The 48,541-nt window shown below is 56.8% G+C and carries 41 protein-coding genes; 26 read left to right on the top strand and 15 right to left on the bottom strand.

What is annotated here, in order from left to right; genetic code table 11:
* On the bottom strand, positions 1-188 hold a 188-nt coding region (locus tag R6V78_RS18410), incomplete at its 3' end, for a hypothetical protein (protein ID WP_410290849.1).
* A gap of 529 nt (positions 189-717) precedes the next feature.
* Positions 718-1,095 carry a DUF2845 domain-containing protein gene (locus R6V78_RS18405; RefSeq protein WP_410290848.1) on the bottom strand — a complete coding sequence of 126 codons (378 nt, stop codon included), beginning with the start codon at positions 1,093-1,095 and terminating at the stop codon, positions 718-720.
* Positions 1,096-1,217: 122 nt separating this feature from the next.
* Here R6V78_RS18405 and R6V78_RS18400 point away from each other — a divergent pair, with 122 nt between their 5' ends.
* From R6V78_RS18400 to R6V78_RS18340, 13 genes are all read left to right on the top strand, one after another.
* The gene (locus R6V78_RS18400) at positions 1,218-1,592 is read left to right on the top strand and encodes a metallopeptidase family protein (RefSeq protein WP_410290847.1); all 375 of its coding nucleotides are present in this window, start codon (positions 1,218-1,220) and stop codon (positions 1,590-1,592) included.
* A 103-nt stretch (positions 1,593-1,695) separates the two neighbouring features.
* Positions 1,696-5,226 (top strand): exodeoxyribonuclease V subunit gamma, encoded by a 3,531-nt coding sequence (gene recC / locus R6V78_RS18395; RefSeq protein WP_410290846.1) that lies wholly within the window; start codon positions 1,696-1,698, stop codon positions 5,224-5,226.
* 2 nt (positions 5,227-5,228) lie between these two features.
* Entirely contained in the window at positions 5,229-8,927 is a 3,699-nt protein-coding gene (gene recB / locus R6V78_RS18390) for an exodeoxyribonuclease V subunit beta (RefSeq protein ID WP_410290845.1), read from the top strand.
* Positions 8,914-10,884 carry an exodeoxyribonuclease V subunit alpha gene (gene recD, locus R6V78_RS18385; protein ID WP_410290844.1) on the top strand — a complete coding sequence of 657 codons (1,971 nt, stop codon included), beginning with the start codon at positions 8,914-8,916 and terminating at the stop codon, positions 10,882-10,884. Before recB ends, recD begins: the two co-directional genes overlap by 14 nt.
* 406 nt (positions 10,885-11,290) lie before the next feature.
* Entirely contained in the window at positions 11,291-12,367 is a 1,077-nt protein-coding gene (locus R6V78_RS18380; protein ID WP_410290843.1) for a 3-deoxy-7-phosphoheptulonate synthase, read from the top strand.
* A gap of 58 nt (positions 12,368-12,425) precedes the next feature.
* The gene (locus R6V78_RS18375) at positions 12,426-12,848 is read left to right on the top strand and encodes a hypothetical protein (RefSeq protein WP_410290842.1); all 423 of its coding nucleotides are present in this window, start codon (positions 12,426-12,428) and stop codon (positions 12,846-12,848) included.
* A 179-nt stretch (positions 12,849-13,027) separates the two neighbouring features.
* Positions 13,028-13,684: an OmpA family protein gene (locus R6V78_RS18370; RefSeq protein ID WP_410290841.1), complete on the top strand. Its 657-nt coding sequence runs from the start codon at positions 13,028-13,030 to the stop codon at positions 13,682-13,684.
* Positions 13,685-13,933: 249 nt separating this feature from the next.
* Entirely contained in the window at positions 13,934-14,506 is a 573-nt protein-coding gene (locus R6V78_RS18365; RefSeq protein ID WP_410290840.1) for an RNA polymerase sigma factor, read from the top strand.
* Complete coding sequence (locus R6V78_RS18360; protein ID WP_410290839.1) at positions 14,503-15,003, top strand: zf-HC2 domain-containing protein; 501 nt, start codon at positions 14,503-14,505, stop codon at positions 15,001-15,003. The genes R6V78_RS18365 and R6V78_RS18360 overlap by 4 nt, the downstream gene beginning before the upstream one ends.
* Positions 14,993-15,448, top strand: a complete 456-nt coding sequence (locus R6V78_RS18355) for a hypothetical protein (RefSeq protein WP_410290838.1) — start codon at positions 14,993-14,995, stop codon at positions 15,446-15,448. The genes R6V78_RS18360 and R6V78_RS18355 overlap by 11 nt, the downstream gene beginning before the upstream one ends.
* 112 nt (positions 15,449-15,560) lie before the next feature.
* A complete protein-coding gene (locus R6V78_RS18350; protein WP_410290836.1) occupies positions 15,561-15,749 on the top strand; it encodes a hypothetical protein in 189 nt (62 codons plus the stop codon).
* Between the two features lie 209 nt (positions 15,750-15,958).
* Positions 15,959-16,243 carry an HU family DNA-binding protein gene (locus R6V78_RS18345; RefSeq protein WP_410290835.1) on the top strand — a complete coding sequence of 95 codons (285 nt, stop codon included), beginning with the start codon at positions 15,959-15,961 and terminating at the stop codon, positions 16,241-16,243.
* A gap of 797 nt (positions 16,244-17,040) precedes the next feature.
* Entirely contained in the window at positions 17,041-18,456 is a 1,416-nt protein-coding gene (locus tag R6V78_RS18340) for a DEAD/DEAH box helicase (protein WP_410290834.1), read from the top strand.
* 53 nt (positions 18,457-18,509) lie between these two features.
* Here R6V78_RS18340 and R6V78_RS18335 read toward each other — a convergent pair whose 3' ends face one another.
* Positions 18,510-19,088 carry a peptidylprolyl isomerase gene (locus R6V78_RS18335; protein WP_410290833.1) on the bottom strand — a complete coding sequence of 193 codons (579 nt, stop codon included), beginning with the start codon at positions 19,086-19,088 and terminating at the stop codon, positions 18,510-18,512.
* Positions 19,089-19,116: 28 nt separating this feature from the next.
* Positions 19,117-20,055 carry a radical SAM protein gene (locus tag R6V78_RS18330; RefSeq protein WP_410290832.1) on the bottom strand — a complete coding sequence of 313 codons (939 nt, stop codon included), beginning with the start codon at positions 20,053-20,055 and terminating at the stop codon, positions 19,117-19,119.
* Positions 20,056-20,427: 372 nt separating this feature from the next.
* Between R6V78_RS18330 and R6V78_RS18325 the strand changes: the two genes are divergently transcribed.
* Together R6V78_RS18325 and R6V78_RS18320 are read left to right on the top strand one after the other, a co-directional pair.
* Positions 20,428-21,330: an ABC transporter ATP-binding protein gene (locus R6V78_RS18325; RefSeq protein WP_410290831.1), complete on the top strand. Its 903-nt coding sequence runs from the start codon at positions 20,428-20,430 to the stop codon at positions 21,328-21,330.
* Positions 21,331-21,340: 10 nt separating this feature from the next.
* Positions 21,341-22,393 carry an ABC transporter permease gene (locus R6V78_RS18320; protein ID WP_410290830.1) on the top strand — a complete coding sequence of 351 codons (1,053 nt, stop codon included), beginning with the start codon at positions 21,341-21,343 and terminating at the stop codon, positions 22,391-22,393.
* Between the two features lie 49 nt (positions 22,394-22,442).
* On the opposite strand, the gene R6V78_RS18315 is transcribed toward R6V78_RS18320, so the two are convergent.
* Together R6V78_RS18315 and R6V78_RS18310 are read right to left on the bottom strand one after the other, a co-directional pair.
* Positions 22,443-23,816: a PFL family protein gene (locus R6V78_RS18315; RefSeq protein WP_410290829.1), complete on the bottom strand. Its 1,374-nt coding sequence runs from the start codon at positions 23,814-23,816 to the stop codon at positions 22,443-22,445.
* 11 nt (positions 23,817-23,827) lie between these two features.
* On the bottom strand, positions 23,828-24,382 hold the full coding sequence (locus R6V78_RS18310) for a glycine cleavage system protein R (RefSeq protein ID WP_410290828.1): 555 nt from the start codon (positions 24,380-24,382) through the stop codon (positions 23,828-23,830).
* Positions 24,383-24,649: 267 nt separating this feature from the next.
* Here R6V78_RS18310 and R6V78_RS18305 point away from each other — a divergent pair, with 267 nt between their 5' ends.
* The 8 genes from R6V78_RS18305 to R6V78_RS18270 all read left to right on the top strand — a co-directional run bounded on the left by R6V78_RS18305 (position 24,650) and on the right by R6V78_RS18270 (position 32,465).
* Positions 24,650-25,456: a hypothetical protein gene (locus R6V78_RS18305; protein WP_410290827.1), complete on the top strand. Its 807-nt coding sequence runs from the start codon at positions 24,650-24,652 to the stop codon at positions 25,454-25,456.
* A gap of 3 nt (positions 25,457-25,459) precedes the next feature.
* The gene (locus tag R6V78_RS18300) at positions 25,460-26,767 is read left to right on the top strand and encodes a CBS domain-containing protein (protein ID WP_410290826.1); all 1,308 of its coding nucleotides are present in this window, start codon (positions 25,460-25,462) and stop codon (positions 26,765-26,767) included.
* 107 nt (positions 26,768-26,874) lie between these two features.
* Positions 26,875-28,095, top strand: a complete 1,221-nt coding sequence (locus R6V78_RS18295) for an NAD(P)-binding protein (RefSeq protein ID WP_410290825.1) — start codon at positions 26,875-26,877, stop codon at positions 28,093-28,095.
* Between the two features lie 5 nt (positions 28,096-28,100).
* A complete protein-coding gene (locus R6V78_RS18290) occupies positions 28,101-29,708 on the top strand; it encodes a hydrogenase iron-sulfur subunit (protein ID WP_410290824.1) in 1,608 nt (535 codons plus the stop codon).
* Between the two features lie 60 nt (positions 29,709-29,768).
* Positions 29,769-30,473, top strand: coding sequence for a 4Fe-4S dicluster domain-containing protein (locus tag R6V78_RS18285; RefSeq protein WP_410290823.1), 705 nt, complete (start codon positions 29,769-29,771; stop codon positions 30,471-30,473).
* A 12-nt stretch (positions 30,474-30,485) separates the two neighbouring features.
* On the top strand, positions 30,486-30,998 hold the full coding sequence (locus tag R6V78_RS18280; RefSeq protein WP_410290850.1) for a heterodisulfide reductase-related iron-sulfur binding cluster: 513 nt from the start codon (positions 30,486-30,488) through the stop codon (positions 30,996-30,998).
* Positions 30,999-31,051: 53 nt separating this feature from the next.
* Positions 31,052-31,837, top strand: coding sequence for an NAD(+) synthase (nadE, locus tag R6V78_RS18275; RefSeq protein ID WP_410290822.1), 786 nt, complete (start codon positions 31,052-31,054; stop codon positions 31,835-31,837).
* Between the two features lie 118 nt (positions 31,838-31,955).
* The gene (locus R6V78_RS18270) at positions 31,956-32,465 is read left to right on the top strand and encodes a hypothetical protein (protein ID WP_410290821.1); all 510 of its coding nucleotides are present in this window, start codon (positions 31,956-31,958) and stop codon (positions 32,463-32,465) included.
* A 44-nt stretch (positions 32,466-32,509) separates the two neighbouring features.
* Here R6V78_RS18270 and R6V78_RS18265 read toward each other — a convergent pair whose 3' ends face one another.
* From R6V78_RS18265 to R6V78_RS18240, 6 genes are all read right to left on the bottom strand, one after another.
* On the bottom strand, positions 32,510-33,010 hold the full coding sequence (locus R6V78_RS18265) for a PocR ligand-binding domain-containing protein (protein ID WP_410290820.1): 501 nt from the start codon (positions 33,008-33,010) through the stop codon (positions 32,510-32,512).
* A 73-nt stretch (positions 33,011-33,083) separates the two neighbouring features.
* Positions 33,084-34,124 carry an NAD-dependent epimerase/dehydratase family protein gene (locus R6V78_RS18260; protein ID WP_410290819.1) on the bottom strand — a complete coding sequence of 347 codons (1,041 nt, stop codon included), beginning with the start codon at positions 34,122-34,124 and terminating at the stop codon, positions 33,084-33,086.
* 2 nt (positions 34,125-34,126) lie between these two features.
* Positions 34,127-35,797, bottom strand: coding sequence for a fatty acid CoA ligase family protein (locus R6V78_RS18255; protein ID WP_410290818.1), 1,671 nt, complete (start codon positions 35,795-35,797; stop codon positions 34,127-34,129).
* A 37-nt stretch (positions 35,798-35,834) separates the two neighbouring features.
* Positions 35,835-36,752, bottom strand: coding sequence for an alpha/beta fold hydrolase (locus R6V78_RS18250; RefSeq protein ID WP_410290817.1), 918 nt, complete (start codon positions 36,750-36,752; stop codon positions 35,835-35,837).
* A 2-nt stretch (positions 36,753-36,754) separates the two neighbouring features.
* A complete protein-coding gene (locus R6V78_RS18245; RefSeq protein WP_410290816.1) occupies positions 36,755-43,813 on the bottom strand; it encodes a beta-ketoacyl synthase N-terminal-like domain-containing protein in 7,059 nt (2,352 codons plus the stop codon).
* A 166-nt stretch (positions 43,814-43,979) separates the two neighbouring features.
* Positions 43,980-44,159, bottom strand: a complete 180-nt coding sequence (locus R6V78_RS18240) for a hypothetical protein (protein ID WP_410290815.1) — start codon at positions 44,157-44,159, stop codon at positions 43,980-43,982.
* Here R6V78_RS18240 and R6V78_RS18235 point away from each other — a divergent pair.
* Positions 44,148-45,053, top strand: a complete 906-nt coding sequence (locus R6V78_RS18235; protein ID WP_410290814.1) for a universal stress protein — start codon at positions 44,148-44,150, stop codon at positions 45,051-45,053. The two genes, R6V78_RS18240 and R6V78_RS18235, sit on opposite strands and share 12 nt — an antisense overlap.
* 122 nt (positions 45,054-45,175) lie before the next feature.
* On the top strand, positions 45,176-46,165 hold the full coding sequence (locus tag R6V78_RS18230) for a DnaJ domain-containing protein (protein WP_410290813.1): 990 nt from the start codon (positions 45,176-45,178) through the stop codon (positions 46,163-46,165).
* Here R6V78_RS18230 and R6V78_RS18225 read toward each other — a convergent pair whose 3' ends face one another.
* The 3 genes from R6V78_RS18225 to R6V78_RS18215 all read right to left on the bottom strand — a co-directional run bounded on the left by R6V78_RS18225 (position 46,166) and on the right by R6V78_RS18215 (position 47,910).
* Positions 46,166-46,747, bottom strand: coding sequence for a hypothetical protein (locus tag R6V78_RS18225; RefSeq protein WP_410290812.1), 582 nt, complete (start codon positions 46,745-46,747; stop codon positions 46,166-46,168). It lies immediately after the preceding gene.
* Between the two features lie 93 nt (positions 46,748-46,840).
* Complete coding sequence (locus R6V78_RS18220) at positions 46,841-47,401, bottom strand: YceD family protein (RefSeq protein ID WP_410290811.1); 561 nt, start codon at positions 47,399-47,401, stop codon at positions 46,841-46,843.
* Positions 47,402-47,553: 152 nt separating this feature from the next.
* On the bottom strand, positions 47,554-47,910 hold the full coding sequence (locus R6V78_RS18215) for a cytoplasmic protein (RefSeq protein WP_410290810.1): 357 nt from the start codon (positions 47,908-47,910) through the stop codon (positions 47,554-47,556).
* A gap of 219 nt (positions 47,911-48,129) precedes the next feature.
* Between R6V78_RS18215 and R6V78_RS18210 the strand changes: the two genes are divergently transcribed.
* A partial coding sequence (locus R6V78_RS18210) for a cation diffusion facilitator family transporter (protein WP_410290809.1) occupies positions 48,130-48,541 on the top strand: 412 nt, incomplete at its 3' end.

Raw genomic sequence — 48,541 nt, 5'->3', positions numbered from 1 at the left:
TTATCACCCGATCCGCGGCAGAAGGTATACTCGTTATCAATCCCAAACAGTTTGCAAGCATCGCCAGGCCAATGAACGGATTTAAACTGGATGAACGGCGAATTAAAAGTATCGTTCACCAGATCGACCAACGATGCAGAAACATTGAGTCCAAAGCTGTGGAAGAAATGGGTGGGCGGAACTGACATACTACGCCCCATTGATCTGGGTCCGACCAAGCTGGATGAACGATTATCAAGGATTCGGGTTTAAAACAGGGCAATTTTCAAGGATCGAACTGATGCGTTTGATGTCGAAATCGGCGGTTTAAGGGATTATGGAGAATAAGGGAAGGCGTACACTACATTATTAATTATTTACAATTAAAGGCGCTTGGATAAGGTCTCTTCAACGGATTTTGGCCAACGCCGAGTTGTATGGTTTGTCTAAAAAACTTTTAGGACTTTACTGATATCCAATCCTTCAGCCAACTTAATATATTTTTTTAAAAGAACATTAGCCCTTGAGATTGCCTGTTCACGGCTGGTCATACGGAACAGAGATCTTACGATCGTCTTAATAAGAGCATTGCCCATTTTTCATCCTTTGCGTACACATTCCTTATTGCCTTCATCCTTACACACCTGGCGAATAAGGAATTGATGTTTTACGTTTGCGATCCGAGAATTACAGCCTTATTTTGACGCATAACCTTAAACATGCAAATGTTGACGGGCCTCATTTGTCACCGCGTTCAATTTTGTAAAGCTCACCATTTTGGAAGAAAAGATAGCGAGTGAACTGGTTAGATCCTAAATTGTAGGTCCATCGTTCAACGAGGACAGGCCCCTTAATGAGTTCAGGAAGTTGGTAGCGTTCTTTTTCGTAATCGTATATTTTGAACGTGTTCCCATTGGGGTTTTCTTCCCACTGATCGATATGGTCCGGTTCGCCGCACTTGGACAACACATCCGTTTTCGGGTCCCCGATATACACCAAGCGCCCATGGCAACGAAACGCTCGATCTGCAAACGTTGGATCAGGAAAATAAAAAACCATCCAAATAGATAGAAACACTTGACAAAGCCTGAAAATTTGCGATTCAAGGACCTTCATTGTTTCCAGCGCTCCAGAGTTGACGGTCAATTGATATTAAGCGCAATATGCGCACATTCTAAGGAATGTAAAATTCACCAGGGGGAGGTGGGGGACCCCAATTTGAAAGAGGGCACAGAAATATGCACATCAGCCGCAAGAAATTCGAGGATGCCGTAAAGCGGGCGCTCGAAATGATTCCCGAGATGTTCCACGCACAATTAAACAACATGACCATCACCGTGGAGGACTTGCCGTCCCAGGACCTGCTGAGGGAGATGGAAGTGCCCCCCGATGAGACGCTGTTCGGATTGTTTACCGGTGTCCCACTACCCGAGCGCTCGGTCACCGAACCGCCGCTCTACCCCGATGTCATCATAATTTTCCGGAAACCGTTGATGGCCGCGTGCCAAAGTTTTGAAGAACTTGAAGAGGAGATCGCCATTACGGTGGTGCATGAGTTGGCCCACTATATGGGCCTGAGTGAACAACGGCTGGAGGAACTCGGCTACGGTTAAGGTTGAGTCAAATGTCAGGATGAGTGGTTTGCGGATTTGTACAGATTAAATTCAGGCTTCCCGTGACCCTATCTGACAACGTGGCATAATACAGGAGACGCTGATGAACATTGGGTCGGAAGGTGGTGAGCCGGAGCTGACTGCCGGTCTTTCGATTATCCATTCGAACCGTCTGGAAGACCTGCGTCAGGTGGCAGTGCGATGGATTGGCAGTCACCCGCTGAAGCCGCTGGAAAATGAGACTTTCCTTGTCCAGAGCAACGGCATGGCCCAGTGGCTCAAACTGGCCATGGCCGCCGATGATGGTTGCGGCATCAGTGCTGCCATCGATTTTCAGCTGCCGGCCCGTTTTTTATGGCGCGCCTACCGGGCTGTGCTGGGCGAAGCGGAGACCCCCTACGAATCGGCATATGATAAGGAACGATTGACCTGGCGGCTCTTGAAGCTGCTGCCGTGTCTGCTGGAAGATGACCGTTTTGCACCCTTGAAGCAGTTTCTGGCCGACGATGATGACCTTCGCAAGCGCTATCAACTGGCCTGTTATCTGGCCGATCTGTACGACCAGTATCAGGTGTACCGCGCCGATTGGCTGAAAGAGTGGGCCGTGGTGCAGGATCGGCTGCGCAATGCCATGGGCAAGGTCGAACCATTGCCGAACGGTCAGGCATGGCAGGCGCCGCTGTGGCGCCGGATTCAGGATGATGTGCCCCAGCAGCAGCGTGGAACCAGCCGTGCCGAGCTGCACCATCGTTTTTTGGAAGCACTATCCACATTGCCGGAACGCCCCGCCGGTTTGCCGCGCCGCATCATGGTTTTCGGCATCTGCTCGATGCCCAGACAGACCCTGGACGCACTGCAGGCCCTGTCGCAATGCTGTCAGGTGTTGATGTTTGTCCACAATCCCTGCCGCCACTATTGGGCTGATATCATCGAGGACCGGGAGCTGTTGCGCATCGAGCATGCCCGCCATGGCCGCAAAGCCCAGATTCCGCCGGACCTGGATCCCGAGCTGTTGCATCAGCATGTCAATCCATTGCTGGCGGCCTGGGGGAAACAGGGGCGCGACTATATCGGTCTGCTCTATGGGGTTGACCGACCTGACGCCTACCGGCACAACTTTGCCGAAATCGATCTGTTCCAGGATTTTGTGGCCCCGGACCAGCCGGGTCGTCTGCTGCAGCAGGTGCAGCAGGCGATTCTGGACCTTCGCCCATTGCCGGCGGCGGACCAGGCCAAATTGCCGGTCGCGCCGGACGACAGGTCCATCAGCTTTCAATTGGCCCACAGCCGCCAGCGGGAAGTAGAAATTTTACAGGACCAGCTGCTCTTTGTGTTTGAGCAGCTGCCGGATCTGAAGCCGCGCGATATCATCGTCATGACGCCGGATATCCGTGCCTATGCACCCCATATCGAGGCGGTATTCGGCAACCTGCAGCCAGAGGATGCACGCCACATCCCCTTCACCATCGCAGACAACCCGGACCGCGCCAGTGCACCGATGCTGGCTGCCCTTGAAAAACTACTCCAACTGCCGGACCTGCGCATCACTGTCGGGGACATGCTGGATCTTTTGGAAGTATCCGCCTTCAGGCAGCGCTTCGGGCTGGCGGAGGCGGATCTGCCCAGACTGCACAGGTGGATCGAGGGCTCCGGTGTTCGGTGGGGGCTAAGTGGCGCCCATCGCCAGGGATTTGACCTGCCTTCCGGGCTGGAGCAAAACACCTGGATGTTCGGGCTGCGCCGCATGCTGCTCGGGTATGCGGTTGGCACCAACGCGCCGTGGCGGCAGATTGCCCCTTACGACGAAATCGGCGGGTTGGATGCCGCACTGGTCGGCCCGCTCGCCGCCATGCTGGAGCAGTTGGAAAAATACTGGCAAATCCTGCTGCATCCGGCCAAAGCCGATGAATGGTGCCGGCGGATATTGGGCCTGTCCAAAGACTTTTTCAACCCCACCAGCAGCCGGGACAGTCTCACCCAAAGGCGCCTTGAAGCGGTGCTGGATCAATGGTTGAATGCCTGCACGGATGCGGGCCTCGAGGATCAATTGACGCTTCCGGTGGTGCGCAGCGCCATATTGAATGCGCTCACCGATGCCAGCATCTCCCAGCGTTTTTTGGCCGGAATGGTCAATTTCGGCACCTTGATGCCCATGCGGGCCATACCCTTCAAAGTGGTTTGCCTGCTGGGAATGAATGACGGGCAGTACCCGCGCAGCCGTCCGGCCCCGGATTTTGACCTGATGGCCGCTCCGGGGCACTACCGGCCCGGGGATCGGTCCAGACGCGAAGACGACCGCTACCTGTTTCTTGAAGCCCTTCTTTCCGCCCGCGAAAAACTCTACATCAGCTGCATCGGGAAAAGCGTTCGCGACAACAGCCCCTGCGCACCCTCCGTACTGGTGAGCCAGCTGCGGGACTATCTGGCGAGCGGCTGGACCGTGGCCGGTTCCCGTGCGTCGGATCCAGAGAGCAAGGATCGGCTGCTGGATCAGCTGACCTGCCAGCACCCCTTGCAGCCATTCAGCAGAACCTATTTCCAGCCGACAAGGGAGCCGGACATCTTCACGTATGCCCATGAATGGCGCCGGATCTTCGATCCTCGGAAAGCAGCGCCAACGGCCGGCTCTCTGGATCCGCCGCAGTTTGAATCCAACTTGACGCTGATCCAGCTCATTCGGTTTTTAAAAAAACCCGTTCAAAGCTTTTTCAACCAGCGCTTGAACGTCTATTTCGAGGAAGTCGAGGTGACAACCCTGGATCAGGAGCCGTTCGCCCTCGATCATCTGGCCCCTTTCAACCTGGGCAGCCAACTGCTGGAGGCCGGTCTGGCCGCCGATCCGGCAGACCGTTCGGCCGCCGTCGAGGAAGCGGTCCGCCGCATGCAGCTGACCGGTGAACTGCCGATGAACGGTTTCGGAGAAATGGCGGCCGCCCGACTGGCCGGGCCCGTTGAGCAGATGCTGGCCTATCATCTTCACTTGCGGCAACAATTCCCGCATCAGGCCAAACCGGCTGAGATCGATCTGGCCGTGAAGCTGGACGATTGTGGCTGCGGCGCCCTGCAGGACTGGCTGTCGGATCTGTGCCGGTCCGATCCCGCAACGCCTTCTGCGGAATCCGAAGGCGTTGCACGCTGGCAGTTTTACCCGCAGCCGGTTTTGGATAACCGGGGCCGGTTTTCTCGGCTGGATTGCCTGATCCCCGCCTGGGTGTACCATCTGGCCGGATGCGCCCAGGGCCTTGACCTGACCAGCTACCTGGTGGCGCCCGATGGGCTGGTCAAGCTGCCGTCACTGGATCGGGACCTTGCGCGCAAATGGATCGACGCCATCATTGTGCACTGGTGGGCAGGCCTTCGGCAACCCCTTCCGGTGGCGGCCAAAGCCGCCCTGGCTTATCTGCGTGTCGGGCATTTTGACCCGGATGCTGATCCGGGTAAAGCCGTCGATGCCGCCCGCAATGCCTATCAAGGCGACGACTTCAGCGCATCCGGAGAGCTGGGACACAGCCTTTACCTGAAACGCACCTATCCCGATTTCGATGCCATCTGGCGAGCCGACGGCAACCGTTTTGTCACGTTGGCCGAAGCGCTCTATGCGCCCCTGGTCCAATCTTATGTGCAGGAGCAATGAGCATGGCTCACCCACTGGATGCGCTGACCTTTCCACTGCATGGCAACCGGTTGATCGAAGCCAGTGCCGGCACCGGCAAGACCTATACCATTGCGGCCCTTTACCTGCGACTGGTGCTGGGACACGGGGGCGGGAACGGATTTGCCCGGCCGCTGACGCCGCCGGAAATTTTGGTGGTGACCTTTACCAATGCAGCCACCGAAGCGCTGCGCGACCGGATCCGGTCGCGGCTGACCGAAGCGGCCGCCTTTTTCCGCGGGCGCGGCAAGGGTGACGCATACCTGTTTTCTTTGCGCAGCGAGTTTCCGGAGAAAAATTGGCCCGCCAAGGCCAGACTATTGGAGCAGGCTGGCCAATGGATGGACGAATCGGCCATCACCACCATTCACTCCTGGTGCCAGCGCATGTTGCGCCAGCACGCCTTTGACAGCGGCAGCCTGTTTGATCTGGAGCTGGAAACCAATGAACAACCGCTTTTGGAAGATGCCGCGTGTGATTACTGGCGGTTCTATTTGTATCCCCTGGCGGCCTCGACTCTAACGGAACTGGTGGAATCGATACAATGCAGTTCCCCGCTGGCGCTGCTCGACAGAGTGCGACCACTGCTCAAGTCCCAGTTGTCTTTGCCTGCAGATCCCTTCGATATGCTGGCCCGCCGCCAAGCAGCCATTGAAACCGCGCGCCTCTGCTGGGAGAAAGATTTTGACGCGGCCGTCGCCCGATTGCGTGGCGCACAGGGCGACAAGACGTTGAATGGTAATCAATACCGTGCGGCTTCGCTGGACAAATGGATAGATCAGCTCACCGCCTGGGTAGGAAAGAAGGGACCGTTACCCGAGGAGAATATACTTGCCAAACTGTCACAAAAAGGACTGCAGGAAGGGGTAAATAAAAATAAAACACCCCCCGAACATCCCGCCTATTCAGCTTTTGATCGGCTCATCGGCCAGCTGGCCGACCTGAAAGTGGATTCGGCCCTGTTGATCCATGCCGCCCGGGACATTGGTCGAAGGTTCCGACAGGCCAAGCACCGCCGGGCCCAGATGGGTTTCGACGACCTGCTCACCATGCTCCAAAAGGCCTTGCAATCGCCCGGCGGTCAACAGCTGGCCGCGGTCATCCGGACCCAGTTTCCCGTGGTCCTGATCGACGAATTCCAGGACACGGACCCGGTACAGTACGAGATTTTCAAAAAGGTCTACCTGAATCAGCCTGAAACCGGCCTGCTGATGATCGGTGACCCCAAACAGGCGATCTATGCCTTTCGCGGTGCGGATATCCACACGTACCTGGCGGCGCGCAAGGACACCGGGGACCGTCATTATACCCTGGGCAGGAACTACCGCTCCACCGAAGCCCTGGTGGCGGCCGTCAACCGGACATTCTCCGCGGCGGCCCAATACCCCCAAGGGGCCTTTTTGTTCGAAAACCAGATCCCGTTTCACAAAGTAGGGGCCCTGGGTGGAAAGGGAGAGTGGGTGGTTGAAGGCAAAACGCTAAACGGGCTGCACATCTGGCAGCTTCCTCAGACCGAGCCGGTGAAAAAGACAGGCGAGGAGGGCTATATTGGGCTGATGGCCCGGTCTGCCGCCAGTGAAATTGTGCGCTTGCTGAATCTGGCACAGCTGCAGCCGCCCCAGGCAGGCTTCCAAGCGTCAGACGGGGGTTCGCTGCAACCTTTGCGTCCGGCGGATATCGCCATCCTGGTCCGCAATCAAACCGAAGCACGCGCCATTCGCCAGGAGTTGGATGCACGGCGCGTGCGCAGCGTTTATCTGTCGGACAAGGACTCGGTGTTTGACTGCGATGAGGCCAAATCCCTGCTGCTTTTGCTCAGAGCCTGTGCCGAACCGGAGCAGGAGCGTCTTTTGAAGGCAGCCCTGGCAACATCTGTTTTGAGCCTGACGCTGGCTCGCCTGGATCAGTTCAATCAGGATGAGCTCGCCTGGGAAGCTGAAGTGGAGCGATTCCGCAACTATCAGCGCACCTGGCAGCTCCAGGGGATACTGCCCATGCTGCGGATGCTTCTGGGCGATTTTGATGTGCCGGCGCGTTTGCTCGCTTTGGCTGATGGTGAGCGGTCCATCACCAATTTGCTTCATCTGTCGGAGATGCTGCAAACCGCCGCCGTCGACCTGGATGGCGAACACGCCCTGATTCGATGGCTGGCCGAACAGATTGAGCAGCCCGGCAGCGGTGCGGACGAGCAGATTCTGAGACTGGAAAGTGATGCAGACCTGGTCAGGGTCATTACCATCTACAAGTCCAAAGGCCTGGAGTACCCGCTGGTATTTTTGCCGTTTATATGCAGTTTCCAGGCGTTGACGCACCGCAACACCCCGGTGGCGAAGTATCATGATGACCAGGGTCAGCTGGTGACGGTTCCCAATCCGGATGCAGACGCCATGGAAGCCGTCGCCAATGAACGCCTGGCGGAAGATGTGCGCCTGCTGTATGTGGCGGCGACCCGTGCGCGCTACGCCTGCTGGATGGGGGTGGGGGCCGTGGGCAGCTTCACGAAAAGCCATGGGGAGCAAACCAGCTTGCACCGGACCGGACTCGGCTATCTGCTGTCGGCCGGGCAGATGATACCCACCGGTGAATTGGCCGACCGGCTCCGGTCGTTAAAGGGAGATTGCCCGCACATTACCCTGTCACCGCTGCCCGTTGCCACGGACGCCGTTTATCGGGCTGAAGAGGAAGCCGAACCGCTTGGCCCGGCGTTGAGGTTCAGCGGCAAGGTTGGCCGCGACTGGTGGATCAGCAGTTACAGCAGCATGCTGGCAGGCGCCCACATGACGGCGCTCTCTTCCTTGGCGCCGGCCGGGGTACAGGCTGCGAATCATGATATAGGCGCCCCGTCCGCCCCGGAGTCGGCCACCGAAGCGCAGCTGCAGGAAACCGCCAGCGAGGCGGCCACGGCTTCAGAGGCGATAAGCGCGGAGCCCTCGATCCACAGCTTTCCCCGCGGTCCCGACCCGGGAACGTTTCTGCATGGACTGCTGGAGTGGGCCGCCGAGCAGGGATTTGCCAATCTTGTCCGTGACCATCGCCGGCATGAGAACCTGATTGCCGTCTATTGTCAGCGCCGCAATTGGGGGGACTGGGCCGGCGTGATGCAAACGTGGCTGCAAAAACTACTGGAAACCCCGCTGTTGCTGCCCCATGATGAGGGAAAGGTCGCCATGGGTTCCCTCACCAACGACTGTTATCAAGCGGAGCTGGAATTCATGCTGGCCGTTCACCGCGTGGACACACGGATCCTCGATGAGACGATAAACCGGTTTGTACTTCCCGGAGCCGTGCGTCCCGCATTGACGCACGGCCATCTCAACGGCATGGTCAAGGGCTTTATCGATCTGGTGTTCTGTCACCAGGAGCGCTACTACGTGCTGGATTACAAGTCCAACCACTTGGGGGAGAACCGGCAGGCCTACAGCACCCCGGCCATGGCAGCCGCCGTGCTGGAACACCGCTACGATCTGCAGTACGTACTCTATACGCTGGCGCTGCACCGCCTGTTAAAAGCCCGCCTGCCGGATTACAACTACCAGCGCCATGTGGGCGGCGTGCTCTACCTGTTCCTCAGGGGCGTTGATGAGAAGGGGCGGGGCGTCTATGCTGACAAGCCATCGCAGGCACTGGTCGAGACGTTGGACGAATACTTTGCCAGCAAGGAGAACGTGCATGCGGACGGATGAAAACCTGATCCACATGCTGGACGCCTGGACGGAACAGGGCTGGTTGACCCCCCTTGACCGTGCGTTCGTTCGATTTTTACATGAACAGCAACCAGACAGTTCGGACCCGGTATTGCTCGCAGCGGCTCTTGCCAGCTACCAGCTGGGCCGCGGTCACATCTGCCTGGATCTGCAGGCGGTTGTCGATGACCCGGATGGCGTCCTGTCATGGCCGCCGGAAGGGGAAGTAAAAGCGGCTGACCCCCAGTCGCCCTCGGTATTGTTGGCGGGAATGTCTCCCCGGAGATGGGCGCAAATTGTAGAAGAATCGGCGCTTGTATCCCCGGGAGCTGGCCATACACCCCTGGTGTTCAGCAATGGACGTTTATATCTGCGCCGGTACTGGCAGTACGAGGTAGCGGTGGCTGAGCGCATATTGCACCGGCTTCAGATCCAGCCGGCCATACCAGAGGACCTGGCCCAGCGGATCGATCGGTTGTTTGGCCCCTTGCGCAGTGCCCGGGAACAGGACAAGCGCGATGTGCACTGGCAAAGTGTAGCGGCGGCCATCGCCGCCCGAGGCGCCTTTAGTGTCATATCCGGCGGTCCGGGGACCGGAAAAACCACAACGGTGGTCCAACTGTTGGGCCTGCTGCAGGGCATCTCCCTGGAGCAGGGACAACCGCTGCGGATCAGCCTGGCTGCACCCACCGGCAAAGCCGCGGCCAGGTTGACCGCGTCCATCGGCGATGCGGCGGCCAAGCTGCCGGAGGCGCTGCGGGAAAGCATTCCGACCGAAGTCACCACCTTGCACCGCTTGCTGGGCAGCCGGCTCCATACCCGTCACTTTGTTTACAACGCCAAAAATCCCCTGCACGTCGATCTGCTGGTAGTGGATGAAGCCTCCATGATCGATCTGGAAATGATGGCCGCCCTGTTGAGCGCATTGCCAGAAACCGCACGCCTGATTTTAATCGGTGACAAGGACCAGCTGGCATCAGTGGAGGCCGGGTCCGTGCTGGGAGATATCTGCAGCCATGCGGAGCGGGCCGTCTATCAGCCGGGCACCATCCAATGGATAGAGGCCAACACCGGATACCGGCTGAAAGAATTCGCCGGTGCCGGGACCCTGTTGGATCAGCGGATCGCCATCTTGCGCAAAAGTTATCGCTTTGATCAAAACAGCGGTATTGGTGCGCTGGCCCGCGCGGTCAATGCCGGCGATCCCGACCGGGTCGCAGCGGTCTGGCAGCAGGACTTTGGCGATCTATACAATCTGGCGGTCGCCTCCACCGCGGATCAAGCCTTTGCCCGTCTTTTGTTGGACGGATCGCCTTCCGGTCACCATGCGGGCTATCGTGCCTATCTGCAATGCGTTCAAGCCGGCCCCCAGAACTATGAATCCGAGGACGCCTGGCTACAGGTGATCCTGGATGCTTTCGGCCGTTTTCAACTGCTGTCCCCATTGCGTAAAGGACCCTGGGGCGTGAAAGGGCTGAATCAAAAAGCGGCCCAAATTCTTTTCAACGCAAACCTCATCGACCGGCAGGATGGTTGGTATGCGGGCCGCCCCGTAATGATCACTCGCAACAACTACACCCTGGGATTGATGAATGGCGATATCGGGATCGTTCTGCCTTTTGCGGAGAAAAACGCGACGGATCACAAAACGTTACGCGTTGTTTTTCCCATGGCCGACGGGTCGTTCAAAAAAATATTGCCGTCTCGATTGAATGATGTCGAAACCGTGTATGCCATGACGGTGCACAAATCCCAGGGGTCTGAATTTGACCATGCGGCCATGGTGCTGCCGGAGTCCATGACACCGGTATTGACCCGGGAACTGATCTACACCGCTGTGACGCGCGCACGCCGCTATTTCACGTTGGTGGGGCCGATATTGGATCTACTGTCAGAAGCGGTCCAACAGCGCACGCACCGCGCCTCCGGTCTATCGGATCTGTTTGGTTGTTGGTGATGCAATGGGCGCTCCTGTCGCGTTTATGCGCCTCTCTTTTTGACACAAAGGTGTTCATGCAGCGTCAATAAATTGACACAATGCGGCGTTTCCAGATCAAAGGGAATAGAAAACCCTGATGAATTCCATCATATATTTATTATTAAAAAAACGGCACGGGATATGCTTATTTAACTGGCGAAGGTTCAACACTCCTCCTTCCTCCTTCTCTTCGACAAGGCCTCAATGGTGAGGCCTTGTCTTTTTTTGTTTCGTCATGGTAACTTGCCCATGATATCACGCTGCCCGACAATTGCGTTCCCCGTTTGATTGTGGTAGCGGGAGGACCGTCAACAACCGAAGGCCCAATTGATAACCATTTCAGGCATGCTTGCCTTTTTTTGCGCGGCGCGAAACGAAATAAATAATGGAAAAGACCTACGATTTAAATGTCCTCAAGCGAACCACCATTATCACTCCGGATCAGCTTCGGGAGGAGTTCCCGATGACTGAAACAGCAACCCGAACGGTTCTGGACAGTCGAAAGGAAATCAAAGATATCCTCGATGGCACCGACAGGCGGCTGCTGATCATCACCGGGCCGTGTTCCATTATCAGCCAGCGGCAGGCCTTAAAATACGGAGAGCTGTTGGCCCGACTGCAAGACAAGGTGCATAAAACCATCAAACTGGTCATGCGGGTCTATTTTGAAAAACCGAGAACCAGCGTGGGATACAAAGGCCTCATTTCCGATCCTCATCTCGATAAAAAAACCTTTGATATCGACGAAGGGTTGAGAAAGGCCAGAAAAATACTGATGGGCCTGAATGAGATGGGGGTGGCGGCCGGAACGGAAATCCTGAGCCAAACGGCAGCCGAACGCCTGTCCGGTTTGATCTCATGGGCCTGCATCGGCGCCCGAACCACCGAATCCCAAAATCACCGCGAATGGGCCAGCGCCTTTTCAATGCCGGTGGGTTTCAAAAACGGGACCGATGGAAATCTGGATACAGCCATCAATGCGCTGCTGGCAGCCTCCACCCCTCAGGTTTTTGTGGGCAATGATCCTTACGGGGTCACCTCACGGGTTTTTTCAAGAGGCAATCGATATTGCCACATCGTTTTACGGGGTGGCAAACGACCCAACTACGACCCGGTCAGTGTCAGCGAGGCATGTGACATGTTGTCCAGGCATCCCTCCCTGCTGCAATCCGTCATTGTGGACTGCTCCCATAAAAATTCCGGTACGGATTACCGCAGGCAAGGCGAGGTCTTCAATCACGTCCTGATTCAGCGCGTCGGCCATACCAATGGCATTCACATCATACCCAATACAGCTATCTGCGGAATGATGCTGGAAAGCAATGTGGAAGCGGGCAGGCAGCCCTTCGTTTACGGTGAAACCCGAAAAGAAAGCCTCAACCCATTTATTTCCATCACGGATGCGTGCATCGGCTGGGAAGAGACGCAAACAATCATTTTGAGCGCCCATCGACAGTTATAAATGAACTTTTCCCAGCCTCCGGTGTCTAAGGTTTCAAACAACGCAAAGGAGGCTGAAAATGAAAATATCACTGCGATCGATCACGACCTTTGGGGTGGCCTTAACTTTTTGTCTGATCTCAACTTCGGTCTGGGCCGGCTCGAAACAACAGCATCGGTGGGAAGGCGTGGCCATTGGCGTGGGTGCTGCGATCATTGGCGGTTCCCTTATCAACCACAGCGCATACGCCTATCATGGGGGGCCGCCGGTGGCGTTTGCATTCAACTTCCAAAAATACCACCGCTACTCCGATAGGCATCACGATTACTGGAAACGGCACGATGGCCGACACCATCACCCAGGGAGTTCCCATGACCGGGGATACCGCTATCCGGGTCATCGCCAGCATCGGGATGCCCACGGCAGCTGGAAATCATATGACTCGGGGCATAAGGGAGGTCAGAAAAGCCACAACCGCGGTCATGGCGGTTGGAAACGCTGAAAGGCGGTTGTTCAGGTTCCATGGGAGGTTCGAATCAGGTAAGGCAACCCGGGGCATCGATCGCGTGGATTCCCCGGGTTGGTCATTAAAATAACTTAGACATTCAAGGCTCAGTGAATTATATTCGCACCTGCCAAGACTAATGAACCTTTTTTTGGACGAAGGAGGATAGCGCTAAAATGAAGAAATTGATCCTGATCGGCATGATCGGCATGTTTGCCCTGAGCGGTTGTGCCGCACCCCAGACTAAAACCGGTAAAGGATCTGCCTATGGTGCAGCCGGAGGCGCAGTGGCCGGTGCCATATTGGGTCAGGCCATTGGCCGCGATACCGAAGGGACGCTCATCGGTGCAGCGGCCGGTGCTGCCGTTGGTGCCGCCGCCGGTGCCGGCGTCGGCCAGATGATGGACAGGCAGGAGGCTGAAATGCGCGATGCCCTGGCAGCTTCCGACGCGGCAGCAGTCAGGCGGGAAGGAGAACTGCTGGCCATTACCCTGAAAGGCGACGTCAGCTTCGACAGGGATTCAGATGTGGTCCGGCCCGGCCTCTACAATGAATTGGACCGCATCGCCCAGATCATGATCAAATACCCCCAGACTTCGATCCTGGTGGAAGGCCATACGGACAGCACCGGTTCTGAGATCTACAATCAACAGCTTTCCGAACGTCGCGCCACCAGCGTCAAGGATATGTTGGCCCAGCGCGGCGTGCAGGCCTACCGGATCAATACCATCGGTTACGGAGAGAGCCGTCCGGTGGTCACCAACGCCACACCGGAAGGCCGTCAGATGAACCGCAGGGTTGAAATCCGCATCAATCCCAACGCCCAGGGATGATGCGGTGGCTGCCAAGAATCAAAAAGACCGAAGCAGGACGGAATGTTTCCGCCTGCTTCGGCAAGGCGGCCTTTAAAACGAAACCCATACGTCGAAAGCACAATTGGATCCGATCGGCCGGATACAACCACACCTCCTGTCATGCGCCGGCTGCGCCTCTCGGAGTGACAGCGGTCCTGCCGCCCTAAAACCCAAAAAATATTGAACCTTTTCTTCTAAGCGGTGTCTAAAACCATACAAAATAGAATTGTGCATGACGAGGAGCTGATCTTACGCCTGCAGCGCGGTGATGAATGGGCGTTTCAGTTGCTGGTTCGCCGGTTCCGTAAAAAGATCTTTTCCATCGCCTTCGGGATTACCCTCGACGCCGAAGAGAGCCAGGACATTATGCAGGAAGTTTTCCTGCAGGTCTATCGGAGCATTGGTAATTTCAGGGGCGATGCATCGCTGCCTACCTGGTTGCATCGCATCACCGTGAATCAATGCCTCAACTGGAAACGGCGCTGGGCCCGGCGATTCAAATGGCTGCACCTCTCGGCCGACAGCAGTGACGATCGATCGGCCGCAGAGCCGGCAAGTGTTCTACCCACGCCGGAGATGCAGATGGTGAACGTGCAAACCGGAGTACAAGTCGACCGTGCCCTGAAACTGCTGCCGGAGCAGGCCCGCACGGTTTTCGTGCTCAAGGAACTGGAAGGACTCTCCTACGAAGAGATAGCCGCTGCCACCGGAGTCAAGCTGGGAACCGTGAGATCCCGATTGTTCCATGCACGCAGGCGGCTCAAAGAGATCCTTGAACCCCTGGTGGAGGAGCAGAAATGAACGATCCCCATTCAAGCGCATGCGATGAAATCCTGCTTGGTCGATATCTAGACGGAGATTTGGTCGGTGCTGAAAAGGAGCAAATAGAGGCCCATCTTGGAATGTGCCGGCAATGCCGCAGGCACGTGGCCGCCATGGACGCTTTTTCCCGTAATTTCAGAGATCGGGTACAGCAGGTCACCGAATCGGTGGATTATGTGACCCTTGAAAAACAGGTCCTCAACAAAGCCCTGCGGCAGTATCGTTCGCAAAGTGGCTTTTGGGGGTTTATCCCTGCGTTGAAATACACCCTCCCGGCTGCTGTGACTTTGGGAATGCTGATTTTTTTCGCCTATTCCCATTATATGGTTGACCCGCGTCCAGCACCAAGTGCGATCATTAATTCTTTTACAGGTTCCATCTCTTCTGTTATGATTTTTGAGACGCCTGAAAGGCGTGAAACCATCCTGTGGTACCAAGAAGACCAGACCCTGGAAAGTGAACCCGATGCGGTCTAGACCTTACTGCCTGCTGCTGCTCGTGCTGTTGATGGCCGCCTGGACGGTGATTCCCGAATCACTGATGGCCAAAGAAAACTGTCGAATCCGTGTGGATACCATCCTGGCCGGACGGGATGACGCCGTGGTTGATCCGCAATTGTCACGTCACATCGGCGAATTGCAGGCCATGTTCAACTACACCTCCTACCGTCTGCTCAGCACGGAAAACCTCAACCTGAATATGGGTCAATCGGGACTGGTGTCCCTTCCCGGGGATCGTCGATTGAAGATCACGCCCCATAAAATCCGCGGCGGCAGGGCTGACATCAGCTTGAAGATGATAAAGCAAAATCGGACCGTTTTTGAAACCCAGATACAACTTCTCAACCGGGGAAGCCTGTTTGTCGGCGGCCCCAACTTTCAAAACGGCAATCTCATCTTTAAAATCTCCAGTACCTACTAAACCGGTTGAACGCGTTGGCAAAGTCGGTGTCTAACGGGTTTCCACCTTAAAATAAAACCGCAGCGGACTGGGGCACAACACCGGGATCGATACGGAAAGGAGGTATACCGATATGCAACCTTTTGAAATCAAGAAACAGGACGGAAATTTAGAAGTTGTGGCCAAAATTACGGACAGCCTGGTTCAAGAATATGGATGCCGCGTTAAATACAATAAGGAGAGCGGCCAGGTCGAACTTGTCGGCGAGGACTACTGCAAGGATATCGTCACGGATGTGGTCAAAGACATGAAGCGCGACTGATCCGCCGGCCTGCCGGGTGCGCCTGCGCATATTCAACCGCAGGCGCACCCGGCAGGCCGCATGGCCGCGTTGTTGCTGCATGCGCGCAACCCCCCGGAATCCCACCCCACCCGAACCATCTACACACCTGGCAAATCAAGCACCCGTTGACAATGCGACGATAAACTTTTACGATGCTGATATAATTCGCGATACCAAAGGGGGTGCATATGAACAAGGGGGATTTGATCGACGCGTTGAAACGAAAAAACGGTTTTACCCGGGAGAAGGCGGAGCAGGTGATCGATCTGTTTTTTGGAGAAATGGCCCACGCGCTTGTCCATGGCGACCGGGTTGAGATCAGGGGATTTGGCAGTATCTTTGTAAAGGCCTATGGTTCTTACCGCGGTCGCAATCCAAAGACGGGTGAATCCGTGACCGTCAAGGCCAAACGGCTGCCTTTTTTCAGATGCGGCAAGGAACTGAAAGAGCGGGTGGATAGGTTCAACAACTGATCGCCTCCTCTCCGGGCAGGTTCTATTGCTGCAGCCTGGTCAACGAAAAAGTACCTCATCCACCATGCATCTTTTGCGGGCTGACCCAAAAATTGAAAAAGGGGGCGTTGATTCCGAGGCTGCAGCGCAAGACAGGACCGCTGCGGATACGGGCGATGCAATTGTATGTCGCCAGTGTCTGCACGTGATTACCTCTCCCGCCGAACGACGTTTCATTAACGGCGCACACACGCACACCTTTGCCAATCCTGAAGGCATCGTTTTTGAAATTGCCTGTTACCGGGATGCCTGGGGTTGCGGTTACCTGGGGCGCGCATCATCTGAATTTACTTGGTTTGCCGGATACTTGTGGCGCATCGCTGTTTGTGGCAGATGTCAGATTCATCTCGGATGGCGCTTCTCTTCAACCGACGGCCGCTTATTTCACGGACTGATCCGAAATCGGCTCATTGGCAGGGATGCCTGAAGCATGCTGAAATCAATTTATGCTTTTGACACCTGCAAGCCGTTATTCTATATTTCGGCGACATCCATTGACAATGGCGCTGCTTCCCGGCGCGTGAACTTGATTTCGTCAACAGGAGTTTGAACCCACTTATGCCCATCCTCAAAGCAATCCCGATCCTTTTGGCCGCATTATTACTTGGCAACTGGTTCCTTTCCGAAGTCAGAAAAGCGAAAGCGGCCGGGAAAAGCTGGTATGCGCCCTACCTTACGATTCCGGGAATCTTGATCATGATCGCATTTTTGATTCCCGTCTACCTTCGATTTTTTCTTTAAACCGCTGAGAGCCCGCTTTGTGCCCTGAAAAAATCGAAAGTGGTGAACTGCAAATCACCATCGATCGTTCCCTTAAACTGAATCATGCCCCGGCCGCACTGCTGGAGATCCTGGCGGAGCGGTTTCAGATGGTCAACCCCAAATGGCTGGAGAATGAGCGCATGGGGCGCTGGAACCGGGGGACAAAAAAGATTCTGCGATTTTACCGGCGGCTTGGAAAAACCGGCATGGTGATCCCCCGCGGATATGCGCGTCAACTGATATTATTGCTTAAACGCGAAAATATTGCCTACAGCATGAATGATCAGCGGCGGGTGCTGCCCGCCGTGGATTTTACATTCAACGGGTCGCTTAAACCCTTTCAATCCGCGGCCGTGCTGGAAATTAAAAAAAAGGATTTCGGCACATTGAGCGCACCTACGGGAAGCGGCAAAACCGTTATGGGCCTTTATCTGATCGCCCAGCGGTGCCAACCGACCGTTGTCGTCGTGCACACCAAGGATCTGGCCTTTCAATGGATCCAGCGCATCGGGCAGTTTTTAGGGATACCCGCCGACCAGGTGGGATTGATCGGTGCCGGCAGCAGGAGAATCGGTGACCGGATTACCGTGGCGCTGGTGCAAACGCTTTATCGGTGCAGTGATCAAGTCGCTCCCTGCACCGGGCACATTGTGGTGGATGAATGCCACCGGACCCCCAGCCGGACCTTTACCGATGCGGTCACTGCCTTCGACTGCCGATATATGCTGGGCCTTTCCGCCACTCCGTGGCGGCGGGACAACCTTTCCAAGCTCATCTTCTGGCATCTGGGGGATGTCCACCATGAGGTGGATAAGGTCCAGCTCGAGCAAAAAGGCTACATTCTAAAGGCCGACGTGGTGCTTCGACCGACTGTGTTCGAGCCCTATTTCGACCCGGTCAGCGATTACTCCCGCATGCTGTCCGAATTGACCGCCGATGATGCGCGCAACCGGCTCATCGCATCGGATGTGAACAAAGAAGTGCGTACCGGCAAGGGGGTCTGCCTGGTGCTGTCAGACCGCAAAAAACACTGTGAAACACTTCAGGGGATCCTGCGCTATAAGTTTAACGTTCATGCGGAACTGCTTACCGGCGATCTCAATGATGAAATGCGGAAAGCAGTCTTGGATCGTCTCAACCAGGGGCAGGTCAAGGTTCTGATCGCCACCGGTCAGTTGATTGGTGAGGGCTTTGACTGTCCGGATCTGTCAACATTGTTCATGGCAACCCCGATCCGGTTCAGCGGGCGGGTGATGCAGTATCTCGGGCGAATACTGAGACCTGCACAGGGAAAAGCCCGGGCACGCGTGTATGATTATGTTGACGAGCGGGTCACGCCCCTGGTGGCTGCGGCGAAGGCCCGTCAACGGGTATACGCCAATGGCGCAGCCGAGATCGTTCACAACGAATGAAACCAGCGTGCACCACGGCTAAAATAGGCCCATGCGGTGATCAAACACACGCCTTATTCAGGCCTAACCACCACCGCCTGCTTGATCAACACGGGTGCATCCGGCACATCCTGCATTCCTGAACGGGATGTGGTGGGTACCTTTTCAATTGCCTGTACCACGTCAATTCCTTCCACCACCTTGCCGAATACGCAATATCCCCATCCCTGGGACGTCTTGCCCCGGTGATCCAGAAAACCGTTGTCTTTCACATTGATGAAAAACTGGGCGCTGGCCGAATGTGGATCCTGCGTGCGGGCCATGGCGATGGTGCCGTTTCGGTTGGACAGCCCATTGTCGGCTTCGTTGGGAACGGGCGGTCTTGTGGGCTTGCGATTCATGCTCGCTTCCAACCCGCCTCCTTGAATCATGAACCCGGCGATTACCCGGTGGAAAATGGTCCCATCGTAAAAGCCGTCCTTGACGTAGGTCAGAAAATTTTCCACGGTTTTGGGCGCGGCCGCCCTGTCCAGTTCCACCACGATATCCCCCTGGCTGGTGGTCAATTTCACCCGGGGCAGGGGATCGGCGGCAAGGGACAGCGCCGTGCTCATCCACAGGGCCAGAATCATCATCGCTAAGCATCTTTTCATATCAACCTCTACTGAAATGGTTAACGTGTCAGCACCATTGAAATACCCGTCGGGGCTTGTCCAGACGGGTGATGCCTGCAAGCTGTGCTTCCTTTACGGCCTGATCGTATTCCGCCGCCGGGAGGGCGGCGGCCAGCGCTGCGACCTCTCGGGCCCGCCCGCAGGGTCGATATTGTGACATGACATTGACATAGGTATTCCGGGACATGGAACAGGCTATAAATTCCATGACGCTTTTCGTCCCCGCCAAACCGCCTGGCAGCACCAGATGGCGCACCAGAACGCCTTTGAAGGCCAGGCCGCTGGCTTTGTCGATGCACAAGTCTCCTGTCTGGCGGTGCATCTCGAGCAGCGCGTGCTTTGCCGCCTCAGGATAATCGGGGGCATTGCAGGTGTCCCGGGCGACTTGGGGATCCCAGAATTTGAAGTCCGGCATGTAGATGTCCACGATGCCGTCCAGCAGCTGCAAGGTTTCCACACGATCATATCCGCCGCAATTATACACCAGCGGTACGGTCAATCCCCGTCGGGCCGCCAGATAAACGGCCATGAGAATCTGGGGCACCACATGACTGGGCGTAACGAAGTTGATATTGTGACATCCGGCTTGTTGAAGGTCCAGCATGATTTGAGCCAACTGGTCATCATCCACTTTGCGGCCTTCGCCCAGATGGCTGATCTCGTAGTTCTGACAGAAATTGCACCCCAGGCTGCAGTGGCTGAAAAAGATCGTTCCCGATCCGTTGCGGCCCACCAGAGGCGCCTCTTCGCCAAAATGGGCATGATACGAGGCCACCACGGCCCGGCGGCCCGTGTTGCAGATACCGGTAACCCCGGCAGTTCGGTCCACACCGCATCGGCGGGGGCATAAGGTGCAGTTTTGCATGGCGATGACAGCCTGTTTTGCCCGGCGTTCGAGGGTTCCGCTTTTCAAAGCCTTCAGATATCCGGGGGCAGGAAGCGACATCATTGCCTCTTTCCATCAGCAGGAGTTGGAAACGACTGCACCAAGCAAACTATTTATCGGCATTGGCCATGTCCCATCCTTCGATAATCATATAACCGGCGGAACCGGCAAATACCAGCACCACTGTCAACAGGATGGAGATCGTCAGATGAACGCGTCGTTCCATGGACCTTCGAATTTTCACACGGCTATTCTGCCGGGCGGGTACCGTTGTCAGAATCGGTCAAGACGGTTTGTTCGGGTCGATCCGGCTTGATTTGATTTTACTTTGCGACTATAAAAAAAGCGTCGTGCAGTGTCAACGGACAAAGACCTGCAACTCCTTTTTTTCAATACGATTCTGTCAAATTGGTCAGGGACAGGAACTGGAACATGAACGCGCCGAATAGCGTCGACCCGCTCATCGAAGTGATCGACATCCAAAAGCATTACCAGCGGCTTCGCGCCGTGGATGGTGTCAGCATCTCCATCGGGAGGGGAAGCTGTTTCGGCCTGCTGGGACCCAATGGTGCCGGAAAAACCACCCTTGTCGAGATTATCGAAGACATCATCGACCCCACCGGCGGAACTGTTTTGTATAAAGGTGCCAGCAGGTCGGCGCAGTTCCGGCAGGAAGTTGGTATCATGTTTCAGCAGACTGCCCTGCTTTCGTTTTTAACCGTGGCCGAAACCCTAAAAACCTTCAGCCGATTGTACGACAACACCGAAACCGTCAGCCACTTGATTCACCTATGCCACCTCGGGGATGTTAAGGATCAGCTCAACGATAAAATATCCGGTGGACAGAAACAGCGGCTGCTGTTGGCCCTGGCCCTGTTAAACCGGCCTGAATTGGTGTTTCTGGACGAACCCTCCACCGGTCTGGACCCCCAGGCCCGACGGAATTTGTGGGACATCATCAAAACGGTCAAATCCCAGGGCCGCACCATCGTGCTCACCACGCACTATATGGAGGAGGCGGAAAAACTCTGCGATGACATCGCCATCATGGACAAAGGTAAAGTCATTGCCCGCGGTGAACCCCAGGAGTTGATTCAAGCCCATTGCAAACAGGCGACCCTGTCGATACCCAAAGATCAGTTTCCTGAAAAACCAGACGCTTTGCAGGGATTCATCAATGCGCGTGGAGACCGGATCCAGATTCGAACGGAAAACGTCAATGCGGTTGTCGGGCAGCTTTTATCAATGGGGGTGGATATGCATGGCGTCAACGTGAAAACACCCACCTTGGAGGATGTTTTTCTAAAACTGACCGGGCGAAGCCTGCGGGAATGATCTGGTAACCATGCGATTCAAGCGATTGTGGGCAATTTTCAATGCCAGAAACCGTGAATTTTTCAGGGATCGTGCTGCCTTTGGCTGGAACTTCCTTTTCCCTTTTCTGGTCATTCTCGGTTTTAGCGTCATCTTCAAAGGCGATTACCGATCTCAGTTCAAGGTGGGGGTGTTCCCGATTCCCCCCGGTGTTTCGGTTGGCCAAGCGATTAAAAAACTTCCGTATGCCTTTGCCACATTCAAGGCCATCGCCTTCGTCGGATTCGAAACCCGGATGCAGGGGATGGACAAACTCACGTACCACAAGATCGATCTGCTGGTGGAATCGGGAACCGACCCCGTGCGCTACTGGGTCAGTGAATCCTCCCCGTCGGGCGCCATCGTGGAAAAACTGCTGCAGGGGGCCCTTGCACCGGCGGATGCCGCCCAACGGCTCGAAAAAAAAGATGTCAAGGGCGTTCAGGTTCGCTACATCGACTGGTTGTTTCCCGGGGTGCTGGGAATGAACATGATGTTCAGCGCACTATACGGGGTGGGTTGGGTGGTGGTGCGCTACCGCAAAAACGGAGTCCTGAAACGGCTTAAGGCGACGCCGTTGACCGCCTTTGAATATCTTGCCGCCCAACTGCTGTCACGCATTTTTCTGCTCATGTTCACCCTGGTGATCGTCTGGGTGGGTTGTGATTGGATTATGGAATTCAAGGTCTACGGCAGCTTGTTGAACCTTTTTCTGGTTTTTCTGGCAGGCAGCACATGCATGACCTCTCTGGGCCTGATTATCGCTTCGCGCGGAACCAGCGAAGAGTTTACCAATGGCCTTCTCAATTTTATCTCTTGGCCGATGATGTTTCTTTCCGAGGTGTGGTTTTCCATCGAGGGGTCACCGGCATGGCTCCAGGCGTCGGCGAAAGTTTTCCCCTTGACCCATCTGCTGCAGGCGGCCCGCAAAGTGATGAACGAGGGTGCCGGACTATTGGCCGTGATGCCGGAGATAACCATCCTTTGCGCCATGACCCTGGTCTTTTTGCTGGTCGGTGCGGCGTTGTTTTCCTGGAACAAATAAAAGCGAACCAAGGGATAGAGGCAGCCGCAATCCCAACATGGTTGATCCCTCAATTAACCAAACTGTGAATCGGCGATGGTATCAGTCCGCCGCGCCGCAAGAAACGGTTTTCACCGGTGGCGTTGTTGACCGGCATGATCACGGATTCACCTAGCAGACCGCCGAAAAAGGCGTGGTCACCGGCTTTTTTACCGGGCACGGGTATCAGGCGCGTGGCCGTGGTTTTCTTGTTGATCACGCCGATGGCCATTTCATCGGCGATGATAGCCGCCAGGGTCTCTTCACTGGTGTCGCCGGGTATGGCCACCATATCCAGGCCCACACTGCACACACACGTCATGGCTTCGAGCTTTTCGATGGACAGATGGCCCAGGGCGGCTGCCTGGGAGATGTTAAGGTCTTCGCTGACGGGGATAAAAGCGCCGCTCAAGCCACCGACCTTGGAGCTGGCAAAGGCGCCGCCCTTTTTCACCGCATCGTTCAACAGGGCCAGGGCCACCGTGCTGCCGGGCACACCGATATGGGCCAGACCCAGGCTCTGAAAAATTTCTCCCACACTGTCGCCCACGTTGGGCGTGGGGGCCAGGGAAAGATCCACTACACCGAATTTGATGCCCAAATGCTGGGCCACTTCACGGCCGATGAGCTCACCGATGCGGGTGACCTTATAGGCGGTATGTTTGATGATCTCGCTGATCTGCCCCAGGTTGAGGTCCGGGTTGGATCCCACCGCCCGGTCGATGGCTTTTTTCACCACGCCGGGACCGCTGACCCCCACGTTGATGACCGCATCGGCCTCACCGATGCCCAGGTAGGCGCCGGCCATAAACGGAATATCCTGGGGAATATTGGCAAACACGCACAGCTTGGCGCAGGCCAGTCCGTCCCGATCGGCAGTAAGACGGGCGGCCTCTTTGATGGTTTTGCCCATGAGCAGCACCGCATCGATGTTAATTCCTGCCCGGGTGGTGGCCACATTGACCGATGCGCACACCCGCTGGGTTTCGGTCAGCGCCGCGGGTATGGCCTCGATCAGCGCCCGATCGCCCCGGGCGATGCCTTTTTCGACCAGGGCGGAAAACCCGCCGATGAAATCTACACGGGCGGCACTGGCCGCTTCGTTCAGCGTCCTGGCCACACGCAGCATCTGCTGGGCATTGAAAGGTGCACCGGCCACGGCAATGGGGCTAACCGAAATGCGCTTGTTGACCACCGGGATCCCATACTTGTCGCCCACCTCGTCGCACACGTGGACCAGATTTTTGGCGGCACCGGTGATGCGGGCGTAAATATTTTCAGTGAAACGGCCGATGTCATCGCTGGCGCAATCCAGCAGATTGAGCCCCAAGGTGACCGTGCGAACATCCAGGTTTTCGTTTTTGAGCATCTCCACAACGGAGAGAATTTCTCGTTCACTGAACATGGAAACCGTCCTTATACGCGATTGATCGCTTCAAAAATCAGTTTGTGCTGGATGGAAATATCCAGGGACATTGCCAGGGCCTTCTCCCTCAAATCCCGTCTAAGGACCTGGTGGTTGGCGTCGGTGGGGATATCCACCTCGTAGATCATGATGTTGGCGTTGGGGTCGTCACCACCCTTGAAAACGGCCTGCAGGTTGGTCACATTCACCCGATGGGCGGCCAGGATGGCGGTGATGCCCGCCACCAGCCCTTTACGATCCGGGCCCTTGGTAACCACCACGAAAGGTTCGCTGGCAAGGCTGGTCTGGGGGGCATCGGCAACCGAAAGCCGCTTTTCATACACATGCAGTCCCATGGGGCTGAGCCCGTCGTCCAGATACCGGTGCAAGTCTTGTTCGGACAAGGTTTTGGGGACACTGACAATAAAAATACCGGAGAATTCATTTTGAAGGATGGTCTGGCTGACGTTTTCGATGTTGCAGTCCTGTTCGAACAGAATGCGGGTGACGGCGGCAATGATCCCGGGCCGGTCGCAGCCCAGGACCGAAATGATCATTTTTTTCATGTGATGCGCTCCAAAAGGGGTTGCAGGTAGCAATGAAGCATCCTTATGGAACAATTGGGGGTGCCTGTCAATACAGGCGAAACCAACCCATAGAGGGGGTAGATCCGAAAAAAGATTGTGTACAAAAGCACCGCTGTGGTAAGTTGCCAGTTCAATTTATCCACACAACCCGTCGATTCTGCCGTCTGTGGCGGCCAGCGGTAAAGCAACTAACTGACCACCCGCACCCCTGACGATGGCGGTGGACAAATTGCAAGGAACCCAAGTGTGAAAACGACGCGCATCAGCAATCTGATCCAGGAAAACAAGACCCTGTTCATGATCATCATCGTCGGTCTTTTTTTGCTGGAACTCGAGATTTTTGCGCTGGCCGCCATGAAATCAGGGCGAAAATCGTGGCTGCAGGTTATCGATGTCAACGGTAATGTCATTCATGAGACCAGCGGCAAAAACCTGAGCGAATTCAACAAATACTATTTTGAAAAAACCTTCGGTCCCTTTGAGAATTACCAGGTGCGGTTGCAGACCCGGGAGAGCCCGTTCCCGTTTCGGGCCTGGTTCGTGGCGGCTGTCTGCATTCCGGTAGGCGCCATGCTGCTTTTCGGCTTCGTGGTCAAGGCGTACCTGGCCATTTTCCACGCCAGCGAGCTGCAGGGGGACCCCTCCAGGTCCGCCTGCGAGCCGGGGTATGAATCCCGCCTCGAATCGATCCTGTACCGCGTCAGCCGGATGAATATTTTTATCATCGGGTTTCTGATCTTTGTAGGGGTAATCGCCTACTGGATCATCCCCAACATGATTACCCATCTCGGTCGCACGGGAATTGAAGCCGTCATCCGATTCAAATGGGTCTTCATCTGCCTGGGGGTGGCTGTGGCGGGCATGGGGGTCTGGATTGTCTACCTTCGCTACCTGCTGGCCAAAAAGAGCATCGAGAGCCGCACGGAGATTGAAAAGCACCGCCTGGCGCTCGAATACAGGGCCCAGCAGGTGCTGCCGTTGCAACTGAACGCACCTTCAGCGGATATCGATGACCGAGCTTCCCTGGACCGGGGTCATAACCCAAACAGTTGATCCATGACACAAATCATCACCACTCACAAAAACAGCGATTTTGATGCCTTTGCCTCCCTGGTTGCCGCAACGCTGATCTACCCCGGAGCCATCGCCGCCATTCCCAAAACCGTAAATGCCAATGTGCGGGCCTTCATGTCTATCCACAAGGATGTCTTCGATTATGTGGATCGCTGGGATATCGAAACCGGCAAGATCACCCGCCTGATCGTGGTGGACACGTCAGACTGGTCCAGGCTGGGCCCCATCGCCAAGCTGAAACAGCGTGGGGACCTGGAAATCCTTGTGTGGGATCACCATACCGGGGGCGATATTGATGCGACCTGGAAATGTCAGGAAACTGTCGGGGCCACCATTACGCTGATGGTGCGTGAGCTGAAAGCCATGCGCAAGCTGATCACCCCCATCCAGGCCACGCTGTTTTTGGCCGGTTTGTACGAAGATACCGGCAACTTGAGCTTCTCGTCGTGTACGGCCGAAGACGCTTATGCCGCCGGTTGGCTGTTGGATCACAAGGCGGACCTCACCCTGGTGAACAAATTCCTTCGGCCCGCTTATGGGGAAAAACAGAAAGATGTGCTCTTCGAGATGCTCAGAAATACCAACCGGATGAAAATAAACGGATATTCAGTTAGTATCAGTCGAATCGACATCAACGGGCACGTGGGCAACCTAGCCCTGGTGGTGCGCATGTACCGGGACATTGTCAACGTCGATGCAGCTTTCGGCCTGTTCGTGAACCGGGAGAAAAACGGCAGCCGCAAATGCATGGTCATCGGCCGCAGCGATAACCAGGGATTGGATGTGGGCACCCTCATGAAGAGCATGGGCGGGGGCGGCCACCCCGGTGCCGGCAGCGCCATGCTCAAGGGCGTCAATCCCGAAGCTGCCGAACAGATGATCATCGATCTTATCGAAGGCAACCAGCAGTCGTCCGTTCGGATCAGCGACCTCATGTCCTTCCCCGTTTTTTCGGTCGCGTCGGATACATCCATGCAAGCCGTGGCCAAGATTCTTCGCCAGCGTGGCTGCACCGGATTGCCGGTGGTGGATGATGGCCAGCTGATGGGTGTCATTTCCCGGCGGGACTTTAAAAAGATTCGCAGGCAGGATCAGCTCAAGTCTCCGGTCAAGGCCTTCATGAGTGCCGAGGTGGTTACCATTGATCCGGGGAAGAGTCCTGTTCAGGCCGCCCGGCAAATGGTGCGCCACGACATCGGTCGGCTCCCGGTGGTGGAAGATGGCAGGATTATTGGAATTATCACCCGCTCCGATGCCATGAGGTATTTTTACGACCTGCTGCCGGATTGATGGGCAGCATCATGGCCGCAGCGACCTGGCTCAGGATATAGTCAGTTTGCATTGCTTTACACCTTTGCGGATGGTGGAGGGAAGCGTTGAACGCGGATTGTCATCAGGTGGCTGTTATTGGTGCCGGTGTGGCCGGGTTGACGGCTGCAGGCCTGCTGGCCGGCTGGGGGGTGGAGGTGTCGCTTTTCGAAAAATCACCCTTTCTCGGCGGTCACGCGATCCAACTTGGCTGCAAAGCCACTGATTCCTGCGTCAAATGCGGGGCCTGTGTAGCCGAAGACCAACTGATGGGCGTGGTCCGCAATCCCAAGGTCAGCATCCATGCCGGTACGCAGATTGAAGCGATTTCCGGGCAAGGCCCCTATCAAATCAGCTTTTGTTCCCATTCGCCGCTGGTGCATGCCGACCGGTGCAATGGGTGCGGGATATGTTTTCAAAAGTGCCCGGTTCCGGGCGCCATTCTCCAGGGTCAGGCCCCGCGGGTCGGTCCCTATGTGGCCATCCGGCAGGATCTTTGCCGGTTTTTCGATGATGGTGCCTGCAGCCTGTGCCGGGAGACCTGCCCGCAGGGGGCAATCCATTTGTCCGCCGGGACCCGGTCGGGTCAGATCCATGTGGATGCCATCCTGGTGGCAACCGGTTTTGCGCCTTACATTCCCAGCCACAAACCCTATGGCTATGGGCTGTTTCAAAATGTCATTACCAGCTTGGATGCGGAACGGCTGTTGCGCGAAAAGACGCTCATGAAGCGGCCATCAGATGGTCGCCTGGCGGGTCGGATTGCCTTTATTCAATGCGTTGGGAGCCGGGATGCCCGCCAGGGCCATCCCGGGTGTTCGAAAATATGCTGCGGTTCTTCCCTTAGAATGGCGCGTCTGATTCAATCCCGCCAGAACGATGCACAGATTGCTTTTTTCTATATCGACGTGCAGAATTTCGGGAAAGATTTTCAGTGTTTTTACGCAAACGCCCGCACAAGCATCGAGATGATCAGGGCCATTCCCGGAGATATTATCAGAACCGAAAAAGATGAACTGGAAGTGATCTATTTCGATCCGGAAACCAAGGTGTCCAAAGAGGCTTTTTTTGACGTGGTGATATTGTCCGTGGGTCTGCTTCCATCCGGAGACAATAAGCGCGTGGCCCGGATGCTCAATTTGCCCTTGAATGACAGCGGATTCATCTCCCCGTCCGGCGATGACCGCCGCCCATCTCCGGCTGGGATCTACACGGCCGGCGCAGCTACGGGACCCATGAGCATTGCCGAAAGCGTTAGCAGTGCCGAGAGAACGGTTTTTCAAATCATCGGCTATTTAGGCCTGAGATGACTGAAATGAATCAATCCATCCCCAGCGACCGGTGGGAGAAAACGTCGCCGCCCGTTGAAGTCATGATCTTCGGCAGGGACGCATGCGCACGGAAAATCGCCGCCAATCTTGCCGATTGCGGTATCGATACATGCCTGGTGACAAAGGATGCGTTGCCTGGGCCAACGGACAATCCCGATACGATGCGGTGGCTGACCGGCACGGAATTGACCCGTTGCCGTGGATTTGCCGGCAACTTTGAACTGCAGCTGAAACATGAACATGCCCTGCTGCATAAAAAAGTGCCTGCCATCATCGTGGCGGAGGATGACACACGTTGGCCAAATTATGCGTCATACGGGCTGACACCCGGTTCACGGGTAATGGCCCTTTCCGTATTGGAAGAAAAGCTGGACCATGCTTTTGCGGAGGAACTGTTTAAACCCGGCGTCAATATCGTGTTTCTCTGCGGTTGGCAGGTCGACAGCCATCCGTCGATCACCCGGCGTATGCTGGACAGCTGTCTTCGAATGCAGCATCGAACCGGCATTCGCACTTATTTTATGACTGGAAACCTCAAGGTGGCCGCTGCCGGGGTCGAGGATATGGTCACAACGGCCAAACGCTCCGGGACCCTTTTTTTTAAATTCACGCGCGCCTATCCAACCATTCAGTCCATGGCAGACGGCCGTTTTGCCATTGCCTATAAAGATGATCTGACCCGCGGCACTTTTGAACTCGAGGCCGATTGGCTCATCGTCGATGAAGACGTGCAACCGAATTCCAGCCTGGATGCCCTGGCGCACAAACTTGGGATCCATCGGGACGGCCTTGGTTTTGCACAGGGGGACAATGTCCGCCGCTTGAGCAACGCCACCAACCGTTCCGGCGTCTTTGTGGCCGGCGGATCCCGTGGTATTCTGTCCGCAGACGAACAGATGGCGGATGCCGATCAGGTCAGCTTGAAGGTGTTGGCTTTCCTGCATGATCTGGATGCGCAGGCGCTGCCGGTGGTGACCATTCAACGCGGCCGCTGCGCGCGTTGTCTGACCTGCTTCCGGCTCTGCCCCCATGTGGCCATTGACATCGGTTCCCACATATCGGTTGTGGCAAACGCCTGCCAGGGCTGCGGAATCTGCATGGCGGGCTGCCCGGCAAGGGCCATCGAAATGGAAGGGGTGCAGATCGACGCCGAAATAGAACGGCGAATGCAGCCATCGGGGTCACCGGCAACTGCCTCGGACACGGTTTCGCCAATCCTGGTTTTAGGCTGCGCGCGTTCGGCGGGTCGGGCACTGGCATTGACTCGTCTGATGGGTCATGCACTGCCTGTCGGGGTGCAGTTTGTCGAGGTGCCCTGCGGCGGCTCGGTTGCCGGCGGTCACATCCTGGCTGGTTTTGAAGCCGGAGCAGCAGGGGTGATGCTCTGCACCTGCCACACCGACAACTGCCAATCGGAAACCGGCAACCAGGTTGCCCGCAAGCGTGCGGATTCGGTTCGTAATCTGTTGACGGCGGCAGGGTTGGAGCAGGACCGGGTGCGTATCACCTCGGTAGCGGCCAATATGGGCAACGAATTCGCTTTCGTGATCAATGAATTTGTCAATCAAATCAGGGTGGTTAATGGTGCTTGACGGGTATCAGACCCGCTCCTGCCTTCAACCGGGTGGACAACCCACCGAGGGGAAAACAAAATGGCCAAGAATCGGTCGACTCGCCTGGAAGATTTGAATCCGGACTGCTGTGATGCCTGGCCCCATGAACAGGATGTCTGTCTGACGTGTGCCATGTGCGCCAGTGTCTGCCCCGCAGCCGGGGTCGACGACTATGATCCACGCAAAATGGTGCGCATGGTGTCGCTGGGCATGGTGGATCAGGTGGTTCAATCCCGCTGGCCCTGGATCTGCACCATGTGCGGCAAGTGCGAGCAGGTCTGTCCCATGGGAATCGATATCTCCGGCATCACGCGGCGCATCCGCTCGCTGCGTGAAGGCAAACAGGTGCCGGGTATTTTATACAAAGGCCTCACCGCCGCTTTAGAAACCGGCAACAATCTTTCCCTCCCCAAACAGGATTTTATCTTCATCCTGGAAGACGTCGCCGAAGAGATTAACGCGGAACCGGGCTTCGAAGGGTTTACCGTGCCCATCGACAAGCGGGGCGCCCGATTGCTTACCACCATTCACAACAAGCTGGTTAACACCCACACTGAAGATCTCAAACCCTGGTGGAAAATTTTTCATGCCGCCGGAGAAGACTGGACGGTGGCGTCGGACAACTGGGAGGGCACCAGCTGGGGCTATTTTACCGGCGATGACGAAGCCGTCAAAATTATGGCCGGCCGTATTGTGGAGAACATGCGCCGTCTGAAAGCCAATACGCTGCTCTGGCCTGAATGAGGGCATGCCTATCTGGCGACCAGGTACGGTCTGCAGACATGGTTTCCCGAAGCGCTGGAGGAATTCAATACGGTTACGGTTTTCGACCTGCTGATCGGGTATATCCGCAGCGGGCGCATCCGCCTGGACAGGCAGCGGTTCAAGGGTCGTGCTACCTATCATGATCCATGCAATTACGGCCGGCGGGCCCAGAAAAAATTCGGGCATGGTTTTTTCCAAGAGCCTCGCTGGATCATGGACCAATGCCTCGAGGATTGGGTCGATATGCATCCCAACCGGTTGTATCAGACCTGTTGCGGCGGCGGCGGCGGCGCGCTGACCACGGGATACAGTGATGAACGGATTTTTTACGGCCGCCGCAAGATGGAACAGGTCCGTGCAACCGGGGCAACCATGCTGGTGCTTCCCTGCCACAGCTGTCACGGGCAGATAAACAGCATCAAAGCAGCCTATGGCATGAAAGACCTGAGCGTGAAATATCTATGGGAGCTGGTGGCCGATACGTTGGTGATCCATGCGCATTGATATCCGCTTAACCTGCCGTATGGCGGACCAATTTTTCTATGAAGGGAGCGACCTTGCAAACCCGGCCTGTCATCGAACACATTGTCAAATGGCTCACCCGGTATCTTGAACAATCGGCCATGAAGGGTTTTGTGATCGGCGTTTCCGGCGGCATTGATTCGGCAGTCACTTCAACGCTGTGCGCCGCGAGTCGTTTTCCGGTCAAAGCGCTGAACATGCCGATACACCAGGCGTCCGATCAAATCGGCCGCGCCGCCAAACACATTCAATGGCTGCAGGTTCGCTATGCCAATGTCGAAGGGGTTACGGTCAACCTGACACCGGTATTCGAATCGCTGAAAGGTGTGCTTCCCGCTCCCATTCAGGATGATTTGAGCATGGCCAACAGCCGAAGCCGGCTGCGCATGCTCAGCCTCTACGCCTTTGCCACCCATCACCGCATGCTCGTCGTCGGGACCGGAAACAAGGTCGAGGATTTTGGCGTCGGGTTTTACACCAAATACGGTGACGGCGGAGTAGACCTGTCGCCCATTGCCGACCTGATGAAATCGGAGGTCTACGCGCTGGCGAAAGCGATGGGCATTCTCGATGAAATTATCCAGGCGCCGCCCACGGACGGTTTGTGGAGCGACAATCGCTCCGATGAAAGCCAGATCGGGGCCACTTACGATGAACTGGAATGGGCCATGGCATTCGAGGCCGCCCAGGGCGATGAACAGGCGCTTGACCACAGGCAGCAAAAGGTGCTGGCCATCTTCAGGAAATTCAATCGTATCAATCGGCACAAGATGCGGCCGATTCCCATCTGCACCATTCCGGCCCGAATCAGGCTGCCATAGCACTGGCCCGGGCACCCGAGACAACGGGCAGGCTGTCTGACCTCAGACGGTGGGCGCGTAGCCCGGAACGGGGCAGCGTTTTTGCAGCTGGATGAATTGCAACCTACAGGAGGAGCCCATGAAGCTGGAATCGGCCATCGTATCCGCATTGGAATTTGAAAACCGAATCAGAGACCTGTACATCGAAGCGGGGACCCGCACCGGGGACGCCGCCGCAAAAAAGATATTCCAGGCCCTGGCGAACGACGAGCAGCGGCACGTGGATTACCTGGAAAGCCGACTCGACGAGTGGCAGCGGCTGGGAGTGGTGACCGCTGCGGTGCTGGATTCAATTATCCCCGACAAAACGGCCATTCGCAGGGAAGCAGCCGCCCTGAAATCGAAAATCAGCGCGGATACCCGTGGCCTGAAGCAGCAGATGCTCTCTCGGGCGCTGGAGATGGAGATCGAAACCAGCCGGTTCTACAGGGAACTGGTCGATCAGGTGTCGTCTGAGCACCGGGCCATGTTTTCGCGCTTGCTTGAAATTGAGGACAACCACGTCGAGGCAGTTCAGTTCGAGCTGGACCACCTGAGTCAAACCGGTTTCTGGTTTGGGTTCGAAGAGTTCGATATGGAGAGTGTCTGATCGGCCAGGCGGGGATCGCAGGCAACTCAGAGAAACAAGGTCAATCAGGCCTCTGCCACCACAGCATCAATTTTTTCCCAGATGAACTGGGCCACATCCTCGGCTGAATTCGTCTCGATGACGGCAATGTCCTCGCACAGCTGCTCAATTTTTTCTTCGTCGATTTCCGTCATTTTGTTAACCAGGAAGGTGTCGACCTCACCGCCCGCGGGAAGCATTCCACAGGCACCAATGGCTCCGATGAAATCGCCGTCCACGAAAATGGGGACCACAATTTTCATCAGGCCGGCGTCGCACGCCTCGATTACCGGTTTTTTCTGATCCCTGGCCTGGTTGGCCAGATTCATGTGGGCCACGGCACAAATAAAACTCTGGCCTTTATCAGTGGCCTTGATGGCCGGACACAGGCGGTTGACCCACACCTTGTTGTCGGTAATCCGGATTCCGTCGGTGTTGAAGACATTGGACTCCAGCCCTGAACGCGCATGGATTTCGTTTTCCAGTTCAGCCCATTTTTCCAGGGGTAAAAGATCGGTCAGTTCCACAGTCACACTCCTTGGTTGACTTAAACGGCATATGCATTACGTGTACATCCCGGCAACACCTTTTACCATTTTTTTAAGGAGATAGGGAAGCGCTTTCCGCCAGCCAGGCCCGGAGCCGTTTCATCCCTTCATCGATTGAAATGTGGGCAGCGTAACCCAGCTCCAGCTTGGCGGCGGAAATGTCAAACCAGTGCGAGGTGGCCAGTTCACGGGCTACGAAGCGCGTCATCCTCGGCTCCCCGGAAATGCCGAATGTGCGGTATGCCCACTCCAGCAAGGCGCCCATGCCATAGGCTGCCGCGGGTGACAGGGTGCGGTTCAGCGCTGGTTTTCCACCGGCAGCCAGGATGCGGTCCACCATCTCCCACAAGCCGATGGGATTGTCGTCGCTGATAAAATAGACCCTGCCCGAAACCGCCGGGTTTTTCCCCAGCGCCTCCATGGCCAGCACGTGGGCGTTTGCGGCGTTGTCCACATATATCGTGTCCACCCGGTTTTTACCATCACCTACCCGCCGCAGGCTTGCGGCCCGGGCGATGATTCGAGGCGCCAGGTGATTGTCCTGCGGTCCCCAGATCAGATGCGGCCGCAGGGCGACGGTTTTTAATTCCGCGCAGGCCGCCGCCATCACGGCCTGTTCGGCCATGGCCTTGGTCTGCGGGTAGGGCGAATGGAAATGGGTCGGGTAGGGGGCCGACTCGTCCACCCCCTGCATATCCTTGCCGTCAAAGACCACACTGGGACTGCTGGTGTAAATCAGGGCGGGCACCCTGCAGGATCGGCAGGCGGCGATCACATTCTGCGTACCGGTTACATTGGACCTGAAATAATCCGCGAAAGCGCCCCACACGCCGGTTTTGGCGGCCACGTGAAAAACGGCGTCCCTGCCGCGAACGGCGTCCTTGACCGCGCCGGCATTGGCCAGGTCGCCGCAAAACTGCCTGACACCCAGGGCATCCAGCTCCGGGTAGGAACCCCTCGAAAAACTGGCCACCCGATGACCATTGGCCAACAGCTGCCGGACAATGGCTTTGCCCAGAAAACCCCCGCCACCGGTCACCAGAATCTTTCTGGGCGGGCATCTTGCCGTTGATAGATCGGTTTTATTGTCCATGATTACCGTTTTTTCTCGGCCCAGGCGGCCAGTTTTTCCCTGAAAATCTTTGAGTTGTGGCGAATGTCGACGGGAAATGCCCGGTGGAACAAAATGGTCCGGATGGTTTCCGTGATCGGGTTTTGCTTGGAGAGCGCCAGCAGTTCTTGCTCAAGTCCTTTTTTATTCTTTCCGTTGTCGCCGGGTTCGAGTTCGATACAGACAATCGGCTCTTGCCGTCCCTGGGGCCCCACACCCACCAGGGCGCTGCGGAACACGCGGGGATGATTGTTGAATATGGATTCGCAGGGTATGGTGAACAGGGTGCCCTTTTCGGTGATCACGCGGTGGTTTTTGCGTCCGCAGAACCAGATGCGGTTTTTTTTGTCCATCCAGCCCAGGTCTCCCATGCGGTGCCAAAAGGTGTCTCCGTCGGTGATCTTGGCCAGGGCGTCGTCGCGGGGCCTCTCAAAGTAGCCTCGGGTCACCTGATCGCCGCGAACGGTGATTTCACCGATTTCGCCCTCAGCTACGACCAGGTCGTCACGCCACTGGGCAATCGGACCGTCGGAAATGCGGATGATGCGCACGTCGGTACCGCTGATGGGCTGCCCCACGCACATGCCATAACCGTGTTCACTGAGCTTGCGGGTTTCGTTGAGAATCTCGTCGCTGCCGAACGAACTGACCGGCATGGCCTCGGTGGCGCCATACCCGGTGTGGATCTGGGCGTCATCGGTAAGCATGCTGCTGAACTGTTCGATATTCGCCGGCGTGGCAGGGGCCCCGGCGGAAATAACCCGTTTTAATGTGGGCAGCTTGATGCCCTTTGCTTTGCCGTAGCGGCCGACACGGTTGAGCAGGGCAGGGGAGGCGAACAGGTTGGTGACGCCCTGATTGATGATGGCCTCGATGATTCGCTGCGGATTGACCCTTGCCGGCTGGGTGGGATCCATATCCGGGATGATGGCCGTCATGCCCAGGGCCGGGTCGAACAGGGCGAAAAGGGGAAAGGTCGCCAGATCGATTTCGTCACGTGTGATGCCGAAGTGGGTGCGAATGGTGCGCACCTGGGCATCGAAGACGCCGTGGGTGTAAAAGACCCCTTTGGCCGGACCGGTGCTGCCGGTGGTAAACAGGATGGCGGCGATCTCATCGGCGCGGGTGTTGGCCATGGCATAGGGTTCCCAGTGCCGGTTGCGAATCTGGCGCAGATTGAATCCATTCCAGAAAAAACGGCGGCCAACGGTTATATATGTTTTGACACCCTTGAAATAGGCGGGGGCAATCGTTCGCAGGATATGGGCCGGCGGGATGCCGATCAGGGCCTGGGCCTGACTCTCCTTAAGGCAGTTCAGCATCCGCGCAACGCCCATGCCCGGATCCACCATGACAGGGACCGCACCCACCTTGAACAACGCAAAGACGAGCGTGAAGAAGTCCAGGCTGGGCTTGACCATGAGGATGGTGCGCACGCCGCGGCTGACACCCACATCGTCCAGCCCCTGGGCCAGGCAGTCCGACTCGATGTCCAGCTGGCGAAAGGTGAGGTGGGTGTATGCCTGCCGGCCTTGGCTGTCCCTCCCGCATGGGCAGACCACCGCACGCTTGTACGGCTGGATGCGGGCCATGTCGCGCAGACAGGTGGCCACGTTGACAATTTTCTGGTCAGTTGATGGGTTCGTTTTTTCCATGGGCATTTTTTTGTGGCTGCTTCGACGGTGCCGTATGCTATCCCCCTATCGGATGCCGGTTCAAAAATCGCTTCACCCGTTCAATGATCGGCCCGGGAACATCCTCCATGAGGTAGTGGCCGGCATCGTCGAATAGATGGGTTTCGGCTAGCGGAAAGCGCCGGCACCACTCGTGGTAATAATCCAGGTCGAACACGAAATCATGGCGCCCCCACAGGATCAGCATGGGGATGTGCGCCAGGGTGGCCAGTCGGCTGTCCACACGGGCGACGATATCGAAACCGGCATCGCCGGGAACCAGGGGGATAGCCTGGACGAATCGCAGGGTGGCCAGCCGGTTAAGCGGACAGTTGTAAGGGGCCAGCAGCCCTTGTTTCACCGTTGGGCACAGCCGCTTCCGGGGGGCCATGTACAGGGCACCTCTGGCAAACAGGTTCCCGTACAGGACCGCAGGCGTGGCCAGGAGGCCGAGGTTGCGAATGATCCTGAGTCGAAGGGGAATCCGTTTGCGGCCCGGTGGGAAAAAACCGGCAGTGTTGGTGAGGATGATCCGGGCCACCCGTTGCGGGTTGGCCACGGCCCAGGCCATGCCGATCATGCCTCCCCAGTCGTGCACCAGGAGGGTAATCCGGTCCAGTGCCAGATGATCCATGAGCGCCGAAAAATCATCCAACCGGCTTTGCAGTGAAAAGTCGTATCGCTCGTCGTCGGGCTTGTCCGACAGGCCGCATCCCATGTGATCCGGTGCGATGGCGCGATAGTCCGGTGCAAGGGCGCTGATGATGCGCCGAAAGAAAAATGACCAGGTGGGGTTGCCATGCAGCATGACCACCGGATCACCAGCCCCCTGGTCGACGAAATGGTAGCGCAGTCCTTTGCGGTCCAGAAAATGAGACTCGAACGGATATAAATCCAGGTACGCCTTCGGATCGACCGTATTACGACAATGGATCATGGTCACCCATTTCCGGCCGCTGGAACAAGGGCCAGTTCAAAATTTTCCATTTTGTAGATGGGCAGGCCGTCGACGCTGAGCAAACCGTCGGCCCGGATAACCGGATCCGGACCCTCGATCACACGGGTAATCATGGCCTCCACGATTACGATTGTGTTCCTGGGGATAACCTGCCCGCGATAGGTCCAGGCGTGGCGGCTGTTTTCCCCCATCCGGAACTGGTGGGATGCCGCCAGATGCGGCCAGCGCTTGATTGCCATCGCTTTGATCAGCTGTAAAAAGGACTCTAACCCCAGCGAGCCCGGGCAGACCGGATCCTGATAAAAATGGGCCTTGAAGAACCACTCGTCGGGGTCCACTTGTTTCACCCCGCGAATATAGCCCAAGGCGTGGGCACCACCGTCCGCCAGGCAAGCGTCGATGCGGTCGATCATCAGCAGGGCCCTGCCCGGCAACAGCAGCCTGTCTGCGGTAACGGGCCTGCCGGCGGCTTCATCCGGGCTGTGGGGTGGCTCCTTGGGCAAGTGCTGCGCGCCATCGGTCCGGTCAGTCCAGACAGCCATGGATTTTACCATGGGATCCGTATGCCCCAGACCCTTCTGATCGCCCAGCGCCCCGGAGGAAAAAAAGCCGAAATAGGTATTACCGGTATAGACGGGTTCGCCATCGGCCAATACCTGAAAATCGAAATTTTCAATAATCATGTCTGCCGCTTTGCTCACCTTGGTGATCCGGCAGCGCATGGTCAGTGTACCGGAGGCGGGAATCACCTGCCGGTGGAGGACGGCGTTGCCTCCCAGGTTGCGGAACTTCAGATCCCGCTGGCTGCGCAGGGCCGACCCGGCATAGGCCGCCAGCCACCCGCAGGGTTGCAGGGCGATTTCCAGCAATATGCAAAAGGGCATGACCCCGGAGCGGTCGGCGGAAAAATACCATTCGTCTGGGGGGATGTCATACTGGGCGGTAACCCAACCGCCAGCTGCCAGGACCCAGGGATCCGGCTCAACGCGGACGACCCGGTCCATGAAACAGAAGGGTGGTCCAGGAAGGCGGGCGATTTTACGGCTTCGGTCAAAGATGCGGTAAGGCTCACCAAACGCCTCGGAAGGATTCCCCGAGGCAAAAGCCAGGATGGACGCCCGATCGTAAAGGGGGCTTGAGGGGGTCGTCGATTCATCGGCGGGCGCCGGCTTTTGGTTGCGTTGAAACCATGGGGCCTCGATCTCCTGTCGGCTGATCCCGGTCATTTTTATGGACATATCTTTGAAAGAGACGATCGGGCGACCGTCGGCAAACATGTGGGCATCGGCGATGGTAAAGGGTTCGGGTCCGTATCCGATTTCACTGATCTGAATTTCGTAGTGCACGTGACCGGTGGCCGGAGTGACCGGTCCGCGGCATTTCAGCCGGGCGCCCTTGCCGATCACCGGTTCGTAGCACACCCCGGGTTTGTCCGTGACCCAGCCCATGCGTTGAAGAAACACACGCAGGGTGTGGGCGCAGCATTCGTACATCAGTGTGCCCGGCATTACCATGTCGTCCACGAAATGACACACGAGGAACCAGTCGTCGGGCTGAATGTCCGCTTCGGCCCGGATCAGTCCCAGTCCGTAACGCCCGCCTTCAGGGTCCAGGTCGAGGATGCGATGAATCAGGCGCATGCGGCCATCGGGCAGATACAGCGAGGCAGAGAGGCCGACGCCGTTAAAAAGCGGGCCGAAACAACCCTCCAGGTCTCCGCGGCGCAGGGCTTCAACCTGGTCGTCTGAATAGGATTCCCTGGCCATGGGTACCAGCGGCTCCCAATCAACCGGACGTTTGCCGGGTATAGGGCTGCGCTCCTCTCGGGACAACATGATGCCGCCGGAGTTGTTGACTTCGTCCTGGGTGAAGAAGCCGGCGCAACCGTCATGCATGCTGATCAGGTGCGTGTCGCCGATATAGCCTTCGAAACGGAAAAAGAACATCCAGGTTTCACCTTGGCGCGCAAACCGGTCGATGGCGATCTCATAGCGAATGGTCTCGCCGGGGCGGGGCAACCCCCGATGAAAGCGCACCACCGCGTCCAGAAGGCGGTAGGCCCGCTCTCCCTTGACCTGATGATCGATGCCCAGGTAGGCGCTCAAAAAAAGGTCCGCCTGTCCGGCCTCCACACTGATGCACACCGGGGCACGGTCGCCATCCAGGTACCAGGCACCGGGCAGGACGTCGTGCTCGGTGACCACCCGTCCCGATTCCATGGAGCACATTGTCCCGTCTATGGCGGTGATGCGGTCCACCAGCATCAGCGGTTCGTCGGGCAGGCGCACCCTTACCCGGTAGGTGTCGACCACGTTGAAGAGCGGTCCCAGCACCCGACCGACGCGTCCGACGGCGAATTCCATACACATCTGGCGGTCAAAGATGGGATCGGGTGACCCAAGCGGTGTCCGGTCGACGTCAGTCGGAAGGGGCGACGGATCATCCTTTCCACGGGCACCCAGGCCCAGCAGTCGTGTCTGCAGGTCGAAGGTCTCGGCATAGGAGCGGGTCAGTGACTGGGAAAGGTCAAGGAACTGCTGATGGGCACTGGCTGTGGCTTCCAGGTTTCGTCGTTGCGCCTCCAGCAACTGCAGCCAGGGCGCACCGGAAGATGCGCCTTTTTCAACTGGGACCGGCGATGCTTGTGTGGGTTCCAAGGCTTCGGACCATACCGGCGGCAGGCGGTAATTTTCAGTTTCCAGCGGCAAAGATCCCGGCGGTTTCACCTCGGTCAGCGACTCGGGCAGCGTGGGACAGAGCATGGGGCCGCCCACGGCAACCGGTACGATCTTTCGCGCACTGACCGCAACGGGTGGGGTCGATGGTTCGCAGCCGGCATAAAGCGTGCTCAAATCCATGCGTACGCGCTCGGTGGCCAACCGGGCCAGGCATCTTAAAAGCGAAGCGATCTCATTCTCGGTGCCATGGTTGGCGGCCACGGCCAGGTGCGGTTGGTCATTCAGGATTTGATCAATCATGCGGGTGCATGACCCCCGAGGGCCGACCTCGATGAATATCCTGCTGCCATCGGCATAGGTACGTTTAATCGTCCGGATGAAGTCAAAACCTTCAATTGCTTGTTTTTCAATTGAATCGGCACAATTTTCCGCGGTAACCGTGTATGCGGCGGCCCAGCTGCAGCTGTAAACGTCCAGCCCCGGTCTGATGGTGGTCGCAAACAGGTGTAGCCGGCGGTAGGCATCGGCCACGGGGGCGGCCGCATCACAGTGCACAGTGACCACTCCGTCCAGGTAGACCGCCTGACAACTCATGGATTCGATGGCCTGCTCCACAGCCTGTTCCAACCCGCCGATGACACATTCATTGGGTGAGTTGACGATGAGCAGCCGCACACGGGGTATCCTTTCGAGGGCGATGCGCACCTGTTCCTGAGGTCGGTTGACCACTGCAGCCCGCCAGACGACAGCCTCACCTTCCGGAATCCGCCATGCCTGCCGCAGGGCCAGGCAGGGTCCGGCAAGCTGGGTGGTGAACAGGTCGGTTGACTGCATGCGTACCAGCATCTCACTCCGGTCCGGCCAAACCTGTTGGGCGAATAGGGCGGCGGACTCTCCTAAACTGTAGCCGATGATGGCATCTGCACGCAGGTTGAACCGGTCGAGAACACGGGTCATGAGACTGCCGAAAACCACCTGCCCGAAAATCATGTTCAGGGGATCACGCTTGAGGCGGACGGCAGCGTCCAATTCCCATCCGGGTTGCCATGCGCGCCGCCAGGGCATCAGGTCCCAGGGTCGGAATTGGGTCTTCAAATGGGTCGTTTCCCGGTCCATCTGATCGACAGCAGCAGGGAACTGCAGGGCCAGATCGCGCCCCATGCCCAGATAGTGATTGCCTGATCCCGGATAAACCAGGCTGATGCGGGCATCTCTGCCGATGGGGTGCCTGCTGAAAAATACCTGCCTGGAATGCGGATCGGATCCTCCGGCGGCAATGGCCTGGTGTGCGGCCTGGATGACGTCACGGTGGTTGCTGTCCGATGTTAGGATCAGGGCGATGGCCAGGCTGTGGTCGGACCGCGGCGGATGTAAATTCATCCATCGTCCGGCGATCGATTCAGCCGGTTCCTGACCGGTGCTGCGAAATACAATTTCCTCCAATTTCAAGAGCCCTTCAATCAGATGCGGTGGTGTGTCTCCGGTGATCACGAAAAGACCGCAGCGGTGATCAAGGGCCGGTGCCGGGTATTGGGTTTCGATTTCGGAGGCGTTGTTTTCGTGCGCTTCAAGCAGCACATGGCCGCAGGTGCCGTCCAGGGTGATCGACGCACAACAGGCGGTTCGGGGGCCGCTTTTGCGATCCCGATACCAGGGTTGTGCCCGATTGGGTATGTGAAACATTTCAGCGGCTTCTACCTGACGGGTTGATGGATCAGGCTCACGGGTGTAGCCGGCAATGGGCGGCAGGATGCGATGGTGCAGACACAAGGCTGTTTTTGCAAGGGATGCCAGGCTGTCGGCGGCGCCCGTATACCCGCAGACGGGTTTGGCTGACCCCAAAGCAATGGCTGTTGACGGATCGCCCGGGTTGTGCCTTGAAAAAAAATCAGCAAGGGCGGCGATCTCCATGCGGTCCCGTTCGGGAACACCCGCGCCGTGGGCCTCGATGTATGACACGGAGGCGGCGGACAGGCCGGATCGACTGAAGCATTGGGATAGCGAGCGAACATAGGTCGACTGGCCGACACCGGCCCTTTGCGGATCGTCGCCACCGGCGCTGCCGATTCCGCGGATGACGGCATATATCCGGTCCCCGTTCTTTCTGGCCTGGTCCAGGCGCTTTACAACCAGGGCCACCGCCCCGTCGCCGGGAAGCGTACCATCGGCTGAGGCATCGAATGGCCGCACGGTGTTGGTTCGAGAAAGCGGCAGGAACTGATCCATACGGATCACGCTGCGCCCTTCAGCCGCCAGATCCACTGCACCGACCAGCATGGCGTCGGCAGCCTGGTGCTGCAGTATGTCTGCAGCAACCTGGAGTGCCTTGAGCCCTGACGCGGCATCGGCGGCGACCACGAAACTGGGGCCGCCGAAACGAAATTCCCGGGCCATGCGACTGGCGACGATACCTCCCAGCGCTCCCAAAACCCGCGACGGGGTCAGGGGCGGACTGCAGCCATCTTTCAGACTTTCCAGCCATTGGGCCATTGCGTCGTCGCTCAGGTTCAGGCCATGCAGGGCGTTCCAGTGATTGACTGCCGGATGGAGCTGCCAGCGCAGGTGGAAGTTGGTGGCCTCGAAATCGAACCCGATGCCGAATACCACCCCCATGCGCTCTCGGGGTTCACGCAGTGACAGGCCGGCATCGTTCAGCGCGCCGGCACCGACCTTGAGGGCCAGCAGCTGCTGGGGCAGAATGTCACGGATCTCATTGGGCGGGATCTGGAATTGTCCGATATCCACGTGCAGTCTGTCGATATACGCCCCTTTGGGATTGGCGCCGTCAAGTGCACGCACAAACGTCGTATCTGCCCCTTTCCAGCGGCCATGGGGTCGATCCGTGATGGCACTGTGGCCTTGGAAAACAGCCTGGGCATATGATTCCAAGTGATCCAGGGATCCCAGGGTGACATCCATACCCACAATCGCCAGTGGAACAGGTGTCGCAGAAACAGGTCTTCTGCCTACGGATATGGGTTGGCGATCATTGCTTAGGGCCGCCGATGGGGGACCCAGCCACTCTTCCAAAAGGATATGGGCATTGATTCCGCCAAACCCGAAAGCGCTGACCGCTGCCCGTCTGGGGCAGTCGGCCGCGCGTGCTTTCCAGGGCGTTGCCTTGGTTTGCACCCTGAATGGGCTTTGCGAAAGCGGGCTGTTATCCGGGGCCTGCTCATAGTTGATCGAGGGTGGCAGGACTCCCTGTTGGATGGCCAGCAGGGTTTTGATCATCCCGGCTGCACCGGCGGCGGTCAGCAGGTGGCCGATCATGGATTTCACCGAGCCGATGGCGCAGGCGCCGGGAGGTGATGATCTGCCCCGCCAGAGTTGAATCAGACTCTCAATTTCGGTGGTGTCGCCGGTGCGGGTGCCGGTGCCGTGGCATTCGATATGGTCCACCTGCCATGGATGCCAGCCGGCCGATCGGTAAGCCATTTCCATGGCGCGAACCTGACCCTGACTTTCCGGGGCCAAAAGATTGCCGCGCATGTCGTTGGAAAGTCCGATGCCCCGGATTACAGCATGAATGCTGTCACCGTGATCGAGGGCATCGTCCAAGCGTTTCAATATTAAAATCCCCACGCCTTCGCCCACCACCAGACCGTCTGCCCGCATGTCGAAGGGTGCACAGCGGCCCGAGGGTGACAGGGCCTGCAACTGACTGAACCCCGTCTGGGTGTAAAGGCATTCGGGCCTGGACACGCCGCCGGTCACGACCATATCCGCCCGGTTGGCCCATAGCGCCTCGCAGGCTAGTTTAACGGCATAGATCGATGAGGCGCAGGCCGCGTCCAGCGTGAAGCTGTCGCCGCCAAATCCCATTTCCGCTGCCAGTAGCGCGGCCGGCAGGCCGTCCACCCGGCTGGTCAGCGCCTGTGATCGGGTGATCTCCACCGCTGAAGCCCGACCCTGCGCAAACAAACGATTTTCAATGGCCTTTCCCAGGGTTTGCCGGCAGAATGCCGAGGCGCTGTCCGTGGGCAGGGCAATGGCTGCCAGGATGGTATCCACCCGGCGCGGATCGACTGGTGCGGTAATGCATGCGTTGACGGCACGCTTTCCGGCGGTGAGGGTGAACTGGTAGACCGGATCCAGGTGACGGGTCAGATCCGGATTCAGGCGAAAGGCGCCCGGATCGAAGGTGAAACCATTGACCAGACAGGCGTGTCGGGAGTAAGTGTGATCCGTCTCCAGGCGGGTGCTGAGTCGATCCCGTATCGGTGCGATCCAGCGGCTTTCCGGAACCGGTGCGGATTGGTCGATGCCGTTGACGATATTGTGCCAGAAGACATCCAGGGTCTTGGCACCGGGAAAGATGCCATCCATTCCCACGACGGCGATAAGCGGTTGTCTGTCCATATCAGAAATGTTTACGACGATTGATAGCGGGCTGGAAAGGCCTCGAAATTTATCAACGTGATGATCCGCGATTCGGTTGATTGCCAAAACTAAATTACATACCCGCTTCATGGATTTTACGCAAGTTTGAATCAATTTCCACGCGGTTCAATGGATACCCAATTTATCATTTCGACGGCATGGGTTGACCTGGATTGTGCCTCAAAAGGAAATTGGGATTTGTTTTGACAGCAGCAATGGCTGCCGCTATTGTATAGATCACGATGATTTTGCGGTGCGTTGCACCCGCCTTTCGGGCATCGCCTTCAAAACCAAAAAAAACAGGAGGTGGATCATGAAAATCCATATCCAAAAGATCCTCTGCGCAACGGACCTTTCCGATTTTTCAAATTCGGCCGTCATTCAGGCCATCGGCATGGCAACGGCGTTCGGATCAAAGCTCTCTATCTGTCACGTGATCGATCTGCCCATGGTCAGCATGCATGGGACCGCCTTTGTTTACCCGCAGGATCAGATCGATGAGATGAAGGCCAACGCCCTCAATCAGATCAAGGGCCTGGTGAAAGCGTCCAACCTCGATTGGGAAGCGGTGGTCCAGACCGGTCCGATCTCCAGCACGTTGTGCCGTCTGGCCGCTGAAAAACAGGCCGACATAGCCATCGTATCCACCCATGGCCACACCGGACTCAAGCGGTTGTTTCTCGGTTCGGTCACCGAAAGGCTGCTGCGAACCATTGGCTGTCCGTTGCTGGTGGTTACGCCGTCCGAAAAAGCGCCAAGTGCGGAAACGCAGTTCAAGGGCTTCGGTTTCAAACAGATCATGGTCGGTTGCGACTTTTCGACGGATTCCGGCAGGGCGGTCGAATTCGGGTTCAGTCTGGCTCAGGAGTTCGAAGCCGTGATCCACCTGGTGCATGCGATCGAACCTTTTGTATACCGTGACACGATGTTGCCGAAAAGCTTGAAAACCGAGGCCCTGACCGAGGCAACCACCGACTGCCGCAAACGTCTGAATGACCTGGTACCGGCGGATGCCCACAACTGGTGCGATATTGAGTTCGCCTGCAAGGCAGGCAAACCGTTTGAGGTGTTGAAGAATTACGCCGAGGCAAAACAGGTTGACCTCATCGTGCTTGGCGTGCGGGGTCATTCCCTGGTGGAAACCATGCTAATAGGCGCCACGACCGACCGGGTGATCCGCAATGTGGCCTGCCCGGTGCTGTCGGTCTGCCCGCCATAGCTCGGTCAGCGTTTTGAAGGATTATGCCTTTTTCCTGAAGACGGTAATTTTAGAACCGGATGCCCTGATCCTAAATCGCAAGTCAGCCGCCACCTGACCGGTATGAACAAGGACCTGCCCGTATGTATCTTGCCCGATTGCCCGATAAGACGCAGGGTTGCCGTTACCTGATCCGGCAATCCTATGCCGATGGCGCCTGCTATCGGAGCCGTGATTTATTTGATCTGGGCGCCGATCCATCCCGGTTTATCAAATATCCCGGCGGAAACGGTTTTTACATTGATACAGTGGTGGAAGAGGCCATCGCCGATCTGGGAGTTGCCGCCTCGCAGGACGACCTGGAGCCCCTTTTCATACCATTTTTAGCACCCCATATCAGGCGGGTGATCGATGGTTTTGACCGCAAAGCACGGGCCCACAGGTCCGCCGACAGCTGCAGGCCCGCGCATGCGTTGCATTGGTTTGACCGCTACCGATTACATGTTCTTAAGCTGGGAAGGCTGGACGTTTGCGAATTAAACCGCGCACCGGACCGGTTCTATGCCAATCTTCATTGCAAATCCCGCGACGAAATCGAATATGATTTTGTGGCGGCGGAACGCATTCTTAAGACCGGGGAGCTGGCCCACTACACGTATCAGATTTTCGACCTGCAGCGATACTTCAGCGAAAATTTTGCGCGCCGCCGACCCGAATGCCTTGATCCGGACCGCATGGACCGTTTTTTCGTCAAGACCCTGTGTCAGCTCAACCTGGACGAAATTTTCTGGCAGGGCAGCGATGCGACATCCGGTTTGAAACCCCATCTGGTTCGTTATGCAATCATGTTTTTCGACAGCTGTTTTCCTTCCGGCGACCCCTTCCGGGATTATTTGCGGGATTTCATGAATCGGCACCGGATCCATCGGCCTCCGCAGCGTGTTCAGATCGGACTGGCGGAATCCGCCCGGTTGTTCGGGGTGACAACGGATATGCTCAAGAAGATGGACTGCCGGACATTGACCCGGCAGTATCGAAAACTGGCCCATAAACATCATCCGGACAAAGGCGGCAACCCGGATACATTTGTCAAGCTGAATGCGGCGTATGAAAAGTTGTTGAATAGCCGATGATTATGCCTGCGTGGGTGCAGGCGGGGGCGTCCTGCTTATTTTTTCCTGGTAGGTTGAGAGCAAAAAAAGCGTTGCCAGTGGTTGGGTAAACAGAACGCCGATAAACACCGATCCGCCGATCATGGTAATGGCCATGAAGATAATTACCACCACCACATGATCAATCAGGTCTCCACGTCTTCCCATGGCATAGCTCTCCTTGACCGCATCGACAATGCCCATGTGTTTGTCGGTCATCAGCGGCAGCATGTAGATACAGCAGAAGGCGATTGCCAAAACGATGATGATCCCGGGCAGAAAAAGCAGCATGAAACCGATGGCGCTGGCAACGAAAACTGCGACGCCGAATCCCAGAAGCGGCAGAAACAGATTCATGTGGGCAAACAGATCCTGAACCTTGGGTTCCCGACCGCTGCGGATCAGTTGAAGCAGGCTCTGGGTGTAACCGGCCGTGATGACTGGAGCCAGAATGCCCAGCGTTAACGTACTCACCGCCACCATAACCAGGGTCATGAGGATCAGCGAGACAATATTGCCAAGGGTCAGATTCCAGGCGGTTTCGATGTGGCGCTTAAAATTCATGGGTTCTCCTGAATGAAAAAAGGTTAACAAATATATCGATTTAAATATATTTAACTATCTTTATTAATTAGACTTTTATATTTTCATCCGCGGCTATTCCTGTTTTTTGGTGAAGGCAAGGGTTTTAAGGGCAGCAAAGGGGTTGGTGTCATCACGGGAAATGCACTGACACGGCGTCTTGTTGCGATCGGCACCACAGTGGCTGCATAATCCCTTGCACCGCTCTCGACAAAGGGGCTTGAAGGGCAGGGCCATGATGAGCTGCTGGGCGATCTCGTCCCGGAGGTCGATGCGCTCTCCGTCGTAGACCATCAAGTCCATATCATCTGCCGCCAGTTCGATCTCCTGCGCATCTTCCGGTTCAATCACAGATGCAATTCCAGGAACCGCCGTGGCTGAAAAATCGGTTTCGATATCCAGATCAAAACGTTCGAGGCATCGGCTGCAGGGCAGATTCACTCTGGATTTAAGCATCCCGTTAATTTGAACGGTCTCACCGCTTCGGGTTGCGTGGATACTTACACGAACCGGCTGGGTGAATTGCACGCCGCTTTCGCTTAATACCGCGTCCAGCATGCCCAAGCGGTCGGCATCCACCGCTTCATCCAGATTGAATCCCTGCTCGGTGATACTACCGATGTAAAGGCTTGGCATATTTGGAAATGATACGAATCCAAAGTGTTGTGACCATGTCCTTGGCCATTCCACGCAGGCAAGAGCGCCACGGATGTTTATTTTTCGGTATGCCACCTTCGCGGCGTCTTTTCACTCCGGCAGCCGGCATGACGATCGACCCGGATTTGCGCTTATCTGCCGGGAACGATGATTCGTGAACCGCCGTTCTGCTTTTTCTGTTCCTCCGCCTGCATTTTCCTGATTTGCTGCACCATTTGGGCCATTTCCTGCTCCATGGCACCGGGGAACGCCTCGATGGCTTCGGCCATGTTGTTGGCCGTCAATCTGGCCTGCAGGGGCAAGGGACCCTGTGGCGTCAGGATTTGCGTGTGGCCGAAAAAAATGGGCGCCCGACTGGGATCGTCCTTTCCATCTGCGGTGACCGGAATCATCCGTCGAATGGATGCCACTTTAAGGTCAGTGATGGCATCTTCCCGGTATAAGTTGGTGGCATCTACTTTAAAATCAATTTGTTCTTGTCCTGCCATGAAGGTGCTCCGCTGGTTGTGGGTGGTTGGCCATCGGCCAAAAAGATGGGTCAGCGTATCTGATTTTAATCCGTGTGTCACGGAGTTTATGGGACTGCAGCCGCCCCGGTTTCAAAGCGTCACCGTGTTGAAGTTTTTTACCGCCCGGCTTATAATCGTCAGCATATGCAAACCGAAGAAAAATCATTGTCCACAGGTGGAACCCAATTTAAGTGCCGCATGACCGCGATTAGTGTATCCCTTTTTGTGTCAGTGGTCTTGATGGCCGTTAAATTCTACACGTACAGGCTGACCGGTTCCTCTGCGGTCCTTTCCGACGCACTGGAGTCCATCATCAATGTGGCCGCTGCCGCTTTTGCCGTAATGAGCATCTGGATGGCGGCCCAACCACCTGACGTGGATCACCCCTACGGTCACGGGAAAATCGAATTTTTTTCAGCCGGTTTTGAAGGCGCACTGATCATATTTGCAGCCATCGGGATATTCAAGACCGGTGTCTCCCGCCTTATGGCGCCCGAACCCCTTGCCAACCTGCAAGCGGGACTGACCATTCTTGTGGGGGCCTCCGCGATCAACCTGCTGCTTGGCATCGGGTTGGTAAGGGTCGGTAAAAGGGTTCAATCCATGACCC

This window comes from Desulfosarcina sp. (genome assembly GCF_046496365.1).
Taxonomy (GTDB): Bacteria; Desulfobacterota; Desulfobacteria; order Desulfobacterales; family Desulfosarcinaceae; genus Desulfosarcina.
The sequence above is the reverse complement of the archived record's forward strand: the minus strand, read 5'-3'. Positions and strand labels throughout refer to the sequence as shown.

Bases quoted from the DNA above. Each gene is read 5' to 3' on its own strand.
- R6V78_RS18405 (WP_410290848.1), bottom strand. From the start codon at position 1,095: ATGAAGGTCCTTGAATCGCAAATTTTCAGGCTTTGTCAAGTGTTTCTA.
- R6V78_RS18400 (WP_410290847.1), top strand. From the start codon at position 1,218: ATGCACATCAGCCGCAAGAAATTCGAGGATGCCGTAAAGCGGGCGCTC.
- recC (WP_410290846.1), top strand. From the start codon at position 1,696: ATGAACATTGGGTCGGAAGGTGGTGAGCCGGAGCTGACTGCCGGTCTT.
- recB (WP_410290845.1), top strand. From the start codon at position 5,229: ATGGCTCACCCACTGGATGCGCTGACCTTTCCACTGCATGGCAACCGG.
- recD (WP_410290844.1), top strand. From the start codon at position 8,914: ATGCGGACGGATGAAAACCTGATCCACATGCTGGACGCCTGGACGGAA.
- R6V78_RS18380 (WP_410290843.1), top strand. From the start codon at position 11,291: ATGGAAAAGACCTACGATTTAAATGTCCTCAAGCGAACCACCATTATC.
- R6V78_RS18375 (WP_410290842.1), top strand. From the start codon at position 12,426: ATGAAAATATCACTGCGATCGATCACGACCTTTGGGGTGGCCTTAACT.
- R6V78_RS18370 (WP_410290841.1), top strand. From the start codon at position 13,028: ATGAAGAAATTGATCCTGATCGGCATGATCGGCATGTTTGCCCTGAGC.
- R6V78_RS18360 (WP_410290839.1), top strand. From the start codon at position 14,503: ATGAACGATCCCCATTCAAGCGCATGCGATGAAATCCTGCTTGGTCGA.
- R6V78_RS18355 (WP_410290838.1), top strand. From the start codon at position 14,993: ATGCGGTCTAGACCTTACTGCCTGCTGCTGCTCGTGCTGTTGATGGCC.
- R6V78_RS18350 (WP_410290836.1), top strand. From the start codon at position 15,561: ATGCAACCTTTTGAAATCAAGAAACAGGACGGAAATTTAGAAGTTGTG.
- R6V78_RS18345 (WP_410290835.1), top strand. From the start codon at position 15,959: ATGAACAAGGGGGATTTGATCGACGCGTTGAAACGAAAAAACGGTTTT.
- R6V78_RS18335 (WP_410290833.1), bottom strand. From the start codon at position 19,088: ATGAAAAGATGCTTAGCGATGATGATTCTGGCCCTGTGGATGAGCACG.
- R6V78_RS18330 (WP_410290832.1), bottom strand. From the start codon at position 20,055: ATGTCGCTTCCTGCCCCCGGATATCTGAAGGCTTTGAAAAGCGGAACC.
- R6V78_RS18325 (WP_410290831.1), top strand. From the start codon at position 20,428: ATGAACGCGCCGAATAGCGTCGACCCGCTCATCGAAGTGATCGACATC.
- R6V78_RS18320 (WP_410290830.1), top strand. From the start codon at position 21,341: ATGCGATTCAAGCGATTGTGGGCAATTTTCAATGCCAGAAACCGTGAA.
- R6V78_RS18315 (WP_410290829.1), bottom strand. From the start codon at position 23,816: ATGTTCAGTGAACGAGAAATTCTCTCCGTTGTGGAGATGCTCAAAAAC.
- R6V78_RS18310 (WP_410290828.1), bottom strand. From the start codon at position 24,382: ATGAAAAAAATGATCATTTCGGTCCTGGGCTGCGACCGGCCCGGGATC.
- R6V78_RS18300 (WP_410290826.1), top strand. From the start codon at position 25,460: ATGACACAAATCATCACCACTCACAAAAACAGCGATTTTGATGCCTTT.
- R6V78_RS18290 (WP_410290824.1), top strand. From the start codon at position 28,101: ATGAATCAATCCATCCCCAGCGACCGGTGGGAGAAAACGTCGCCGCCC.
- R6V78_RS18285 (WP_410290823.1), top strand. From the start codon at position 29,769: ATGGCCAAGAATCGGTCGACTCGCCTGGAAGATTTGAATCCGGACTGC.
- R6V78_RS18270 (WP_410290821.1), top strand. From the start codon at position 31,956: ATGAAGCTGGAATCGGCCATCGTATCCGCATTGGAATTTGAAAACCGA.
- R6V78_RS18260 (WP_410290819.1), bottom strand. From the start codon at position 34,124: ATGGACAATAAAACCGATCTATCAACGGCAAGATGCCCGCCCAGAAAG.
- R6V78_RS18255 (WP_410290818.1), bottom strand. From the start codon at position 35,797: ATGGAAAAAACGAACCCATCAACTGACCAGAAAATTGTCAACGTGGCC.
- R6V78_RS18250 (WP_410290817.1), bottom strand. From the start codon at position 36,752: ATGATCCATTGTCGTAATACGGTCGATCCGAAGGCGTACCTGGATTTA.
- R6V78_RS18245 (WP_410290816.1), bottom strand. From the start codon at position 43,813: ATGGACAGACAACCGCTTATCGCCGTCGTGGGAATGGATGGCATCTTT.
- R6V78_RS18235 (WP_410290814.1), top strand. From the start codon at position 44,148: ATGAAAATCCATATCCAAAAGATCCTCTGCGCAACGGACCTTTCCGAT.
- R6V78_RS18240 (WP_410290815.1), bottom strand. From the start codon at position 44,159: ATGGATTTTCATGATCCACCTCCTGTTTTTTTTGGTTTTGAAGGCGAT.
- R6V78_RS18230 (WP_410290813.1), top strand. From the start codon at position 45,176: ATGTATCTTGCCCGATTGCCCGATAAGACGCAGGGTTGCCGTTACCTG.
- R6V78_RS18225 (WP_410290812.1), bottom strand. From the start codon at position 46,747: ATGAATTTTAAGCGCCACATCGAAACCGCCTGGAATCTGACCCTTGGC.
- R6V78_RS18220 (WP_410290811.1), bottom strand. From the start codon at position 47,401: ATGCCAAGCCTTTACATCGGTAGTATCACCGAGCAGGGATTCAATCTG.
- R6V78_RS18215 (WP_410290810.1), bottom strand. From the start codon at position 47,910: ATGGCAGGACAAGAACAAATTGATTTTAAAGTAGATGCCACCAACTTA.